Raw genomic sequence first — 56104 nt, 5'->3', positions numbered from 1 at the left:
CCGCGATCGGTGATCGGCGCGCCCACGCCGCTCGTCCCCTATTTCCTGGCGTTCCACATTTTGACGCTCGCGCTCTGGTGCGCAGGCCTGATCGCCCTGCCGCTGATGTTGTCGCGCCACGACCCGGCCATCAGTCAGACCGACTACACGCGGATCCGGCGCTACACGCATTTCGCCTATACGCTTGGCGTAACGCCGGCCGCCGTTCTGGCGGTGGCTTCGGGAACAGCGCTGGTCTTCCTGCGTGACGCTTTCACGCCCTGGATGTTCCTCAAACTCGCCTTTGTCGGCGTTCTGGTCCTCACACACGGCTGGGTCGGGCACACGGTCACATCGATCGAAGAAACTCAAGGCCTTTACCGACCGCCGCATCCCGCCCTGCAGGCCGCGGCGACGTTCATTCCGATCCTCGCGATCCTGTTTCTGGTGCTCGACAAGCCTGATTTCAGCGAGTTTCGCTTTCCGCAATGGCTCACTCAGCCGCAGGGCGGTCAGCTGCCCTTTTTGGCGCCCAGCCGATAGTCGAAGACGAGCTTGCCGCCATGCCATCCGGTCACCGACGCCATGATCACGCAAAAGATCGACAAAAGCAGTCCGTAGGGCAGCACGACGGCTTGGCAGTCGGGCAGCCGATAACCCCAGTTCACGCCGAGCAGAGCAAGCAGCAGGACGGCAAGGATGAAATGCGACCAGGCCGCGGTCCTGGCGCGTATGCCGGGGACAAGCAACAATTCCGCTGTTCCGGACAGACCCGCCAGAAGGCCGAGCAGAAAGCCTCCGCCCGCCGACCAGACGCCGGCGCGCGCCCAGAACGCGTCGCCCGTCCACCAGTAGAGGAGATCGGCGCCAAGCAGGGTGAATGTCAGCGCGATCGGAAAGGCGACGGACATCGCGTGAATCGGATGGCCAAGCACCGCGACCCGGGATTCGGTTTCTTGAAAATCGGGAAGCTGTTTGATCGGGTCGACAAAGGCGCTTCGCCCGCCATTCCGCTTGTTCGCCACCTTGGCTCCTCCGCGCATCGATTCCTCATGTTAACGCCTCTCGCGCTCTCAGGTTGCGCGGGACGCCTCTCAGCGCTCGATCCCGCGGGTCCCGTCGCCGAACGCATCGCGACGCTGTGGTGGACGATGCTCGCGGGATCCACGGCGATTCTCGCCCTCGTGATGCTCCTGCTGCTGATCGCCTTTCTTCGGTCGCCGAAATCCCGTCAGAGCGAAGCCCGGCAAGAGCGCTTCTGGATTTATGGCCTCGGCCTCGCCTTCCCGCTCGTTAGCCTCGCCGCGCTTCTGATCTACGGCCTGGTCCTCGGCGAGGCGCTTCTCCCCAGACACGACGGCGACGTCGTGACGGTGCGCGCGCAGGCGCGTCAGTGGTCCTGGAGCTTCAGCTACGCCGACGCCGCCGGACTGCGCACGCAGGGCGTTCTGCACATTCCCGCCGGCCGCCCCGTCGACGTCGAGATCACCACGCTCGACGTGATCCACAGTTTCTGGGCGCCTCGACTCGCGGGCAAGCTCGACGCCATCCCCGGACAGGCGAACGTGCTGAGGATCGAAGCGTCCGATCCTGGAGAATATCATGGAGTGAGCGCGGAATTCAGCGGGACCGGATATAGCGGCGACGCTTTCACCGTGATCGCGCATGATCCCACGGGCTGGGACGCCTTTCTCAGGCGTGCGCCGCAATGAACGCGCTCGGGCGCCATCGCGCCCTCAGCCGCATCTGGTCTTCCGAACCCGGCTGGAAGGGCGTCATTTCGACCGTCAATCACAGCGATCTCGGGAAAATGTTCCTTCTCGTCGCGACGGTCTTCTTCAGTATTGGCGGCATCCTCGCGATGTTGATCCGGACGCAGCTCGCCACGCCGCGTTCGGTCTTCCTCGCGCCCGCGATCTACGATCAGATCTTCACGATGCATGGAACAGTCATGATGTTCCTCTTCGCGATTCCGCTGTTCGAGGGCGCGGCCGTCTATCTGCTGCCGAAACTGCTGGGGACGCGCGATCTGGCGTTTCCGCGTCTCACGGCGTACGGCTTCTGGTGCTACGCGTTCGGGGGCGCGATGCTGGTCTTCGCCATGCTCGCCGGCCTTGCGCCGGCGAGCGGCTGGTTCATGTATCCGCCGCTGTCTTCCGCCGCGCATTCGCCGGGGATCAACGCCGACTTCTGGCTCATCGGCGTCACCTTCGTCGAAATTTCAGCGATTGCGGCGGCCGTCGAAATCTGTGTCTCGATCCTGAAGTTTCGCGCGCCCGGCATGTCGCTGGACCTGATGCCGATCTTCGCCTGGTACGCGCTCGTCACCGCGCTGATGATCCTGATGGGCTTTCCACCATTGATCCTCGGCTCGATCCTGCTCGAACTGGAGCGCGCCTTCGGCTTTCCCTTTTTCGAGTCGGCGCTCGGCGGGAGCCCGCTGCTCTGGCAGCACCTGTTCTGGCTCTTCGGCCATCCGGAGGTCTATATCATCTTCCTGCCCGCCGCCGGCGTCGTCTCGACGGTGCTGCCAGTGATGGCGCGCACGACGCTGCTCGGCTATCGCTGGGTGGCGGCGGCGGCCGTCGCGCTGGCATTCCTGAGCTTCGGGCTCTGGGTGCACCACATGTTCGCGACCGGCATACCGCATATGGGGCTGGCGTTTTTCTCGGCGGCCTCCACCCTCGTCGCCGTTCCCACGGGCATTCAAATCTTCGCCTGGCTTGGCACGCTCTGGAAGGGGCGGCCGCGTCTCACGCTGCCCATGCTTTACATCATTGGTTTTTTCTTCACCTTCGTGATCGGCGGATTGACCGGCGTCATGGTGGCGATCGTGCCGTTTGACTGGCAGGCGCATGACACCGCTTTCATCACGGCGCATCTGCACTATGTGCTCGTCGGCGGATTCGTCTTTCCGATGCTGGCCGGACTGTACTATTGGCTCCCCCAGCTCACCGGGCGCAAGCGCTTCTTTCGAATAGGCGAGATGGCCTTCTGGCTGATCTTTCTCGGATTCAACGGCGCCTTTTTCGCGATGCATTGGGTTGGACTGCTCGGCCAGCGGCGTCGGATCGCATGGTATCCAGACGATGCGGGCTGGACCACGATCAATCTGATTTCCTCGATCAGCGCTTTCGTCATGGCGATCGGCGTGGCGATGGTGGTCGTCGACATCGCGCTGCATGCGCTTCTCGCGATCCGAGGGTCGCGCAACCCCTGGGAAGCCGGGACGCTGGAATGGGCCATGCCGACGCCCCCCGCCGCGTATAATTTCGCCAGCATACCCATTGTCAGCGATCGCGAGCCTCTGGCGATGGACCCGAAGCTCGCGGAGAAAATTGCGCGCGGCTGTTATTTCCTTGCCGCGCCGCACGGAGACTTGCGCGAGACGTTGACCGTCGACGCGGCGAGCGGACGGCCCGAGGCTCTGGTCATCTTCCCGAGCAATTCGACGCTGCCGATCGCCCTGGCGGCGGCGACCGGAGCGGCTTTTCTCGGCGCGCTGATACGAGTCTACTGGATCGTTCCCGCGGCCTTGCTGGTCGTCGTCGGCCTTTCGCTGCGCTGGGGCTGGTCGCAAAGACAGGCGCCGCATCCCGGTCTTCAAAATGTCGGACGAACGACGCTTCTGCCCCAAGCCATCGAGACAGATCGGTCTCCCGGCTGGTGGGGGTCGGCATTTCTGCTTGTCGCGGATACGATTCTGTTTGGCTCGCTTGTCTTCGGATACGCTTTTCTTTGGACGATCGGGCCGAATTGGCCGCCGCCGCAATGGCTCTCGCCATCCGCTGTTGAACTGACGCTGGGCCTCATCGGCGCCGCCGCCGGCGTGACCGGCATACACGCCGCCGCATGCGGCGCGTCGCCGCGGCTTGGAGTTCTCATCTCGCTCGCCGGCTTGGCGACGACGATCGCGGCGCTTGCGATGACGCTTGCGCGGGCGAGCGCGTTAACCGACTACGCCTATGGGGCGACGATCTTCCTGATGATCGCCTATGCGCTCCTTCATGCCGTGATCGCGGCGATCATGACATGCTCGCTTGCGTATCGCGCCTTGCGCGGCGGACCGTCCGCCCCACGACGCTCTAACGTCAATATTGTTGGCCTTTGGACTGACTATGCGGGCTTCGTCGCTGCGGCCGGCCTCCTCGGCGCGCAATTCTCGAGCTATCTCGAATGAGAGACATCCTTCGAATCGTCATCGCCATGCTCCTATGGCTCGCCCTGTTCAGCGCCCTTTACGGTTTGGAAGGCGTCGGCTGCGCGTCCGGTTGGCCTGAAATCCGCGTCAATGGCGGGTCCTTGTTCCATGTCGCCATGACGATGGCGTTTTTCGTCGCGCTTCTGACGCTCGCCGTCCTTCACGTCGCGCTGCATTCGCGGCTCTTTCGCTCCGCATCGCCTTTTGTCGCGCAGATCAGCCGAATTCTCGGAATCGCGGCCCTCGTCGCGGGCGCATGGACTCTGTTCCCCGCCGTGGCGGTTTCGAGCTGCCTATGACGTCGGCCGCGCTGGAATTGCGCGTCAAGCGACCCATTTCCAAATACGGGACGACGCGAGACGCCTCAGTTCGGGTGGTTCCCGATCTCGATTGCACATTCCAGCGGCAGGCTGTGTCTAAGCAGAATTTAGCGATGTCCGTCCTTGCAATCGCTTGTAAAGCTTTTAGCATAAATGCGCGCGTTGATGCGGTCGATCGAAAGCGCGTTCCATCCCGCACCCATGCGCGCGAAGCGTCGTCGCGACAAATATTTCAGCAACATGCAGAAACAATCGCCTCACAAACGGGACACCGCCATACTGAGGTAATGTCGTATGCCGGACCCCATGGATCCCCAATGCCAAACCCCATGGATCCTGAGTCGATGTGGAATCCGATTCGGCGCGCCAACGGTTTCCATCACGAAAAGCTCCCCCGAAATACGGGATCGGTCGACGCCTGGATCGGACGCGCGCAATGACGCGCGGTCAGATCGGACTGTCTGGGTGAACACATGAATGCGATTGTCGTTATTGCGCTCAAGAGACCCTACACATTCGTCGTTTTCTCCATCTGCATATTGATCTTCGGCGTCATGGCGGTCCTCAAATCGCCGACAGACGTGTTTCCCAACATCAAAATACCTGTCGTCGCCGTCGTGTGGTCCTACGCCGGCCTGCTTCCGAACGAAGTTTCCGGCCGCATCACCTATTATTACGAGCGCGCGCTGACCTCCACCGTCGAAGGCATCGAACATATCGAGAGCCACTCCTACTACGGCAGCAGCATCATCAAGATCTATCTTCAGCCTGAGATCGATCTCGCGGCCGCGGAAGCGGATATCGCCTCGATCTCCCAGACGGTCACCAAGGCGCTGCCGCCCGACATTTCGCCGCCCATGGTCATGCGCCTGGAAGCGTCATCGGTTCCCGTCGCGACGCTCCAAGTCACGTCGAAGAACCTGACGCCCGCAGATCTCTACAATATGGCCAAGAACAAGATTCGCCCGCTGCTGGTGACGATCCCCGGCGCGATCCTGCCGCATCCCTATGGCGGGCAGGACAAGCAGCTTCTCGTCTCGCTCGACCAGCAGAAGCTCCTGTCGCGCCATTTGACGGCGACCGACGTGCACAACGCCTTCGGCGACCAGAGCATCGTGCTTCCAGCGGGCGACCAGAAAATCTGGTCCAGGGACTGGCTGGTGCAGACCAACGCCACGCCTCTACAGGTCGAGGATTTCAACAACATTCCGATCAAGCGAGTCGGCAACGCGACCGTCTATATGCGCGACGTCGCGGATGTGCGCCTGGGCGGTCCGCCGCAGACGAATGCGGTGCTGGTCGACGGCAAGCAGGCGGTCATGATCGTCGTCATGAAGAGCGGCGAGGCCTCGACGCTCGACGTCGTCGACGGCATCAAGAAGATGATTCCCCGAATAAAAAAGGTCGTTCCGCCGGGCGTTGACGTCAAAATCATCAACGACTCGTCGATTTTCGTCAAAGACTCGATCTTCGACGTGCTCCACGAAATGGCGCTCGCGTCGGCGCTGACCGGTCTGGTCGTGCTGCTCTTTCTGGGCTCGTGGCGCGCGACGGTCATCATCGCGACGTCGATACCGCTCTCGATCCTCACGGCGATCATTTGCCTCCACATCTCCGGCCAAACGATCAACGTCATGACGCTTGGCGGCCTTGCGCTCGCCGTCGGCATTCTCGTCGACGACGCGACGGTGATGATTGAAAATATCGACACGCATCTGGAGATGGCGAAGCCGTTGGAGACAGCGATCATCGACGCCGCCAATCAGATCGTCGTGCCAACCTTCGTTTCGACGCTCTGCATCATGATCGTCTGGTTTCCGCTGTTCGAACTTACCGGCGTCTCGGGCTGGCTGTTCATGCCGATGGCCGAAGCCGTGATGTTCGCAATGGCGGCGTCATTCATATTGTCGCGCACGCTCGTGCCGACGATGGCCAAATATCTTCTCGTCGACCACAATGCGCCGCACGCTGACGGCGCCGAGGCTGAAGCGCCGCCGACGACGCCGAGCGGCCGCAAATATCCGACGCCAGAGGAAATCTACGCGCTCGCCAACGTGGACTCCGAACAAAGCGCGCTGGGCGGCGAGGGCGGCGTGTCGCACTTCGCTATGCCGGTGGCGGAGCACGGCCACCCGCATAAGACCCCGCGCAACGTCTTTGGCCGCATTCAGCAGCAATTCGAGAACGGATTCAACGCGTTCCGCGAGCGATACAATCTGCTCCTGGCCTCGGCGCTCGCCAATCGCGTGGCCTTCGTGTCGATTTTCCTGGCCTTCGCCGTTTTGTCGTCGACGCTGTTCTTCTTTAACGGGAGCGACTTTTTTCCCGAAATCAAATCCGGAATTCTGCAGATGCACATGAGGGCGCCGCTCGGCACCCGCATCGAAGTGGCCGGACGCATCGCCTCTCTCGTATCGAACGACATTGAAACGCTGTTGCCGGGTCAGGTCGAAGGCGTCGTGAGCAATTGCGGGCTGCCCGTCGGACCGCACAATCTCGCCTTCATACCGACCCCGACGATCGGCGCGCAGGACTGCGATCTGACCATTTCGCTCAAGAATGAAACATCGCCTGTGTGGGATTACCGCCGCATTCTGAGAAAGGGGTTGAGCGAGCGCTATCCGGGAACGGAATTCACATTCCAGCCGGCCGACCTCACGGCAAAAATCCTGAACTTCGGATCGCCGTCGCCGATCGACGTTCAGATCAACGGGATGGACATCGAAGAGAACTATGAGTTTGCCCGAAAGCTCGCGAATGCGCTCAAAAAGGTTCCCGGCGCCACCGACGTCGTGATCCAGCAAACGATGCGCACGCCGACACTGCTCGTCGAAGGCAATCGGAGTCTCGGCTTAGGAATCAAGCTGACCGAAAAGAATATCGCGGACAATCTTCTGCTGACGCTCTCCGGCAGCCAGCAGGTCGACCAACAGTTCTGGCTCGATCAAAAGACCGGCATGTCCTATCAGATCAACGTCTATACGCCGCAGCCGCAAATGACGCGCATTCAGGACTTGCTGACGATCCCTGTCGACAAGGGAGACCTCGATCCTTCCGGCAAGGAATTGCAGCTCCTCGGCAATGTGGCGACGGTCTCTGCGGTCGGAACGCCCGGCGTCGTGACGCATCAAAACATCATTCCGCTTTTCGACATCTATGTCTCCGCGGAAGGACGCGATCTTGGCGGCGTGCTTGCCGACGTCGAAAAGGTCGCCAAGAGCATGGAGCACGAACTTCCCGCCACCGCGAGCCTGGAAGTGCATGGGCAAGCCGAGACGATGCATAGCGCCTATGTCGAACTCATCGCTGGACTGATTGCCGCGATCGTGCTGATTTATCTTCTGATGGTCGTGAACTTTCAGTCCTGGCTCGACCCCTTCATCATCATTACGGCGTTGCCGGGCGCGATCGCCGGCATCGCCTGGGCGCTGTTCGTGACCCATACGAACCTGTCGGTGCCCGCTTTGACGGGCGCGATCATGTGCATGGGCACGGCGACGGCAAACTCGATCCTTGTCGTTTCCTATGCGCGCGAGCGATATGAATATCACCGCGACGCCGTGCGCGCGGCGCTGGAATCAGGATATGCGCGCATCCGTCCAGTGATCATGACGGCGGCGGCCATGATGATCGGCATGCTGCCAATGTCGATGAGCAATTCTCAAAACGCGCCGCTTGGACGCGCAGTCATCGGGGGACTGGCCGTGGCGACCTTCGCGACGCTGCTCTTCGTGCCGTGCGTTTATGCGATCGTCTACAAACGCAACCCGCGTAAAGCGAAAGGGGCGGGTGATGAATAAAGTCGCCGTGCAGAAGGTTGAGTTTAGTCAACGTCGTCGCCTGTTCGCGGCGATCGCCGCCGCCATCCTGCTTTACGTTGGCTATCAGCTCTATGAGCGAAAGCGCGCCGCGGACACGCTTGCCGAGGAAACGCTCGAAAACGCGGTGCCGAACGTGGCGGTCGTCCATCCGACACAGGGAGCGCCGACCGAGACGATTACGCTCCCGGGCAATGTCGACGCATGGTTTCAGGCGCCGATATACGCGCAGGTCTCCGGCTATGTGAAAATGTGGTACAAGGACTATGGCGCGCATGTGAAGAAGGGCGACATTCTCGCCGAAATCAATACGCCGACTCTCGACGCCCAATATTCGCAGGCCGCAGCCGCGGTCGAAGCGCAGCGCGCCAAATACAATCTCGCGGCGGTCACCGCCGACCGTTACCTGGCGTTGAGAAAATCGCACGCGGTTTCGGAACAGTCCATTTCAGTTGAAGTCGCCAATCAAAAGTCGGAGGCGGCGCAACTCGAAGCGGCCGAGCACAATCTCAATAATTTCGCGGCGCAGCTGAAATTCAAGACGATTGTGGCCCCTTACGACGGCGTCGTGACGTCGCGCAACATCAACGTGGGCGACTACATCAATAAGGAAGGCAATATCAGCGACCGCAGCGCGGTGACGAATCTCTTCTCGGTCGCCGATATTCACAAACTTCGCCTCTTTATCTCCGTCCCGGAATCATTCGCCAGCATTCTCAAACCAGGGCTAAAGGCGGAAGTGCGCGTCCTGCAATTTCCCAATCGCGTCTTCACCGCCGATTTCCTCACGGTCGCGGGGGGATTCGATCCCAACACCCGGACGGCGGTGACCGAATTCACGATTGAAAACCAGGACAAGGCGCTCTGGCCCGGTTCTTACGCTACGGTCAAGTTGACGGTCCCCATCGATTCGTCGAAGCTTGTCGTTCCATCGAGCGCGCTCGTCTTTCAGGAGCAAGGGGCGAGCGTCGCGACTTTGACCGCGGATGATCACGTGAAATTGCAACCGATTGACATCAGCCGCATTCTGGACGGAACGATCGAAGTCAAACGCGGCCTTACGCCGGAGGATCGTATCATCGACAATCCCAGCGCCGCGCTTCTTGACGGAGAAAAAGTACGGGTGGTGACGCCTGCGACGGGTTATACGATGCCGCCGCCGGGTTATGCGTCGGACGAGCCGGAACCGGCCAAGAGCCGCGACTGATCGAACTTCATGACATCCGGCCGTACGCGAGAACGACAATCGATGTGGTGGGCAATTCCCAAGGCGCGCAAAAAGACAGCGCTCGTGCTCCAGACGGTCGCGCTGGCTGGCTGCAACGCGCTTCCGACCGTCGACCTGGCGCCGACCTACGCGCCCCCGGCATATGTCGTTCCCGCCTCTTGGCGTGGATCGAGTCCGTTCGTCGTCGCTAATCCATGTGACGCCGAAATCCGCTCCGACTGGTGGAAGCTGTTTCGAGATCCTGTTCTCGACAGGCTTGAAGAACAGGCGATGGCGGCGAACCCTGACCTGCAGGCGGCCGCCGAGCGCTTCCTTCAGGCGCGCGACGTCGTGATCAAAACGCAGTCGCGCCTTATCCCGCATCTCGGGATGGAGTTCGGCGCATCGGACAATAAAGAATCCGACAATGCGCTGTTCCGGAGCCCGTTCAATCCGATCTACGACAAAAGCTTCTCCCCCGGCGGCATCGCGTCGTGGGAGCCGGATTTCTGGTCGGCGATTCGCAACGCCACGCGTTCGCGCATCTATCGCGCCGAGCAGGTCGCCGCCGATTATGCGCTCGCAAAGCTCAGTCTTCAGGCCGAACTCGCGAGCGATTACTACATTCTGCGGGGATACGACGCGCAAAGCGCAATCTACAAGCAATCAATCGCCTATTACAAGCAGTCACTCGACATCGTCAACGACCGCTTCAAAGGCAAGCTCGCCTCCGAGCTCGACGTCGCCCGCGCCCAATCGCTGCTTTACGGCACGCAGGCGAAGGCGCTCGAAATTGAAGGCGAGCGCGAAGTCATTGAACACGCAATCGCAATCTTGACGAACACTGCGCCGGCGAGCTTCAGGATCGCGCCGGTCAACACGTTCAGACTCGCGTCGCTAAAGGTGCCGAACACATTTCCGGCAGCGCTGCTGGAACGCCGTCCGGACATCGCCAGCATGGAGCGGGAAATGGCGCAAGCGAATCGAGAAATCGGCATCGCGCGCGCAGCCTTTTTTCCAAACGTGACCTTCAAAGTCACCGGCGGTTTCGAAAATCACAATCTCGACCTCTTGAAGCTGGCGCATAGTTTCTGGTCCTATGGGTCGTCGATCTCCTTGCCGATTTTCGAGGGCGGCCTGCGCAGAGCGCAGTTGCAACAGTCCTGGTCCGCATATCGAGAAACTGAGGACAAATATCGCTCGACCGTTCTCAACGCATTCCGCGAAGTGGAGAATGGTTTGAGCCTCACCAACAGGCTGAATCGCGCCGCCAAGCGGCAGGACGCCGCGGTCGAGGCGGCGACAAAAACGCAAAATCTTACGATGGAGCTCTACAAGGGCGGCCTCAATTCGAGCCTTGAGCTCATCTATGCGCAGGTTGCGACTCTGACGGCGCGCATCGACGCCGTGCTGGTTCGCACGCGCCTCGCCAGAGCGTCAGTGCAGCTGATACGCGCGCTCGGCGGCGGCTGGGATCGAGGCAAGCTGCCGACCGACGATCAAATTCCGCCAATGTCCATGTTCCAATACGACTTGACGCCGCCGCCGCCGGTCGGCGGCGTGCCCAATGCTTCGCCGGGCAACAGCGCAGATAACGATCTGACCCAGGCGTCGCAGACGTTCCCCTGGCCGTTCTTTCGCGCCGACGCGCGATAGACCGATATGAGCCGCGCGTCGTTTCAAGCGTCGATGACGGCGGCGGCGAGGACATCGTTGAATGGAGCGCGTTAGCGCGGCGCGCCGCTCAGGGAAAGCGCTCCAGCGGCTGGCTGGCGCGCACATAGAGCGGATGGCGCGGCGCGCCCTCTTTCGTTCGGCCGAGGCAGGCGAGGCGCGCGCCCGACGACTGAAACATCCGCAGCGCCCTGTCGGTTTGATCTTGCCGCGCCTGTGCGCCCCAGGCGCAGATGATCGGCGCCGACTGTTCGATCGCCTGCGCGGCGAGGCCGACAAGCGTTCGCCAATTCTTCGGACCGATGGGATCGCGGACCGCCCAGAGCGCCTGCGGCGAGGGCGAGCGCAGGGCGTAAAGATTGGCGACGAGGATTCCGCCCGCGCCTTCGCGCCGCGCCAGGCCGATGCAGCGGCGAATCGTCGGATCGTCCTCTACAGCGTCGGCCGTTGACGGATTCAACATGACGAAAGGCAGTAGCGGCGCGTCGCTCCATCGGCGCATGAGGCTATAGCGATAGGCGCGGCACCTGGAGATCGCCGCCGTTCGTTCGATCTCTCGCACAACGGTTGGCGGTTCAGGCATTCGCCCGCCCGTCGATGACATCGCGTCGCCTGATCCAAATCGCCGCCGCATTATTCGTCTCGACCACTCGAATTCAGCGAAAAAACGATCTTCGCGCATGTTCCGCGCGTTCTGGCGTCGTAGGTCAGCGCGCCACTGACTTTCTGGGCCATGGCTTCCAGCAGAGTCTGACCTAATCGCGTCGATCGCGCCGTCGTCTTTGCATGTATGCCGACGCCGTCATCCTCTACGGAGAGAACGGCGGAGTTTGCATCCTTGCGGGAGATCTCGATCCGTATCTGTCCGTCGCCGCCGGAATAGGCGTGCTTATGCGCATTGATGACCAACTCGGTGACGATCATGCCGACCGCAACCGCATGATCGGGGGGCGTCAACAGCGGTTCGGCCGAGAGGCGCAGATCCGAGCTGGAAGCTTTCGATCTCAGCGACGCTTGGAGGTCGGCAACGAGATCGTTCAGATAATCCCGCAGATTGATCGACTTCACGCTGTCGGATGCGTAGAGGCGTCGGTGGACGTCGGCGACGGCCATGACGCGGGTCTCGGCGGTCGCCAGCGCCGCCTTGATTTCATCGCTGGACGAGACTTGCGCCTGCATGCGCAATAGCGCCGCAATGAGCTGAAGGCTGTTGCCAACGCGATGATTGACCTCGCGCAACAGCATGCCGCGCTCGTCCGCGAGCGCTTCGAAGCGGTCTCTCGTCGCTCTGATTTCCGCTTCTGCGCGTTCCTTGGCCTGGCGCACCTGTTCCGCCGCGATCGCGGCGTCGATCGCGACCATGAGGAAGGACAGAAATTCCCCCCTGACATCCTTGATCACATAGTCGACGGCGCCGGCTTTGAGCGCGGCGATCGCGATGCGGCTTTCCTCCGCGGCGGTGACATAGATGACGGGCGGCGCCGAGCCCAGTTCTCTCAACGCCATCAATATTTCCAAGCCGTCGCTGCCGGGCATGTGATGATCGAGCGCCACCACGTCGAATTCCCCAGCCAGGACCCGCTCGACCGCGAACCGGCCGTGTAGAACGAAATCCACGTCGTAACCGTGGCGGCTCAATTGCTTTTGAACAAGCCTGCAGAGGGCTTCATCGTCATCGACGTACAGGAGCCGGATCGTCTCTCGCGACACGTCAGAGGATCTCAGGAATCTGAACGACGGAAAGAAACAGTCCAAGTTGCAGAATCGCCCGCGCGAAATTCTCGTAACTGACAGGCTTTGTAATGTAGATATTGCATCCCAACTCGTAGCAACGTTGAATTTCAACCTTGTCGTCTGTCGTCGTCAAAACGACGACAGGCGCTTTCTTGAGGTCGTCGTCCTCTTTGATCCTTTTCAGGATCTCGACGCCGCTCATATCCGGCAAATTCAAATCGAGAAGGATCAAATAGCCCTGGCGCTCTTTGGATCGCGCGCGCGCTTCGTCAAACAGAAATTCCAGAGCGCTGGAGCCGTTGGCGAAAGCGACGATCGGGTTTTGAACGCCGGCCCGCCGGACGTTTTTCTCGATCAGCCGCGCATGGCCTTCATCATCTTCAATCATCACGATATGAACCGGAATTGGCTGATACATGGCGCGCTACTCGCTGTGAGGCCAAAATTTGGGAAGCGCGACGCTGAACTCGCTGCCCATTCCTGGCGTCGATTGTATCGAAATCGACCCGCCGAGACGGCGCGCCAACGCCCGCGTATGCGCCAGCCCGATACCTTCGCCAGGCGTCTCCTGGTTTCCGGCGCGCCGGAAGAGATCAAAAATTCGTTCCTTATCCTTCTCGTCGACGCCTTGCCCGTTATCCTTCACCTTGTAGACGATGATCGTCGGCGTTTCCGTCGCGGAAAGCGCAATCTCCCCCTGGACCGACGGCCGAAGATATTTCAGGGCGTTGTCCACAAGATTGAGAAAAATCTGCTCCAGCGACAGGCGATCGCTCGTCACGTCTGGGACAGGCGCGATCGTGATCGTTGCGCCGGCCTCTCGCGCCTGATGCGCGACCGCCTCGGTGATTGTTCGAAAGAGTTCGTTCATATCAATCCGCTCGGGACGGAGCATGCGCTGCCCTTCGCGCGACAGCTGTAAAATGGCGTTGATCAACCGATCCATCTTGGAGGTCGATAGTTTAATGAACCGCAACGCCTCGTCGAAGTCGCGCGCGCGTTCGTCGGCGTCTGCCGAATTCTGCTCGCGAGAAAGCCCTTCATGCGTCGCCTCGAACAGAGACGGTCGAAGCGATTCAAGCTCGCTGGTGAATCCCATAATATTCACGAGAGGCGCGCGCAAATCATGGCTGACGATATAAGCGAAGCGCTGGATCTCCTCGTTGACCTCTCGAACATGCCCTGTGCGCTGTTCGACCAGCGATTCCAGATTGGCGTTGGTCGCTTCAAGCTGGCGCTGGAGCCGCTGCAGTTCCATTTCCCTTTGATGCATGAGCAGCAAGGCGGCTCCGGCGACGCCGATGATCAGCGCCGAACCCGCGACAGACGTCACCAGCAAATCGCGTTGGAACTCTATCGAGGCCGCGGTTCGTCTTTCGACCAGGGCCTGACTTTGTTGCTCGAGCGTATCGAAGATCGGTCTGACGCTTTCCGTAAGAGTCGCCTGCTCCTTGACGATCAGATCGGTCGGCGCGCGCTTCTCACGCGCATTGTAGGCGGCGTAAATGTCCTCCCACTGTCCGTCGAGCTTGGCGATCGCCTCTTGCAAAGGTCGCGCGGCGGTCTGTCCTATCTCATCGTCCAGTTCGCTCGCGCTCAGGAGTTCTTTAAGCGCGGCCGTCAGAGAGCGTTTGTCGCTCAAATGAGCGTTCAGCGTCGGCTGCTGGCCTGTCAGAAGAAAACCGCGAAGCGCGCCGTCCGATCGGTGGAGAAGATGGCGCACTTTGAACAGCTGGTTCTGAAGTTCGAGCGCGTTCGCCTCGAGCCTTGCCGCGGCTTGGCTGCGCTGCACGAGAAACACGATGGCGACGCTCATCGCCGCGAGCGTCACGAACTCGGCGACAAGCACCGCAATGCGGGAGGTCTTCGTCGTCGTTCGCATCCGTAGCGGCGCGCCTTGCGTTCTCCCCTTGAGCGTTGCCGGCGCGTCTGGGTCGGCACTCTGATATCTCAAAAGCCACGCCCTGTCTGTTCACTTGTGAACAGTTGCGATAGAAACAAACGCTGAATGCGCGCCTCTCTTATTGGGGCGCCGATGAAGCGCGATTCAATGTCTTGGCTGATGGAGATCCGCCGGTGCACTTTCGTCCTCGCGTGATGAAATCGAGGAGTCAGGGGCTCGGAAGCAATCTGCTCAGGGCGTTGCGTCCAGCAGATCTGGCGCTCTTGTCGCCAAGCCTCGAGAGCGTGCAACTCGCGTCACGCCAGATTCTGTATCAGCCCGGCGATGACGTCAACCACGTCTATTTCCCCTGTGACGCGACCTTGCTGTCTTTCGTCGTCCCTCTGGAAAGCGGCAAGGATGTGGAGGCGGCGTTGATCGGCCGCGAAGGCGCCGTCGGAGGCATCGTCAGCCACGGACGTCTGCCGGCCTATGCGAGAGCGATCGTTCAATGCGAGGGGCCGGCGCTTCGAATGAAATGCGTCGAGCTGGAGCAGGCGAAAGCGCAATCATTGACGCTGCGGCAGTTGTTCGCCCGCTATGCTGACTGCCTCATGGCGCAGATGTTTCAAAGCGTCGCCTGCAATGCGGCGCATTCCATCGAACAACGTACGGCGAAATGGCTTCTGGCGACGATGGATCGCACCGATGATTCGGCGATTGCGCTGACGCAGGAGCAATTGTCCGGCCTGCTGGGCGTGGGCCGCAGTTACGTCGGGAGAGTGATGCGGTCGCTGAAGGAGCGCCGAATCGTCGAATTCGGATATCGGCGACTGATCATTTTGGATGAACAGGCGCTGCGGGATACAGCATGTGATTGCAATGGGCTGGTCAGCCGTCATTTCCACGAAGTTCTCAGAGGCGTTTATCCGTCCGCGCAGGATGAACGAAACGCCGAAGATCCCGTTCTGGATATCTGAGTCTTCGCGCGCGGACGAACGCGCGCGACTCCTCAGACCCTCGTCAAAGCACGCGCGTGCATGTTCCGCCCTCCTTCGTGCCGGACCAGTGCTCTCCGGCCCCGACGCAGGCGGCGGCGTAACTGGCGCAGTCGAAGGATGGACCTCCCTCGCCCTGCTTGCACTCCTTTTGCATACACTGGCCGTCGATTTCCTTCGTACATGTCAGGACTCGTCCCGAGAACCCGACGCCGTCCTGGCGGTCGGAAAAAACGCCGATATTCGGATCGAACGTCACGCTCTTCACGTTCCGGTCTCCGCTGCAGCCTGCGAGCGTCATCAGCGCAGCGAACGCGACCGCATATGCGGGAATCGTCGAAGCGACCATTTTTCTCTCCTGCAATCGATCCAATATTGACGTCGCGCGCATGACGGACGGCGTCCTCCAACGCTGTGACGTCCGCCAACGACATGCAGCGCCTCAAAGGAGGCAAACGAAATTCATTCTGAAAAGTTCCGGCGAGGCGCGGCGCAGGTCAGCCGACGATCGAAAGCGTCGTTCCGGAAGAAACCGACGCGGCTTGGAGCGGCGGGAGGCGGCGGTCTTTGACGTGATCCTTCGGCAATCACCTGCCGACGTCGACGCCAATTCGCGTGACCCAAATTGACGCTTCGATCACGACATTCGCAATCGTTCCCGCCGCGCCGAAAGGCGGCGGAGACGGCGGACCGGCGGCTTATGCGCTTTGGCGCCCTTTTGTGGAGTCTCGTAAAGGCTAAGGCTGCGGCGAACGCTCTCTCTAAGCCTTTGTTTTTAATGGTGGGCGGCACAGGGATTGAACCTGTGACCCCTCCCGTGTGAAGGGAGTGCTCTCCCGCTGAGCTAGCCGCCCGTCGCCATTGGCGATCGATCCTCCTCGTGTAGGAGAGCCCGGCGCCCCCCGTCAAGATCGGAAATCGCCCCGCGTCGCGCGCCTTCCCTCTGCCGCGCGGCGCTCACGCCTGCGCCCCGCGTCGATGGCGCCCCGCACTGCTCACGGCGGGGTCCATTCCTTCGACAGAACGCGGCGCGCCATCGGCTCGAAGGTCGCAAGCGGTTCGTTCTTGTAGTCGGGATCGAAGGAGACTTCGTCATATCTGGCGCAGAACTCGACCGTCCGCTCATAGGCCGGATCCGTCTTGAACCGGTCGCGGGCGTTGGGATCGAGACCGAGATGGGCGGCGTAGAAATAGGTCTGGAACAGGCCGTGCTGCGCCAGCATCCAGTAATTGTCGCGGCTGATGAAGGGCTTGAGGATCCCGGCGATCACCTCGCCATGGTTGAAGGGGCCGAGCGTCTCGCAGGCGTCATGCAGCAGCGCGACGACGACATATTCCTCGTCCTTGCCGTCGCGCAGCGCGCGGGTCGCCGATTGCAGGCAGTGGTCGTAGCGCGTGATGTTATAGGCGGTGTCCTTGCGCAGATCGCGCAGCAGTCCAAAGAGCCGGTCCGGCAGTTCCTGGAGCGTGTGCTCGTGAACCCGTTTGAGGATCTGGAAGTCTTCGTCGGTGCCCTGGTCCATCCGCGTGAAGCGCATTTTTTCCATGTCGCGAACCATTCCCCGGATTTTGCGCGGCACCGGCCGCGGCGGCAAAGCGGCTCAAAAGATCATGACGCCTGAGGCGCCCGCTGGAGCTTCGCCGCATTCAACGAGGCCACCGCGTCCCACAGCTCGTCGAAATGCGAAATGACGCGATCGGGCGAAAACGCCGCGACCGGCGTGTCGGTGTAGCCGAAATCCACCGCGACCGACGGCGCTCCGGCGGCGCGGGCGGTGTCGATGTCGGTCTTCGAGTCGCCAATCATCACCGCGCGCCTCGGATCGCCGTCGGCCGCCTCGATCGTCAGCCACAGCGCGCGCGGGTCGGGCTTGAACACGGGGAAGCTGCCGCGGCCGCAAATCGCCGCGAAGCGGTCCGCCGCGGAAAGTTTTTCCAGCAGCAGCCGCGCCAGCCCTTCAGGCTTGTTGGTGCAGACGGCGAGACGAAAGCCCGCCGCCCTGAACCGGTCGAGCGCCGCCAGCGCGCCGGGGAACAGTCTGCTCTCATCGGCGATATGCGCCTCGTAATAGGCGAGGAAATCGCGCATCAGCGCTTCGGCGCGCTTGGGGCCGAGCGGTGCGCCCCGACAGGCGAAGCCGCGCTCGATCAGCGCGCGGGCGCCGGCGCCGACGAGCGCGCGCGCGTCGGCCACCGCAAGCGGCTCCAAACCCTCGCGGGCCATCAGCAGATTGAGCGCGCCGATGAGATCATGCGCCGTGTCGGCCAATGTGCCGTCGAGATCGAAAACGAGCGTGGGGGAACGGGCCATCATAGCGTTAGGGCTAGCCGCATGGCCGCCCCGGATCAACCCGTCCCGTGGAATGGGCGAAATTTACCGGCTCTGCGCGCGCGGGCTCAGCGTGTAAACTGCCCCGACCGATTCGCGACAGGGAGCGCAACATGCGTGGAACGCGCAATTTCCTCATGCGGCGACGTGCAACGCTCACGGCCGGCGCGCTCGTCTTCGCCGCGCTTGGAGCCTCGGCGGCGACCGCCGGCAATTACGAGTTTCTTGCGGCGCCGCAGACCGACCTCAATCGCGTGTTTCGCCTGGACCGCTCCAACGGCGAGGTCGGCGCCTGCCAGTATGGCTTGAAGGAAGGCGCCGCGGTCGGCGTGACGTTGTGCTATCCGCCGGGGGACGGCGCGCGCGCCGGCGCCTTCAGCGAATATGCGCTGATCGCGTCGCGCCATACGGGCGAAGGCGGCGTGTTCCGGGTCGATTTGCGCTCGGGCATGATGTCGATCTGCTTCGTCCTGAACGAAACCGCGGTCGTCTGCACGCCGCCGGCCAAATAGACGAGCGACGGCGCAGAACGAATGTCCGCATGAGCGCATTTTCCGCCGAGGCAATGAAGCGCGCCGCAGCGCAGGCGGCGCTCGAGTCGGTGACGCATGGCATGCGGCTGGGGCTCGGCACCGGATCGACGGCGGCGCATTTCGTCGATCTTCTCGGCGCGCGCGTCAAGGACGGCCTGGAGGTCGTCTGCGTGCCGACCTCCGAGCGCACGCGGGCCCAGGCCGAAGGCCTCGGCATCACGCTCTCCACCCTGGATGAAACGCCGGAACTCGATCTCACCGTCGACGGCGCCGACGAATTCGACGCCGCGCTGCGTCTGATCAAGGGCGGCGGCGGCGCGCTGCTGCGGGAAAAGATCGTCGCCGCCGCATCGATGCGCATGTTCGTCATCGCCGACGCGACGAAGGAGGTGCGGACGCTCGGCGCCTTCCCCCTGCCCGTCGAGATCGATCGGTTCGGCGCGCGCTCGACGATCCTACAGATCGAACGGGTCGCGCGCGGGCTTGGATTGATCGGACCGCTGATGTTGCGCGAGACGGCGCCCGGCGAGCGCTTCATCACCGACGGCGGCCATTACATCGTCGATTGCGCGTTTGGCGCGATCCACGATCCCGACGCTCTCGCGACGCGGCTTTCGGCGATTCCCGGAGTCGTCGATCACGGATTGTTCATCGGCCTCGCGACCGCCATCTTCATCGCCGGCGGCGCGGGCGTGCGGATCCTGGGCAACATATCGGGCGACCCCTTATGAGTTTCGATTACGACCTGATCGTCGTCGGCGCGGGCTCCGGCGGCGTTCGCGCCGCCCGCGTCGCCGCCAGCCATGGCGCGAAAGTCGCGATCGCCGAGGAGTTTCGCGTCGGCGGCACATGCGTCATTCGCGGCTGCGTTCCCAAAAAGCTTTACGTGCTCGCGAGCCGCTTCCGCGATGAATTCCACGACGCCGCCGGCTTCGGCTGGCGGGTCGGCGACGTTTCTTTCGACTGGCCGACGCTCGTCGCCGCCAAGGAAAAGGAAATCACGCGGCTTTCAAACCTCTATGCTGAAACGCTGGCGAGTTCGGGCGTCGAGCTGATCCGGGCGCGCGCAACGCTCGCCGACCCTCATGGCGTGCGTTTCGATAATGCGCGCACCGCCCGCGCCCGCTACATTCTGCTCGCGACCGGCGGCGCGCCGATGCTCGCGCCGCATATTCCCGGCATAGAATTCGGCGTCTCCTCGAACGAGATTTTCGATCTGCCGCAATTTCCGCAACGGCTGCTGATCGTCGGCGCCGGCTATATCGCCGTCGAATTCGCGAGCGTCTTCGCGCGGCTCGGCGCGAATGTGCATCTCGCCTATCGCGCGGATCTGCCGCTGCGCGGCTTCGACGACGATCTGCGCTCGCGCCTCTGCGAAGCGCTCAGGACGGCCGGCGTCCAGCATCGCGCCGGCGTTCTGCCGACGCGGGTTGCAAAATGCGCCGGCGGTTTTGAAGTGGAGATGAGCGACGGCGCGCCGCTTGAAGTGGACTGCCTGCTTGTGGCGACCGGGCGCAGGCCGATGACGCAGAACCTCGGACTGGAGGCGGCGGGCGTGAAACTGCGCGAGAACGGCGCCGTCGCCGTCGACGAATATTCGCGCACCAATGTCGACTCCATCTACGCGGTCGGCGACGTCACCGATCGCATCAATCTGACGCCGGTCGCCATCCGCGAAGGCCAGTCGTTCGCCGACAGCGTTTTCGGCGCGACGCCGACGACGGTCGATTACGCATGCACGCCGAGCGCCGTCTTCACGACGCCGGAAATCGGCACGGTCGGACTGACCGAATGCGAAGCGCTCGCCCAGCATGGCGCGATCGACATCTATGAAACGCAGTTCCGCCCCATGCGGGCGACGCTCTCCGGACGCTCCGAGCGCGTCTACATGAAGCTGATCGTCGCCAATTCGAATGGACGCGTGCTGGGCGCGCATATTTTCGGCCCAGAGGCGGGCGAGATGGCGCAGCTCATCGCGATCGCGCTGCGCATGGGCGCGACGAAGAGCGATTTCGACGCGACCATGGCCGTGCATCCGACGATGGCGGAAGAGCTGGTGACGATGCGCGCGCCGGCGCGGCGGCTCCGACCGCAGACCTAGACTTCGATCCGCTGGCGCGGCGGCTGCGCCGGAACCGCCTGCTGCGCCGGAACAGGCTGCTGCGACGGCGCCGCGCGCACGGGGGCCCATTTGTCGAGCAGCGCGCGCAGTCTGCGCCGCGCGGCGCCCGTCTTCGCCTCGGTGACGCGGGAGAAGAAATAGCTGGAGACGATGGCGATCCCCATGACCGAGAAGGCGACCGCGAAATTCTGCGGCGTGGCGAGCTGAGTCGCCCAGTCGTTCCCCAATGTGCCGCCCACCGCCGCGCGCGCGAAGATCAGGATCGGCATGTGGATGCTGTAGAGCGAGAAGGAAAAATCGGCGAGCGTCTTGTGGAATTTGGGGCGGAGCAGCGCAAAGCCTTCGGACGGCCCATAGCGGAAGGCGATCAGGACGATGATGAATAAGCCCGACGCGAGAAGGTCGGCGACGTCGCCCAGCCAGGGATGCGCCTCCAGGAGATGGCCGCGCACCACCAGCCGGATGATCGCGACGACGACGGCGTAAAGGAGAAGCGCCAGCCAGCGCGACCGGATGATCGGCCGTGTAATCAGCGTGGCGAAGGCGCCGCCCGCCCAGAGAATATAGCCGAATTTGAACCAGCTCGGCGGCGTGGAAAGCGCCAGAAGCAGCGCCGCGCCGAGCGCGAAGCCGAAGAACCGCAGCGCCAGCGGATAATTCCGCGCGAACGGCAGTAGCAGAAGGGGGAAAGTGACGTAATACCAGAACTCGCAGGCGAGCGACCACAAGGGGCCATTGGTGCCGAAATAGTCGAACGCGATGCCCTGCAGATTGATAAAGCTCGCAAAAAACAACAGCGGAGAAAAATGACCCTTGAACAGCGGCCATTGGTACACGCCGCTGCTCGCGAAGAGCCACCCGCCGAGCGAATCGAGGACAAGCGTGAGCGCGACCGCAGGCCCGACCACCAGATAGATCCGCGAAACGCGATGAATGAAATATTCGCGCAGGAAGTTCTGGTTCTTGCGCATCTGCGCCAGCACGGCGCCGCCGACGAGATAGCCGGACATCACGAAGAAGGCGAGCACTGCCTGATGCCCGAGCTCGAAGGCCGAGTAGAACCACCACGCATAAACGAGCGGCGCGTGCGGCGCGTTCATGATGTCGGACAGGTTGACAAACAGGTTGTTGGTATGGACCGCCAGAACGACCAGCGCGCCGAGCCAGCGGCACGCCTCGATGAATTGCGATAGAATGAACGGCATCGCCCCGGTTCGTCCTCGCTCGCGCCCCGCCAGCGTTATAGCGGGTCGCCCGGCGCTTCGCCAAATCGCGCCGGCGCGCCGGAGGGTCGCATTGGCCGCGGTAATCCTCTATAAGCGCCGCTGGCGTCGCTGCGAGAACGACCCCTGCGCCCATCGGGCCTGATTTTGCGGAGTTTTACGAAGTGGAACGTTGGTCGCCGGGCAGTTGGAGGAATTTGCCGATCGAGCAGACGCCAGTCTATCAGGACCAGGCGGCGCTCGCCAAGGTCGAGGAACAGCTCGCTGGCTTCCCGCCGCTCGTTTTCGCCGGAGAAGCGCGCAATCTGAAGCGCCACCTGGCGGAGGTCTCCGCCGGCAAGGCTTTCCTGCTCCAGGGCGGGGATTGCGCGGAGAGCTTCTCGGAACATTCGGCCGACAATATCCGCGACTTCTTCCGGGTTTTCCTGCAGATGGCGGTCGTGCTGACCTACGCCGCCGCATCGCCGGTGGTGAAGGTCGGGCGCATCGCCGGCCAATTCGCCAAGCCGCGCTCTTCGCCGGTCGAAAAACAGGGCGACGCGGAGCTGCCGAGCTATCGCGGCGACATCATCAACGATCTCGCCTTCACGCCCAAGGGGCGGGAGCCGGACCCGCAACGTCAGCTGCTCGCCTATCGCCAATCGGCGGCGACACTGAACCTCATCCGCGCCTTCGCGGCGGGCGGCTTCGCCAATCTCGAGAACGTCCATCGCTGGATGCTGGGCTTCGTCAAGAGCAGCCCGCAGTCCGAGCGCTACCAGAAGCTCGCCGACCAGATCACCGAGACCTTGAGCTTCATGCGCGCGATCGGTCTCGATCCGGAGCATCATCCGGAGCTGCGCGGCACCGACTTCTACACGTCGCATGAGGCGCTGCTGCTCTGCTACGAACAGGCGCTGACCCGCATCGATTCCACGACGGGCGACTATTACGCGACCTCGGGCCATATGCTGTGGGTCGGCGACCGCACCCGCCAGGAGGACGGCGCCCATATCGAATTCGTGCGCGGCGTCAAAAATCCGCTTGGGCTGAAATGCGGTCCGAGCCTGAAGCCCGACGCGCTTCTGCGCCTCATCGACGCGCTCGATCCCGAGAACGAGCCGGGCCGGCTTACGCTGATCTGCCGTTTCGGCGCGGACAAGATCGAGGATTCGCTGCCGGCGTTGGTGCGGGCGGTGACGCGGGAAGGACGCAACGTCGTCTGGTCCTGCGATCCGATGCACGGCAACACGGTGAGCGCCGGCGGCTACAAGACGCGGCCGTTCGACCGAATCATGTCGGAGATCCGCAGCTTCTTCGCCGCGCATCAGGCGGAAGGCTCCTACGCCGGCGGCATCCATCTCGAAATGACCGGCAAGGACGTCACCGAATGCATGGGCGGCGCGCGCGCCATTTCGGAGAGCGATCTGCGCGACCGCTATCACACCTATTGCGATCCGCGGCTCAACGCCGAGCAGGCGATCGAAGTGGCGTTCCTCGTGGCCGAACTCCTGAAGGCGGAACGCGTCGCCCGCGGCCTGCCGGAGCAGCACGCGGCGGAGTGAACGCGTGAGACGACGGCTAGCCCGTCGTCTCTTCCGCCTCGCGAACGGTCATCGCGGCGCCGTGCCAGACGAAGTCGTCGTAGATCAGCGCGTCGATGAACATCACCGGCAGCATCAGGTCGCGCACGATGAGCGCGAACGGCGTTCGCCAGTCGAGCGGGAAGCCGCAGACGCGCGCCAGCCAGATCTCGCCGCCGTGCAAGGTGAAGACGATGAGCGTCGTCACCAGCGCCACGGTCGAAATCGCGCCGTCGAGCTGAACCGCCGCGTAGGCCCCAAGCACGATCGCCGCGAAACTGCCGTTCATGAATTCCGGGATGTAATGCGCCGGAAAGGTCGCGCGCCGCAGCCGCGCCCAGCGCACATGCCGCGAATAGACTTCGCGGGCGGTGCGCTTTCCGAGCGGCTGCTCGAAGGGCATGTCGACGAGGCGCACGTCCATGCCTTGCGCGCGAACGACCTTGGTCGAGGCGGCGTCCTCGGCGATCTCGCTCGCGAGCGCGCGAATGCCGCCGGCCCTGTCGAGCACGTCGCGCCGCCACATCATGTTCTTGCCCTGCGCGAAGCCGGCCCCGATCGCCTCGGCGCCATATTGCCAGCGCGCCTGGAAAGTATTCAGAATCGCGCATTCGACCGCCGCCCAGAAGCCTTTCGGACGCGAACCGATCGGCATCGACACGCTCATCGCCGTATTGTCGCGGAACGCGGCGAGCATCGTCTGGATGTAATCGCGCGGCGGCAGCGCATTGGAGTCGGCGAGAATCACGTAGGGATGACGCGCAGCGTCCCATCCCTTGACGCAATTATTGAGCTTCGGATTGGCGCTGACGTAATCGTCGCCGACGAGCACGCGCGCTTCGCGTTCGGGATGCGCCGCGATCAACCGCTCGACCAAAGGGATGATGGGATCGTTCGGCGACTGAACGCAGAACACGATCTCATAGTCGGGATAGTCGAGATCGAAGGTGGCGCCGAGCGTCTCCTCGCTGAAAGGCTCCAGCCCGCGCACCGGCCGCACGATGCTCACCGGCGGCGCATCGTCGGGAGGCGGCAGATTGCGCGCCCGCGCCCGACATTTTCGGGACATCAACCCCATGCTTGTGAAATTCAGGACGAGAATGACGGCGCACCAGCCGGCGCAGATATAAGCCAGGATCATGAACGGCGCTTTTTCTTAAGAGTCGTAACGCAGAGAATCGCGACGCCGAACGACAGCGGAGTCCGACGCTTTCCGCCGCGCAACGCCGGGACGCGGCCACTTCGATATTCCGCCTGACAAAGAGGCCGCCTCTTGGCAAAAGGAGGGTGGCGCGAGAATCTTCTCCCGACGCGCGGCAGCTAATGATTGTTGCTGTTGCAAACCCTGCTGCCGAACCCCTTCCCGAAACTCCTGCCGAAGCTTCCTCATGACCTCTCCGATCGTTCGTTTCGCGCCCTCGCCGACCGGCCGCATACACATCGGCAACGCGCGCGTCGCGCTGTTCAATTTCCTGTTCGCCGTCGCCCAACATGGACGATTCGCGCTACGGTTCGATGACACTGATTTTGCTAGGTCCAGCGAGGAATTCGCGCGCGGAATCGAAATCGATCTCGCCTGGCTCGGCATCGTTCCCTACGCGACGTTCCGGCAGTCGGAGCGCGTGGCGCTTTATGAGGACGCCGCCGATCGCCTGCGGCGATCCGGCCGCCTCTACCCTTGCTATGAAACCCCGGACGAGCTGGAGAAGCGCCGCAAGATGCAGCAGGCGCGCGGTCTGCCGCCGGTCTATGATCGCGCCGCGCTGCGCCTCGGCGCGCCCGATCGCGCCGCCCTCGAAGCTGAAGGCCGGCGGCCGCATTGGCGCTTCATGCTCGAACCGGGCGTTGTGGAATGGAGCGATCTCATCCGCGGTCCGGCGCATATCGACTGCGCCGCGCTCTCAGACCCGGTGCTGATCCGAGAAGACGGCAGTTTTCTCTACACGTTGCCGTCGGTCGTCGACGACATCGATATGGGGATCACCCATATCATCCGCGGCGAAGACCATGTCACCAATACGGCCGTGCAGCTGCAGCTCATCAAAGCACTCGCGCCGCACGCGCCGACGCCGATCTTCGCGCATCACAATCTTCTGATCGGCGCCGGCGGCGAAGCCCTGTCGAAACGGACTGGTTCGCTCTCGATCGCCTCGCTGCGCGAAGAAGGCTACGAGCCTCTCGCCGTCGCCGCGCTCGCGACGCTGACGGGATCCTCCGACAATATCCACGCCGTGCGCTCGCTCGAAGAGCTCGCGAAGCGCTTCACCCTCTCGCATGTCTCGCGCAATCCGGCGCGGTTCGACCCCGCCGACCTCGAAACGTTGACGCATCGGACTCTCGCGCTCTACGAATTCGAGGACGTGCGCGAACGCCTCGAAGCTTTGACGATCGTCGGCCATAAGGCGGAGCCATTGTGGCGCGCGGCGCGCGGCAATCTTGCGCGCTTCGATGATATTCTGACATGGTGGCGCGTCGTCGACGGCGAGATCGAATCGATCCGCGAAGACCCGTCATTCTTGAAAGACGCGGCGCAGCTTTTGCCGTCGGAGCCTTGGGACGAGACCACATGGGCGGCCTGGACGAGCGACATCAAGGCGGCGACGGGCAGGAAGAGCAAGGCGCTGTTCCATCCGCTGCGGCTGGCGCTCACCGGCGCCGAGAGCGGGCCCGAGCTGGCGATGCTGCTGCCGCTCATCGGCCACGCCAAGGCCCTGTCGCGGCTCATCGGCGACAACGACTGAGCGCGACATGCTGACGCCCTATCTCGCGGACATTCACCAGATCATCAATTTCGCGGGCCTCGCCCTCGACGTCACGGGCGTGCTGATCATCGTCACTGGCGCGACGTTCTCAACTCTGGCGTATCTCGCGCGGTGGAGAAGAGACGCGCTGACCTACCGAGGCTACCGGAGAGACGTCGGCCGATCGATTTTGCTCGGATTGGAGTTTCTCGTCGGCGGCGACATCATCCGAACCGTGTCGGTCGAACATCCAAGCCTCGAAAACGTCTTCGTGCTCGGCCTGATCGTGATGATCCGGACGGCGATGAGCTTCACCATGGAGGTGGAGCTCGAAGGCCGCTGGCCCTGGCAGGGCCGCAGCCTGGAGACGCCTGCGGCCGGCGAGGACGAATCGGCGCAGTCATAGGGAGGAGCGGTTGAGCTCCATCCCCGGTCTCAATCGCGCGCAACGAGAGCGATGCGCTCACGCCGGCATGGCCGGCACGCCGAACAGCCACGGGTGCAGATAGAGCACGAGCGCGAAGAGCGCCGTTCCGACCCCGACCGCGATCGCGTCGCCGCGGGTAAATTCAGAGATCCGCGGCGCGCCGCCGTCGCCGCGCTTCTTCACGGCGATGCGGTCGAAGACCGCCCAGGCGAGAAAAGAGCCGAACAGGATCATGCCGCCGAGATCGCCATTGACGAGAAAATGGGCGAGCGCCCAGCTCTTGATCGCGACGAGCATCGGGTGGCGCAGCCAGCCGCGAATGCGGCCCGGCGGGGCGCGGCGGGCCGCGAACGCGACAAAGGCGAACCAGACGAGTGGCGGCGCGAGATAATGCATCCACAGGGGCGGGGTCCAGATCTGGATCATGCCCTCCGCGCGGTAGCGCATGAAGCCATAGACGATCAGCGCCAACCCGATGGCGGCGACGACCCCATAGACGCCCTTGTAGACCTGAAGGCCGTAGCGCTCGATCAGCCGCGCGCGGGTTTCACGAAACGCCGTGAGCGTGTGGATCCCAAGAAAAATGACGATTCCGAGAATGAGAATAAGCATTGCCGCTCCAGCTCTTGCATCGTTCGATTCTAGAAACACCGCACCTGCGCCTCGGCCTGCGCGCGCCTTAGCTCCTGGAGCGCGTCGCGCGCCGCATCCGTATTGCGCATCAGCGCGCCGACCTGCCCCGCCTGTTGATTGACGCTCGCCACGGTCTCGGCGGTGACGTAGCGCTCATATGGCAGAATGGTTGCGATGACGTCTATGGAGCAGGCGCACCGCTCCAGCGAGAGACGCGTGTCGCCATTGGCTTTCATGCACCCGAAGACGTAATCGGCGCGCGCGGAGGTCGGATAATCGTTGAGATCCGTCGCCCTGGCCGACGCGGTCGAAAGCGCAAGCAGCCAGAGGATGAGGAATTTCGCCATGGGGCGCATCTTTTTCTGTCCTGACGCGTTCTTACCCAGCGCAACCTAGCGCACGCGCCTGCGCGACGCCACGAACGTCTTGATTGCGAAAGGGAAGACGCGCAAGCTTAGTATGAGATCGGCGCTGCGCCGAAAGCTCTGTTGCGCAGCGCCCGAGGATGCGGCTGGATGTTGCGGAGGACCGTGGTTCGCCCCGCCGGGCTTGCGCCTGCGGGCGCGCTTATGCTCCGCGCAGCAGCGCCCGTCTGGTCGCGTCGCTCCAGCCGCTCAAAGGAGGACCGCATGTCGAAACCTCTTACGGCGCTTCATACGCTGGCGCTCGCGCTGCTGGTCGGCGCCTTTTCGTCGAGCGCTCTCGCCCATGGCGCCATGCAACGCCAGCCAAGCGCCTGTCTCCTGAAAATCGGACCGGATTTCATGTATCTCTCCGGCTATCAGCCCGCGGCGTCGCATAACAGATTCTGCGAAGACGTCCCCGCGACCGGAGACACGATTTTCGTTCTCGACTACGCGCAGGACGAGATGCGCGGAATGTCGACGGATTTCCGGATCGTCCGCGACGTCGGCGAGAACGAAGAACGGCAGCGGCTCGACGCCATTACGGTCGCCTATCTGCCGCCGAAGGTCTATCCGGCGGGGACTCTCAGCTTCGAACATGTCTTCAACGAGACGGGCCAGTTCGTCGGGATCGTCACCGCCGACGGGCCCAACGGAGAGCATTGGGTGTCGCGGTTCCCCTTCAGCGTCGGCGGCCGGCCGCTGTCCGCCCGGATGCCTTATTTTCTCCTGTCCGCGGCGAGCGTGCTCGCCCTGACGCTTTTCGTCTGGGGCAAGGAGGAGCAGAAGGCGCGCCGCGCCTGACAGCGCCGCCTCTGTCACGCGACCGTCAATTTCGTCGCGCATAGACTGCGCGAGCCTTCCGACGTTCTGCGTATCCGGAAAGCTCAAACGCCGGGCCGGAGGTACGTCCGGCGTTTTTTATTTTCCGGCCGTGTTCATTTTCCTCCCCGAAGCGCCGCGCAACGCGGCTGATTTCAAAAAACAATGCAATTTTGAAGACTTAACCCTGTATCGCCTCTTGCCCAACCCGCGCCGTCTTGCCATCATGGCCGCCGGCCGAGGGGGCTGCCATGGGCGCATTAATAAAGCGATTTTCAGGTTTTACTTATAGCGAGCAGGGAGGGTTGCAGCGCGACGGCAAGCGCGTCCACCTTGGTCCGCAGGCGCGCCAACTCCTTGAGTTGCTGCTCGAGTCTCCCGGAGTCCTGGTGACGAAGCACGAGGTCGCGGCGCGCCTCTGGCCCGATCGCGCCGCATCCGACGATTCCATCGACCGCTGCGCCTATCTTTTGCGCAAGCCGCTGCGCGACGCCGGCGGCCTCGATGTGATCGCTACCGCCTACGGCCGCGGTCTGACGCTCCGCGCGACCGTTGAAACCGTCGACGAGGACTCGACCGAACCGGGGCGGCTCCCTCCGTCGACCGAACCGCATATCTTCGATCTCTGGCAGACCGCCTATGAGCTGGCCGGCGACCGGACCCTGGACGGCTTCGCCCGCGCGCAGGAAGCGATCGCTTCGGCCGCTGAGCTGGACCCCGGCAACCCGGCTGTATGGTCGCTCGCCGCCGATATCGCCGCTGGCCGCGTGGTGCGCGGATTTCTGCATCCCGCCGAAGCCGCGACGATGATCGAGGACTTCGCCGGCCGGGCGCTCGATCTCGCGTCCGGCTATACGCCGGCGCAGGCCGTCCTCGGCTGGGCGCGCGGCGCAATGAGGGGAAGGATTTCCGAAGGGCTTGCGCTTCTCGATCGGTCCGTCGCCGATGATCCGCTCTACGGCAAGGCGCGCGTCTATCGCAGCTGGCTGCTCGCCGCCGAGGATCGTCTCGACGACGCCCTCGCCGACTGCGAAGAGGGCCTGGTCAACTCGCCGCATGATCAGGCGTTGCTCTCCCTGCGCGGCTGGCTCATCCTCTGCGCCGGCGATCTCGAACGCGCGCGACGCTACGCCCGCGACGGACTCGATTTGAGGCCTGACGCCGCAACCCTGCGTCTCGTCATGTCCATCGCCTATAGCCTGCAGGGCCTTCATGAGCAGGCGATGAGCGCGACGCGGCGCGCCGTCGCCTCGAGCCCCGACGATCCCTTTCAATTGACCGTGCTCGCCTATGCGCTCGCGCGCGGCGATCGGGTCGCGGAAGCCGAAGCGCTGATCCGAAAGCTCCTTGACGACGTCGAACTCTATGCGTCGCCTTGCTTCCTGGCGGCGGCGCATTTCGCGCTCGGCAAGCGCGCGGAGGCGCTCGAAGCCATACGCCGCGGCATTGCCGAAGGCTGCCCCTGGAGCGCCTTCTCCCGCGTCGATCCGCGCTTCGTCGCTTTGCGCGGCGCGATCGGGGGATTTGGCCGCTCGCAAAAGGCTGAAGCGCGGCCGGCCGGTTGAAATTGCGCGTCTCAGTGCTTATTGGCGCTGGACAGCATTCTTCCGGAAGGTGAACATGATCGGCCGTTTGAACCATGTCGCTATCGCGGTCGATAGCGTCGAAAAGGCTTCCGCCATCTATCGCGACGCTCTCGGGGCGAAGGTTTCGGCGCCGGAACGCGTGGCGGAGCACGGGGTTACGGTCGTTTTCGTCGAATTGCCGAACACCAAGATCGAACTTCTCGAGCCATACGGGGACAATTCGCCGATCGCAGGCTTCGTCGCGAAAAATCCGGCCGGCGGCATTCACCACATCTGTTACGAGGTCGAAGACATTCTCGAGGCGCGCGAACAGCTCAAGGCCTCTGGCGCGCGCGTGCTGGGCGACGGCGAGCCGCGAATCGGCGCGCATGGCAAGCCGGTGCTGTTCCTGCACCCGAAGGACTTCTGCGGCGCCCTGATCGAGCTCGAGCAGGCCTGATGCCCTTTTCCCTGCCGCTGGCGGCGGCGATCTACTTGACGATCTGGTGGATTGTGCTGTTCGCCGTGCTGCCGCTCGGCGTCCGTTCCGCCGAAGAGGCCGAAGAAGACCTTCCCGAGGGCGCCGACCCGGGCGCCCCCGCCTCGCCCGATCTCCTGAAAAAGGCGGGCATCACGACGGTGGTCTCCGCCGTCGTTTTCGGCCTCGTGGTTCTTTTCGCCAAAGTGACGGGGTGAGGTCGGCGCGGCCGCGCCGCCCGGGGGTTGACCGGCCCGCCGCCCGCCGGTAGTTGATCGCAAAACGCGGGACAAACGACCCGCGCGGCCGAACGGACCGACCCGCTCAGTCGACTTCGGCGGCGCCGCCGCCGTCCCTGGAGCGAGCGCGTAGCTCAGTCGGTAGAGCACCTGACTTTTAATCAGGGGGTCCTGGGTTCGAGCCCCAGCGCGCTCACCAAGGGAATCAGATAGTTAGGAACAAATTCGCCGCCGAGCGCGCAAGCGCGCTTTTAAGAAGGTGGGCGTTGAGGTGGGCGGGCGCACGTTATTTTTCCGAAAACGGATTGATACGTCCTTAATTCGAAGTTGAACTTCTGAGCGACGGCGAAGATGACCAAATTCAGACGCGCGCACGGACGTGAGCGGACAGACTTAGAGCGGCTCTCGTGGGCGGAAAAAAAGCTGATTGCTTGCGCCGCGCGTGGTCGGGAATGCGTGCTCGGCACAACCCCTCCCGCGAGGCCAACACGGCGAAATACGATTCGTCCAGCCCTAATTCGTTTCCTAGCACTTGGTGGTGATAGCGGCACACCAGTGCATGAAAAGGGCATTCATCTTAAGGGTGCTTTTGTAGGAGCTATACACGACGAAGGGACTTCTCCGACGCTCGATTTCCAAGCGTGTAGCCTGCCAAGCTGTCTCTGGTTGACGAATTGCCGATTTGATGCAGCGATAAATTTGGTCGACACAAGAGGTCCGTCCATAGGCTTCAATGGCTCTGCTATTTCACGCATCGTTGGCGATAGACTTACGCTCGAAGGAAATCTGCATCTGCGCCAAGTGCATGTTACTGGGGAGGCTCGCTTTCTAGGCGCAAAAATCAATGGTGATCTCGACTGCGACGGAGGCCAGTTCGAGAATCCTCTTGAAACGGCTCTTAACTGCGACGCGGCGGATATCGGCGGATATGTTCTGCTTCGACGCGCAATCGTGATTGATTCAGCGCATGGGCTTATTCGCTCGACCTCATATTGCCCGTGGTACATATCGGACAAGCAACGAACTGGACACCAATCACGGCTGGCGATTTCTTCTCATTTAGCCACTGGGTTCGACGAGCTGTATGGTTTGAAGAAATCTTCGGCTGGGTTGCGGCACTCACGCTTGGCGCAATTGCGTCGGGTCTTGTAAAACGTAGAGACGCTTAAATTAGATTGGCTCATCGCGCTCGTCGCTCCCACTAGATTATTAGCTCATGTGCGGACGCTTCACGCAGCATCTGTCCTGGGAAGAGCTCCAGCGCCTCGCCGATCTGATCGGCCAGCCGCGCAACCTGGCGCCTCGCTACAAAACATCGCGCCGACGACCAGGATAGAGGTCAGTTAACCTATGGCGCGCAGCACTCACGGCAACAGCGGCTTCTGTTCTGATTGACGGATCGTCGGGCCGACGCAAACCTCCACCGACATCCCCTCGAAGGCGTCGCTCATCCCAACGAAACTCCCCGCTATGGGCATAACCTGCCGGATGTCCCTTCCGACCGCGACAGGGATCAGATTGGCGCCACCCATGCTACGGTTCGTTGGATCAAAGGTTATCCAGCCCGCGCCCGAAACATAGACTTCCGCCCAGGCATGGGTTGTTCCTGCGCCCTCAGACCCCGCTATGTCTCCGGCTGGATTGTGAAGATAGCCCGACACAATCCTCGCCCCGAATCCAAGGGTCCGGACCGCTTCGACGAATAGGACTGCCATGTCGCGGCAGGAACCCCATCCGCGTTCCAATGTGTGTGCGGGCGATTGCGTTCCCTCCTCATCGCGACCTTGATAGGAGACCCATGCTAGGACTCCGGCATTGACGTCCTTCAGAAGCGAAAGTGTGTCGGTCGGCTCGCTGCGGACGAAGGCTTGGGCCCATTCCCGCAATCGTCCCGTCGGATCGGGATGTTGCGGAGCGGTCAGAGCTCCGAGGTCTGTCCCCTCATCCTCGCTGTATCGAAAGGGATAGAAGATCGCAGACGCGGCGATATCGAAGACTGGCCATTCGACGGCATCTAGCTCGAGTTCGGCGACGCTATAGATGATTAGGCTGTTGGCCATTGTCTGGAAAGTGGCGGTCGCCACCATGTTGCCTGCAACATCCTGCGCCCAGGTCACGACCGCACGCGGCTCGATGGTCAGCTCCATTGACAGCAGACGGAGTTCATGGCTCTCCCGCGGCCGAAGCATAAGGCGATGCGGACGCGGCGCGACGGATTTGCCGTAGCGATAAGTCGTCCTGTGGCGGATTCTTAACGTCACCATGGCTCTCTCCGGTGCGGCACAGCGATCGTGCTGATGTGCCTCAGTTTAAATCTTTTTGAAATTTGTTCCGCCTCCATCTGCACGACGGCGATGGAGATTGATCCAGCGCCGACCCCAAGACGGTCGGCTCCCGGCCCCCGATCTAATACGGTCGCGGTGAAGCGGAGCTGATCTTAGGCAGGTCTATTTTTTCGGTTTTGGCCGCAAGCTTATGTTTGATAGCTTTTGGAGGTCTTTTGCCGTCAACCTCCAATTTTCTGTTTGGTCTGTGAGTTCGGCGAATATGCTGTGCAGTGCATCCCGTGCGGCTTCAACCATCTCGGTGTCGTCGAAGTCCCTCATGTATAGTAGGACCGGGACTCGAAAACTTAGCGGCGATCGATCGATCTGAAAGGTTAATCGAACTTCGCCGTCCGCTGAATTTGGATCGGCTGTCTCGATGCGCGCCAACGTGATATTGTATTTTCTCATGAGTCATTTCTGCCGATTTCAATGCCGCGAAGGGTTGCCAACAAAGAAGACCTCTCGGGCGTTCACAATTAGGGCGCGCCGCCCGACGTGAGCAAAGACAGGATCGATTTCGAAGTCTTCGGCGACACAGTGCTCAGGCATGCCCCGAAATATGGCCTTGTTGACTGGCTGTTGCCATGACCAAGCGCAAAAAAATACGCCCCGACCGTGGAAGCAATGGCGGGGCGCTTTTGTAAGTCGGGCGGCTGTTTGACGGCGCGGGGCGTAGCTGCGCATTTCGCGGTTCTTAGACGCTGTCAGCGAAGCACTTGATCGTCAGGGCGTGGAGCTTCGGAATTGCGCAAAACAGGAATTCGCCCCCGAATTATTGCGCATGGCCGCCTGCCGGCGCTCCGCCAGGGCGAGCGCCTTCCTCGCCGCCTGCTCCTCGCGGGGGCGCTTCGCCATCCTGGCAGCTATGGCGAAGGCTCAGGAGCCGTTCCGTGATTGCCTCAAGCTGTTCTGACGTCGCCGCAGCGATAACGCGCTCAGTGGTCGCCTGAGCGGCAGAACGGCGGCCTTCCCTCGCCGATATGGCCGATGGCTGTGCTTTGGCCGTGATCACTTCGGCGCGCCGCTCCTTTGGGTTGCTTGGACTCGATCGCCTTGACGCCGAACCTTACGGAACCGGCATGGTGAAGCGCAATCTTGTCATGCGCGCTTTGCAGCGGCTCGCTTCTGGCGCGCACGTCGTTTGGTTGGATCAAGTCCTCCCGATGTACAGAAAGGACTCTTTCGCACTTGAAGCCTGCATCGGCATGCAAAAGTCGACAAACCACCGCTTTCGGATGGTCAATGTCTGGCGCCGGCGCTAGAGTCGCGCAGTTCGGGCATGGCGTCCACTTCGACATGATATGTTCCGAACTCCGTTACGCGCTCAATAAAGCGCCCAGATGTCGGATGCCGTGCCGCCGAGCCTCACGCCGCGCGTGACGAGTTGCACAACGCCTGCGGGCAACGGCACGTTCTCTCGCAGCGTTCCGTCCGTCTGAACTAGATTCGCCGTTCCGGCTTGGCCGACAAGCAGCGACTTGCACGGTCCGTCTGGCAGGCCTGCGACGTCGCTCTTCGTGACAGGAACATATCGCTGCGCCGGCGCAATCAGGCGAAAGTCGTCGGGCAACATCAGACCAGCGCCTCGCATCTGCCGCGCACGCTTTCGATAATGTCCCGACAGATTCTGGCGCTGAACAGTTCGGCGCTTTCTAGCGGTTCTCTGTGCCATACGCGCGCCTGACCAGATGGCAGCACGCAGAGCGCATAGATCAGTTCCGCGCCATTGAAGCGGCCCCACGTCGGCAAGTGCAGCCCTTCGTCGACAAGCTCGCGAATGCGAATCGGCGCTTCATACGATGCGCTCATTCCATGTTTCCTCATTGGTCGGGGCCGGCGCGCGAGTGGACAAAAGGACGAAAGCACACTCCGCAACCGGTCCCGACCTATTGCTCGAAACGCCAACCAAAAACGTTTCGCGCGTTGTGTCCGACCTTCCTCCCAAGACCCAAAAGGACGGTCGGACGATTCGCGCGGTCGGATGGAGAAGCCACAACCACGCGAAGCTCATCAAATCTGTCGCCCGCCCCGAGTTGTGCCTAGCGTTCACAACCCGGAGCGGGCTTCGTGGGCGTCGCCGCCGACAGTCCTCAAGCGACGACGCGTCTCTCGGCCATGCGCCTGTTCCCGAGAGAAGCCTTTCAAATCTTCAACGACGCATCGGCGTCGCTCTTGAGCCGAGTGAATGCGTCTCGGATCGGCTGACCCGCTGGACGATCGCGCCATGGACTGTCGCGCAGCCATGAATCGACCAAATAGTTGTCGATCGTCCGACGCTTCTCGGCTGAGTGATCCATTGAACTGGCGAGCGCCGCCAATTTCGCCTGAACGTCGAGGATGTTCGCGCGCGCCGCTTCCGCCTCTCGCATCAGCCCGTCGATATCGGCTTCAACGGCGACGACGCCACGCGCCGCGCCGTCGACATAGTGACCGGCAAGTTCGACCGCCTGTCTGCGATCGGCGATTGTCGTCTCGGCGAGCTTGATGGTCTGACGCCAACGTGCGCTTTGTTCCTCGGCTTCGTTGAGCTGTGCGCGCAGTTCGTCAATACGGGCCTTCGGCCTGTCGAGCGTGGCGAGATCAGCGCCATTCGCCAGCCCGGCGATTAACGCGTCTGCCGCAGTGTCCGGTTCGGCTTCAATCTCCTCGATTTCGCGTATGATCAATCCGGCGCGCTGATTTGAGGCCTGCCATTTGCTTTGCGCATTGGCGAGAGCGCGTGTCGCTTCGTCGAGAGACTGTCGCGCGTTTGCCTGCGCGGCGATGGCGTCACGCAGACGTTGGCGTTCGTTTGATGTAGTAGTCATTTGGGCGCTAGTCATTTTCTCGATCTTACGCCTGACCGATGCGCATCGCGTTCGGCCAACGCTTGGCGTAATCGCTTGGCGAGGATTGCGTTTCGCGCTGCGGCTCGGGCCGACATGTCGGCTCGATCTTGATACGTGCGGCAGATGGGAATCTCGCATCGTATGCGACTTGCGCTGCGTCTTCGCTCAATTGGTTTCCCGGATCGTAACTTTGACGCTTAGGTGGGCTCATCAAGATTCTCTTCACGGCAAGCAGCTCCTGCATCGTCAATCGCGCTTCAAGCAGTTTCAAAACGTGGGCGACGATGTTCTCGTCGACTTGCGGCTCTTCGCTCTTTGCTGTCCCGTCAGGTTCGTCGACGACTTTCTTCAACTTGTCGCGCAGTTCCGTCGGGGACGCATCGTAAGCAAGATTGCCGGCAGTTGTTCGAATGACGCCGCCAATGAGCTGTTCAATGTGATCGCCGATGTTTGTGTCATCGAGACCATGAAATAGCTTCGTAAAGTCGGCGCGTGCGTTGTCGATGAGTCGAGGGCGGATGTATTGAGACAACGCGCGATGAGCGTTTATGGTTTTTCGGTTTTGGACTTGCATGATCTTGTTCCCTTCTTTTTGATTTTAAACGACCGGGATGCCGAAGCGCCTCGGCCGATCGTCGACTGGATCGCCGAGACGTCGACGCCGATACGGCGCGGGCGCAGAGGCCATTTCGATCATCCTCTGCGTTGGATGGAATCCGGCTCGCTTCTTCGCAGCGAGAACAAGCGCTCCTGCGGCGGCGTTGATGACGTCGTCATGCTGATCTCGCGGATGATCGATGACGTCCTTGCCTGTGCCACGGCCTGTTCGACGTTCGAGATTGCAGAGCTGCGCAATCATGCGCGCGTTGTCGAGCAGGTCGATCGTGCCGGTGTTTATGCGCGGTAGGAGTTCGACGTAGATTTCCGATTTGTTGCGCTCGGAGACGTCATAGCGAATGCCGCGCAGTTTGAATTGTTCGCGCGCGAACTCGCCGGCAAACCGATCGCCAGTGACTGCTTTGATCTTGTAGGCGGCGAGCGTTTCGACGAACTGTCCGACGACGGCTGTAGGGCTGAAGGGCGGCCTCACTTCTCTGAGGAGATCAAGGACGGCAGTCTCGCGCTCCATATGCGCAACCGCCATCGTCATGGCGTCCTGCCCGGAGCCGCCAGCGGCGTCGACGAAGGCGACGTAACGCGCATTGCCGATGTAAGGTCGCTCGAAGCAATCCGGCGATACGCACGCCATGACCGCTTCCTGCGAGACATAGCTTTCCAGATCGGATCTAAACTGCGCGTCATATTCGGCAGCCGCGCGGAAGGGGTCTTGATCGAACTGTCGCTTAATCCATGAATCCTTAAGCGTCGAATTCATACGCTTTGACGGCGCCTGCGCGACAATGATTTTCGAATCGCCGTCAGGACCGTGGTGCTTCTTATACGCCTCCCACAGCACGCCTTTCCGGGCGTACGGACTGGAAATGCAGATCAGCGGACCGCCGGTCGTCGCTAAGGATGGTCGTGCGGCGGCGAGGACTTCGACGTCCGGATTCGCGAGACTTTCGGAACGCCACGTCGCGACCTCGTCAGCGATGATCGCAATCGCGGTGCCGCCGCGAATCGAACGGAAATTTGCGGGGGTCACGCTGATAGTGACACGCCTGGACAGCGTGATCGAGTCGGCCGTCTGATTCACGACCAGGCGTTTAAACGCCGAGACGGTTGTGAAGATTCCGCGAAGATATTGGAGACACTTCTGCGCCTGGTCCATCGTGTTGCTCAGGATCGGCAGGCTTGCGACTTCGCCTGGCGCGAGAATGTCGCTAAAATCGGTAAGCGCTGCGAGATAGGCGGCGAGCACGGCGACCGCGCGAGTCTTTCCGCCTCGTCGACCTATGACGCACCATAGCTCGTCGACGCGTTCGTGGGGTTCGCGATTACGTCCGGTCAATTCCTGGAAGATCGCGCGCTCTGCGCCGGTCAGCCGCTCGCCTTGGCTTGCGATGAGCAGGACGCGCCAGGGCGCCCATGACTCGCCGGGCAGGATGTTGCCAAACAGGTTCGGATCGGCAAGCGCACGGCGCATGGGCACGATCGGACGCATCAGTGGCCTCCCCCGGTCGGGCGCCAATCACGAAGCGCCTGCGTCAGATGCTGGAAACACACGCGAGTGCGATATCGCCAGACTCGACGCTGACGCAGTTTCTCACGGTCGAGCGGATGCCCTTCGCGCCAGATCCGTGGACCGAGGATCTTCGTTGTGTTGACGCAGCGGGCATGCGCCTGGTCCGCCTCATGACGCGCGTGTGCGTACACAGCGACTGCGCGCGCTATGTCGTCGTCGGCGCTCCAATGCGCGATCGTGGCGTCCTGGCCGGCAATGGCGAGATCCTGATCGCTCATTCCGATGGCTCCTCGGCGATGGCGCCATCATCGGGCAGAAACGCGGGAGCAGGTTCGAGCGGTTTCTGCGCCTCTGCGGCTCTTTCCGCCTCTTCTCGCCGGTAGCGCTCAGCGATTTCCTCAATTGTCTCGCTTACGTCTCTGGCGACGCGGCGAAGCCCAAGCGTTTCGACAATGCGGCGGAGGTGTGAGGCGCAGCGTGCGTAAACGTCGAGATCGATAGCCCCGCCTTCCGCGAGTTCGGACTCCATACGCTCAAGCTCGACTTCGAGCGTTGCGACACGACGGACAAGGCTGAGCTGGAATTCTGAAAGCGTGTCGACGCCGCCTAAGTCTTCGCAATGCAGAAAGACAAGGTCCTTAAATCGTCGCCCGAAAGCGCCGCGAGCGTCGCCCACGACGAACAGAGATCGCCCGGTCGTCACGCGCGACCGATTATTGATCGGTCGTTTTGCAATCGCCTTGCGTTTCTTGTGCGGACCTTCGGCGGTTTGAAGCATGATCCCCGGCGTCTCCAGGCGGCTATTTGCGGTTAAGTTTACGGCAAACGGACACCTTCCCCGCCCACTTCTGAACGTGGCGCTGATTGGTGGATACGTCAAGTCCTTGATGATTATCGGGCTTTCAAAGCGAGAGCTGCCGATAAGCTATCGGGCGCTCGGCTGATTTGGGCGTGTCAGGGCCTGTGAAGGTCGGGGCTTTTGAGAGCGGTCGGCGCTGGATGATGAAGGGCGTGAAGAAAAAGTCGGGAAAGCTTGTCTATTCGCGCTCATTGATCGTCGACGTGACGTGCGCTTCGGACGTGACGCGCGGTGTGTGGACGTGAAAGCGGATGCGATGCGGACGTGAAAGGGTGTAGCGATTTGTTGGGTCGATCGGCTTCACACTCTTAAGTTCTCGCTCTGGTGGACCGGTGGGGCTGGTGGGGCTTGTTTCAGCGCTCGCTTCCTAGAACCTTTATTTAAACGGGCTGTCGGCGTTTAAGTATCTGCTCCCGGAAGCGAGCGCTGAAACAGGGTCCACCAGCCCCACCGGTCCACCAGAGCCGCTAGCTCGGCTATAATCAAATTCCATCATCCAAGATTCGACGTTCAACGGAATATCGCTGAACGCCGAGTATCAAACGACGATGCAATATCAGCACTTCCCCGCATTCCAGCGACAGTGGTCGATCCCGCAAACCACTAAGAACTTCGCCGACGCGTTGAGCGGTGATTTCGCCACGCGCATTTTGCAACCGCTCTTTGAAGTCCGTCGCTTCACGATTCTCCAGCGGCAATCCCTTCGCCCAAAACACGACGTCGCTGGCGGTGAACTCTTCCCCATCGCCCCACTGCGTTCGCAACAGGCGAATGTCTCGAAGCGCGTCGATACGCTCGGCGTTTTCTTCATCCGCCTTGTCGAACAGCACAGCGAACGACAACGGCGTCTCGCCGGCAGGAAGGCCAACGCGGTCGGCGTATATGCGCGAACCGTGCTCAAGAGCAGCGCCGACCATGCGATGCCACATTTTGAAGCGCCCGTCCGATACCTGCTCCGTCGACTTCCCTGATTCAATCGTCCATGGAATATCGAGCAGCGGATTGCCGAGCACTACCGTGTAGAGCGCCGCGAGAATGTTGGAGCGATGCCGGCGCGTCCATTCGACCGGGTCTTTGCGCCGGACCTTACGGTTGCACGGATCGGAGCGCGGCACAAGCAATCGCACTTCCAGCGTGCGACTCGCTGTGTCGCCCACCGCTTCGATATTGTTGCCCGTAAAGCACATGATCGTGTGCGCTGGCGCGACCGGCGAAGAGCTGGCTCCGAGCATTCGGTCCGTATATTCCGCTGTCGTCGCGGCGCGGTCGAGCGAAGCGCTCTGCACTTTGCCGCTGTTCGGGATGTTATCCCAAACGAGCGTGGGAAGTCCTTGCAGCAGATATGAGAAAAGCGCCTTGCGCCGCTCCTCCTCGCTCATCGCCCACGCGGCGGCGGGCGGCTTTATTCCCAATACCGCAAGCACCAACATGTAGAGCAACGTCGTCTTGCCGCTCGACGCTTGCGACGACGTCACCATGAACATGGGGCGCTCGCCAAATATCATCCGTTCGATAACGCTGAGCGCATAAGCGAGCGCCACGCACTTCGCCGCGTGATCGCCCGCCACGTCGCAAAGCCAATCATCAAGCAGGAATCGCATCGCCGCAGCGACTGCGTCTTCATCGCACGCCGCGCGTTCCGGCAGCATGTCGAGAAGCTTCGGATCGCAACGCATGATCAGCCCGTAATCGCGATGCAACCCATTGCGCGAAATCGCTACGCCGTTCGGCAAAACCAGCGGCAACGTTTGCACGCCCTTGACGCGCGGCATTTTCGAGTCGCGATATTTCAGATGATGCCGCACAACATGCTCTTGCGGCTTCGCCTCATACAACACCTTGCCTTCTTCATCGGTTTTCAGGAAGGCAATGTAGCGCTGGAGCGCCAGCTCGCCGCTATAGAAATCCTGTCTCACAAGCGTTACTTGCGGCGGCGGCTCCATACGTGACGCTTCATCCTCCTCGGCGTTCGCTCCGGCGCTGGTCAACACATGCAAGTCGCCAAAGGGCGCACGCTCCTCGACGTCGACCGGGACGCCGGCAACGTCGCGCATTGGCGGTTCGGGCGAGTCGATGGCGCATAGCACGTCGTCGATCTCCGCCAAGATCGGCGCTGTCGCGGCGTCGTCAGGGAGCAGCGTGAACATCGCTCGTTTGATGGTCGCGGTAAACGCCTGACTCTTCGCTTCACGTTGAGCCTTATTCCGACTTTCGCGCTCGGTCTTCAGGTCGGCGACAAGCGCTCGCTTTTTGCCGCCGCCGAGCATCTTGTCCGCTTCCGCGATAAGATCGCTTTCCTCGACGCTCGACATTTCCGCGTCAGCGGCGACTTCGACGAACCATTTCGCCAACCGCTCTTTTTCAATCGTCGCCATCGACTCGGCGATGAAGCCGCTGTCGGCGACGATGCGATAATCTGTCCGCCCATGCGCGAAGCTGAAAATCCACAATTCGCCGCTGTCCTTGCGGAACAACATCGCCGTCGTGTCGCCGTAGTCCGGTCCTTCAAGCGGGTCCGCCATCGGCTGTTCGATATATCGGTCGGGATCGCGCAGCACGTCGGCGACCGTCGCTTCGCCCAACTCCGGGTCGGCGAAGTGCAGCATGGCGCTTGGGAGCAGCACGCCCTCACATTGCCTCTCAGCGGCGCGGCGAGCCCGTTCCGGCGCGATCTTTGGGTCACGCGCGACGATCGCCGCCACGCGCTTTGTGACCGCCTTCTCTCGCGCTTCCTTGAGCGGCTTGCCGAGCGCCGCCCGCGCCTCGCGCTTGCGACGGTCGATCTCGGCTTTCTCGGCTGCGGTCAGGTCCGGCAACAGTTTGGCGTCGATCATCCCGCCGGGGCGCACTGTCATTTCGCGCTTGAACTGTTTCAGCGGCGGGGCCAATTCTGGCGGCGCTTCGAAAATGATCCGCTCCGCCGAGCTGACAGAAACATCGATAATCGACCGCTCCAGCACTTGCCCGGCGTTGCCGATCGTGAAGTAGCTCAATCCGTGGAGCCAACCGCGCTCCACGAGCGCTTTGAGATAGGTCTTGAGATCGGCGGCATTCGTGATGGTCGAGTAGACATGAAGACCGCCGCTGCCGGGAAATTCCTCGCCTGTCTCGCTATTAAAGAGTCCTGACGAGGTCGATTGGCGCGTCGCGAATCCGACGTGCGCGAGTTGCGGGTCGAGCTTCGCCAGCGCCGCTTCGAATCCGCCAAGCTCCTCCATGCGGGCGATGACGGCAGGGTCGGCGCCCTTGCGGTCGTGATCGAAATACATGAGTCCGGGCTCGCCGTCCGCGTGTTTGAGATTCGCTTTCGTGCGCGTCACGCAACCAGGCACTGACTCTAGGAAGGAAGCCAACCAGTCCTTTTTGACGAACGGCGCCTTCGCGCCAAGCGACGCGTCCATCTTGCCAAGGATGAGCGCCTCATTTGACTTGAGCTTGTTAAGTCCGGTGCGCAGGTCGTCAAGGCTGCGAATATGAACGCGGCGCATACGTCCCGCCGCAATGCTGCATGCTGAAGCGTCGGCGACAGGCTTGCCGTCAGGACCAAGCGTGTAAGATTTCGAAACACGACCGCCCGCTTTTGCGACGACTGTGAATTCGATCGCCGGGATCGACGGTCGCGTCGCGCCGTTTGCGTGCACTACGTTTGATTCGCCGCCGTTTATATCGTATGTATTGGGTGTGGTTTGTGGTGATATCTGGCGGCGCGTCTGACCGGGCGCGCCGTTTTTCTTTTGCGAATGTGCCATCTGGCGAATGTCCCAACGTGGCGGGCGTTATCCACGCGCCGCCGGTGGTTGCGTTGAGCAATCCGGGACCATCCGAGCATTCCAGGAACATCAGAGAAATCAAGAGCAATCAGGGGAACTTCGGGGCAGAGCGTTCAGGGCTTTTCCCTCACGCCGCGCGTTTTTGGTTCGGCGCCTTTCGATTCCGCCACGTTGTGATCGCCTCATCAAAGCCGCCGCCGATAGTCGCCGTTGGGCGCCAACTCGTCATAAACCGATCAAGCATGCAGAAGAGCCTACGATCGCTTACTTTCAGATTGTGCTCGCACGCAAAAACAGGAATGCCGAGTTCACCCGCACGCATGATCTCGCTCGCGACGCGCTGCGCATCGCCGTCAAGATCGCGGAAATCGCAAAGCTGATCGAAGCCGCCGAGACGCGCGAAGACGAAGTCGGCGCCTTCGATCCGGTCGAGATTCGCTCGCCGCCATTTCTCACGCTCAGCGTCGCTTAATCCGAAGGGCGGCGCAAAAGGTCCGACCAGAATGAAGCGGCTGAACTCGACGCCCTCGAAGCTCGGATCCAGGCAAGCGAAGAACTGATCATTCGCATCGCCATCGAACAGCAGCTTGTTGCCCGGACCCCACAGGAGCTTGAGCAAATCGCGAATCTCGTCGCTTGGACGCCCGACGTCCGCTTGCAGCCAATGCTCGAACTTGCGGATCGCGGTCCGAAGCGCGTCGACGCCGTGGGGGTAATCATCCCGCTTTTCTGTAGCGTCGGCGAAGTCGTCCAGCATGGCGACGAAAGGAAGAAGCTCACGCCGATATCCAAACTCGCCGAGAGTTGCGAGCGCGACCGGCAGAAACCCTTCGTCGTCTTCAGGCAGCACGTCCGGGTTTTCCTGCCGCCACTGCTTCATCGCCGGGTCGTCGTTGTCGTTGCGGATGTAGGCGCGCATGATTTGCCGAAGCAGGTCTGGCGCATATGACGTCATTTCATTTCCTTTCACGTTGAAGCGTCGCATACCGATCGCTCCGCCGAACACGCGCGCAGTTGCGCGCGCTCGCCGCAACGATCGTCTCAGCCCCGGCGCTTCACCTGTCGCCGCGTTCGCGCCGGCGGCGTCGGGTCCGCAGGTTTTGCTTTTGTGAGTTCCTGGCGCTCAGCGGCGCGCGCAGCGGCGCCACGCAGAGCGAAGCCGTCCTGGCCGGGCAGCGTCCCCTTCCGGATCACGGCGCGCACGAACGCGTCTGCTTCGCTTTCACTGACAAATTTGTGGGCGCCAACTCGGATGAGCTTTGGGAGTCCAGCCGCGCCGGCTTCATACCAGCGCTCCAAGGTGCGCGGCGCGCGTCCGAGCCGTTCCCGCGCGAATGTGCGGAACGGCAACAGTTTCTCGACCACTTATTTTTTTCCGATTCGATGCCGCGCAAAGGCGGCGGGTGGCGCTCCACTACCGCCACAGATAGTCGTCGCGACATCGATGTCAAGATTAGTTTTAAGTATAGGTCAGGCTTAGAAGCAATTATACGATTTATTTATTCTCTTTTTTGTCAACTGTGGTTGCGTTTTGTTTGATTAGTTGTGCATCGAATGATCATTATTCTTGAATTTTTTCGTTACAAAATCTATCGAGATTTTTGTTTGAAAGTTTTGGATCAGCGCTTGTGAAGCGCGACGACTTTGTCTTCGTTTGCGCCGCTAATGATTCTTTCAACGTGCGCGTTCCATCGATTGAGCGCTTCGCGCTTTTCCTCGGCGAACGAATGTTTTTGATAGACGCCGACGATTCCGCCGAAACTGCCTGAGACATGATTCAGAATCTTTTCGATGACCGGCAAATTGACTCCCAGCGACGCCATGCCGGAAGCGACGGACCGGCGAAGATCATGCAGGCGCCACGGCTCCAGCGGCTTGCCGTCATTCAGCGCGGCGAGCGTCTGATCCAGATTGCGTTTGAAGCGGCTGAAGCCCGACGGCGGCGTTGAGCCGGTCGTCGTGAAAACGATGTCATGGTCGGCGACGCGCGGAAGGCTTTCGAGAATCGCCAGCATCTGCGCAGTCAGTGGAACTTCATGCGCGCGGGCGTTCTTGACGCGGTCCGCCGGCAGCCGCCAGACCGCCTTGTCCAGATCGATCTCGGACCATCGCATGCCGGCGACTTCGCCAAGCCGCTGTCCGCTCAAGATCAGCAATTGTGTGATCGGTCCGAACGGAAATCCAAGCCGGTCGGCGGCGCGCCAGACCAGGCGCAGTTCGGAGTCGTCGAGAACACGATCGCGGACGACTTCAACGTTTGGACGGTCGATTTCCTCGACCGGATTGTGCTCGACAAGTCCGCGCGAGCGCGCCCATTTGAACAGCTTTGACAAATAAGCCTTGAGGCGAGCGGCTTGCACGGGCGCTCGGTCGGCGACCGTATCCAGCAGCTCATGAAGATCGGCGCGGGAGACTTCGCCGAGCCGCCGGCCCTTCCATCTGGCGACGACTTCCCGCTCAAGAACGCGCCGCACGTCCTCGCCGGTCCGAAGCCCGGCAAGATGGCGCTTGGCGAACAGCTCGACGACGTGCCCGACTTCATCTTGATGGGCGTGGTTGGCTTCAACCTTCGCCGCCCGCTCGGCCTCTCGCGCCTCTCTGCGGGCCTGCGTTTTGGCGCCGGCAGGATCGATGGCGGATGGGTCGCGGCGCGCCTTGGCGAGGTCGGCAAGCGCCGCATGCGCCTTCGCGCGCACGTCGGCGAGTCCGCTGGCCGGATCGAACCTGCCGACAGTCAGTTTTTTCTTGGAGCCGTTGAAGCGGTAGCGCAGCACATAACTAAGTGAGCCGCTCTGGCTCACGACGATATAGGCGCCGGTCAGCGCCGGGTCTCGGACTTCATACGCGGCGGCGCGTGGTTTCAGCGCCAGGACGGCTTTGACGGAAAGAGGCTTTCCCATAGTCGGCGGCTCCAAAAGGTGGGCGGACAAGGTGGGCGTTTGCGGCTGTCTGCCGCTGTCGCGCCCTGTCCTCCAATGTCGTCACATTTTGGAGAAACGCAAGGGTTTTGCGGGTGTTATTGACGATCGGCTGTCGGGCGCTGTCGCGCCATCTCGGGGCTTGCTGACCGACTTTTAATCAGGGGGTCCTGGGTTCGAGCCCCAGCGCGCTCACCAAGGAAAACAATGGTCTATGAGCTGCACCGAGCATGTGGCGCTCGGTAGAGCTATTGGCTGGCAATCGCTTTGTAAGCAGAATTGCCGATTTGGCTCAGTCAGCGGACAAATTTGTCGGACCTGGCGATTCCGTTCAAGACGCTACATGCTCCCTCTACGCCGACCGAGCCATCTTTCTGCCCGCGCGATGCGGCGCTCCAAGGCATGTTCGAGCGCCACGTGAAACGGCAGCGGCGGCTCCTTCCCGCGTGAGAACGCCAACAGCGCCCGGGCCGATTTGGCCGCCTTGCCGTGGCCGCCATGTTGTTCGAGGCCGCGCCGCGTTCGAGGATCGCTCACCGGAGCGCCGGTCCTGGCGCAGAGCTCCCGCAGCAGGTCGATCCAGGAGAAGATCTCCCGGACCGGCGGCTCCGGCGCAGGCGCAGCGAGCGCGCGCTCCAAGGCGCGACGAACGACGAACGCGGCGACCGGCGACGAGTCGGCGACGTCGCGCAGATGCGGCGCCCAGCGCTTCGCGACCACGTAACTCAGCCCCAAGAAGTGATGCATGACCGCGCCGAGCGACTCGCCGTCGAGCCGCCCATCTTCGATCATCACGATGAGCGCATCGACGCCGGCGCGTGCGGTCGGCTTATGCGCCCCGTCAAGCGCAAGAGCGAGAAGCCGCAGGGCGTCGGGACTGGAGGGAACGTCGGAATCGAGAAGAAGCGAGAAGCCCTCCGGGATCGCGCATACGCCAGGTTCGCTGTCGAAGCACTTCCCGCGGGTCCCGGCGACAAACACGAGGTCCGGATGTTGCGGCCACAGCGCCCGCACCCAATTGCCGTGAAGAAAAGCGTCGGAGAATTCCTCGAGCGGCCAGACGCGATCAGGTTGCACCAGATCGCGCGATGTGAGGGATTGCCCTTCGCGCCGAAGTTCATGTCCGGCCCAAGGGCTAACGGCCTCGGTTGCCACGACATCCGCAAATTGTCCCGCTCCAGAAACTCCCGACAGAGATGCGCAAGAGCCGCGCGCGCCGTCGGTCAATTTCACCCGCGCGCCGCGCGCCGCGCTCGCAAGCGCCTCGTCGATCCTCACGCCCTCCTCTGCGCCACCGAGCGCGTGGCGCAACGCGACGCCCCATTCATCCCTAATCTCGCCGGCGGCGCGCCGAGCCTCCTCGAGGCGGTCCGGCGCAAGGCGCAGCAGCGTGAGGATCTTGTCCGCAACCCCGAGCGCGCGCGGCGCTCAAGGCGCCTGAGCGGCTAGGCTGCGCTCGACCGCGACGACGGGGTCGATCCAGAAGCCGCGATGCGTCGGTTCGGACAATTGCGTCGCGCTCTCCCCCTTCCGAATGAATTCCGCCGCCGCGTGGGCGCGCAGCCACATGGCCCGCGAAGGATCCTGCGTGTGGACGAAGCCGTGCGTCTCCTCGCCCAGACAAGCGGTGAGGACGATCCGAAGGGCTCCCAGCGGCGTCCCCCATTCGGGCCGGTTGGAAAGACTCGATCTCCGTCGCGCCAGCGCCTTCCCCAGCGGTGACAGAAGCCGTTCGGCATTGGCCGGACGATTTGCTGAGAACCGCAAGGCAGCGGCAAGAACCCGTTCGACCCGCTCGATATCGTCGGGATGCTCGATGGCGACGAGCGCTTCATCGATGAAGGCCTCGAAGCAATTGATCGGAACATGTCGGGCGGACGGGTCGAGCCGTGGGATGTCCATGCCGTTGAACGGCGCCGCCGCGATGTCAAACGCGTGAGACTCCATCTCGGCGATCGCTGCGTCGACGCCGGCAAGCCGGCGCAGGTCGGGCGGGAGCGCTTCGGCGCGGGCGCGCAACTGCGCCAAATCGTCTCCGGAATCGCGAGGAGCCGCCGTCCTCACGGGCGCATGGCCCCGGTAAAGAAGCGCGTCCGCGCGAGACTTCAACGCCGGCAACACGACGTGGAGGCGCTCCTCGATCGCCGCTCTGCCCTCGTCATCGATAGCGTCCGCAAGCTTTTCGATATGGTTGAAAGCGGTCTCCTGGAGTTCGGTCGACTTGTGCTCGAGAACCACGGCAAAAAGCCGGAGAGCGCGCGAGGCCATATCGGGGCGCATGTCGACGGCGTTGGCGAGCAGACGCATCCCGCTCTTGACGGTCGCGCCGGTCGACGAAAACAGCGCCGGCTCGACACGATCGACGACCCTTTCGGGCTCGAGCAGCCTCCTCTTTCCGACAATCGTCAGCGCCGCAATCGCGAAACTGGCGATCGGCCCCACGGGGCTGGCGAGCAGATCGAAATAAAGACCGGCGCGCGCCACGCGTTCAAGCCGCGTCGGCTCCATCAGTTCATGGAACCGATAGTGCCAGCGGGCGCGGTGCGGCGCGAAGCCGCGCGCTAACGCTTCGAGGCTCGCATCGAGCAGGCGCTGACGATCGAGCAGCCCTTCGTTCGCGGCGGCTTTGAGCGCGCCGGCCCAGCCCCCATGTTCATGTTCAGTCAGCGTCTGACAAATCGACAGGCTGACGTCGTCGTCGCCTTCAACCTCGAATTGCCGCCAGATGGCGGCCTCGACGCTGTCGATGTTCCTGCGAATTTCCTCGACGATCGGCCAGCTCTTGTCATAGCGGCTTCGCGCATGAACGCCGACGTCGAGATAGTCCTGATATCCACAGCAGACATAGGCGACGCCGATCGTGTACCGCGCGTTTGTCGGCTCGGGAACACGCCCCGATGCGACGAGCTCGCCCATGCAGTAAACGACATCGGCGATGCTCCATTCATGCGCGCGTCGAAGGAACAGGTCAAAAGCCTCCGCCAGCCACGGAGGATTCCGGTGCATCAGCACTCGGCAGGCGTAGTGACACACTATGAGAGAGCGAAGCTTCTCCAACTCGGACAGGGTCGCCGTCGCCACCATGGCAAGCGATGTGTCCCAATCTGAATATTCCCGTTTGCCGCCTTGTCTGTTTCGCCTCGTCGCTTCCCTGTGACAGCGAGCGACAAAGGGTGCGAGCGCGCGCCTCTCAGCTTCGGAACGTCCGCGAAGGAACCGAACGACCTCGTCGGAAACGCCGCCGAGACGCCAGCGCATAACTTGCGCCAGTTCCTTCTCCAGCTCCGCGCTCACGCGACATTCCGCTTCGTCGCCAGAAGCGTCGCTAGCACATGTTTGCAGGGGCCGGACTCGCCGAGAGTGCGGGAGTGCCAGGCGCAGGTGCAGTGGAATTCGGCGCCATCGAGGCGCGTGCGATGTTCCACATCGCCGCCTGTAACACGCGCCGTGACGTTCGTTCCGCTGGAGACGTCAGTCGAGACGGCGCCGACCTCGACCAACTTTCGCGCATCGCGCAGCCGCGGATGCAGCGACTCGATCGAGCTGCGATCAAAGGGCAGCTCGCGGTGAAAGAAACGGCGTTCGCGCGGGTCATACCCGGCGACGCCTTGCGCTGCGAGCAGGGACAAGGTCGTCACGACGTCCGTCGCCGGCAGGCGCGCGTGTTGCGCCAGAGCGTCGAGAGAGACGTCGTCCTCGTCAGAAAGCGCCTTGGCGATCCTGTCCATGGTCGCCTCGCCGCCGCCGCTGGCGAGAGCGGCAAGAAGCTGTCCTTCGCCGGAAAAGCCCCGCGCAGGCGTGGCGCTCAGCACGACCAGGAAACGCGCGACATCGAAATCGAGCTCGAAAGCGCTGGTTCCGAACGCGCCGGCATAGATCCGCAGGCCGCGGGCGAAGCGCGCCAACGGCTTCATCGCCGATAACCGGCCAAGCCCAGCGGAGGCGACCGCCCCGTCGCCGGCGCGCTGGGAAAGACGCGGACCGCCCGGCGCCGGCGACAGCCAGACGTGATCCCTGGCGCCGACCGCATTCGGCAGGGACGACAGAAAGCGACGCGCCTGCGATCCGTCGAGCGTCATCGCCATTTCGAGGCGCGTCGCCAGCGCCTGCACTTCGGCAAAGCCTTTCAGCCATCGCAGCGGCAGCACAACCTTGCGTTCGACCGCGGTTTCGCGGGAGGAAGAAATCTCGACCGCGTCGGGCGAGACCCGCAGGGCCATCGCTTCGCCCGCCCGCATTCCGGCCAGCGCGGCGCGGGTGTCGGGGTTGAAGTCGACATTGGTCACCCCCTTGACGAAGACTTCGGGGGCCAGCATCCCGGGAAGAAAATCGGCGCGCGCATAAACGCCGCAGCATCTCGAAAAGGCCTCGAACCGCAGCCTGCCGCCACCCGCGGAAACGACCGGGTCCGCGCCCCGTAATCTGCGGACGACTTCGCCCTTTGGCGTAAAGTAGCGTTGCAGCGCGACCTCCGAGGTCGCGAGAAGGAGCGCCGCGGCGAGATCGGCCCGGGAGAGCGCGCCCGAGAAAAAAAGCTCTTCCTTTGACGTCCGGTTGGTCGCCGCGAGCGCGAGCGCTGGCGTCGCGCCTTCGACCACATGGGACGCGAAGGCGTAGCGATACTCTTGCTGAAAGCTATTCGCTTCGTGCGGCTGCACTTCTCAAAACCTCGACGTTGAACGCAGGCGAGAAACAATTCGCGCGAGAACGCTATCGCGGAACATTTAGCACCGCAGGCGTCACTTCGGAAACGCCGGAATGCAGAACCCGCGTCGAAGGGAAACCCTCGCGCCGTGGACGCTCTGAAGAAACCCCATAATTTGAAGACGCAGCCGCGAGCCCCGATTCCGCTGCGCATGGGTTTGGCGCGCGAGAAAGCGTCGTGTTTCTGTTTCCGAAATGACGCGGCGACATCCCCAGGCGGGGGAAAGCTTTGATCCCGAGCTTCGTCGTTCGCGACCTCGCGCGAAACGAAGGCCGCGGCGCAGTCGATCGCAAGGCCGCTCATGGCGGAAGCGGAGCCTAGATCGGCCCGCGCTTACTCTGACGGAATGTTCAACTTGCCTGGAAGCTGCGCCCGGACGACATCCAGGATTTGCTCGATCGCGGTCTCAGCGTCGTCTGCGCGCCGTTCCGACGCGGTTAGCTCAGCTGTCTTGGACGCGAGTTGAGATCGCAGCGATTGAAGCTCCTCATGCGCCTGCTCAAGGGTCGCGGACATTTGTTCGGCTTGAGACTCGGCCAGGCGCAGCATTGTCTCTGCGCGCTCGGCCCGCAGCTCAGCGCGACCCAATTCTTCTTTAACCGCGTCGGCGACCTCTTGGGCGCGCATTAGCGCATGGGCCGCCTGCTCCTCGAATGCTTTGATCGCTCCCGCCGTTTCCGACACAAGATCGAGCGCCGCGACGACTCCATCGCTCTCACGGGCAGGCTGATGCGTCGAAGCATCGTTTTCACGGATGGGTTCGTCCGCCGCCTGTTCAAAATCTAGCGCATTCATTGACGCCTCCGATTGTCGCTCGTTTAGACTTGTCGAATATCGTCAGAACAATTGGCCGCGTTATGGCCGCGCGACCCATGAATCGGGCGGTCACGCAAAATGAGTCAAACAGAGCAAACAGAAAGTTGACGCGCCGGCGTCAAAACCAGGCTGAAAAGAAAATCGCTCCGCCGTTGACGCACTCGGACGAGCCCCGCTCGCAGCGATGGCGCGAGGTCGATCGAACAAACTGTGCAAGCTGTCAGATGCCCAGCCTCGTCGCCCGGTCAGCGCTGGCCGTGCTTGTTCGCGCGGAGAGGAGGCGCCCTTACTTGGACGGCCCAACCTTGCCGGAAAGACTAAGATCGCCGGAGGTCCTCTTGAATACATTGGCGACGCAGAGAAGCGGCGCCGCAAGGTTGGCGTTGACCCGCAGCCCCGCCGTCATGCCATCGAATGACGCGGACTTCAGGGCGCCAATCTTCTTGAGCGGAACTCGCACTTTGACCGTGCCGCCGGAGATCGCCGTCAGGTAACTGGGACTGTCGATCAGGATCGCCACGCCGGGCCAGGTCTTGGGCAATTTGGGATGCGCGTCTTTCGGAATGTCGCGCACCTTGAGACCGCCCCCGCAAGATTTGTCTTCGGTCAGCACGACCCAGTGTGGATGCCAACGGTCACGATTCCTGGCGCCTTTGGCCGCGTCGTCGAAATCCGGATGATAGGTGAGGGCAAGCGCGACAATGCCCTGCTTCTTGTCGAAGCCGACATCCGAACTGTCGAGCGACGTCGGCCAGACATAGGCGTAGACGCTTGAGCCCTGGAACTTCCCCGTCGCCTGAGGCCGCGACTTGCCGGCGTCGCCACGCACCTTCATCTCGAAAATGGCGTAGCCGCCTTTCGTCGCCACCTTCGTTTCGACGATGTCGAACGACGCGAGGATCTTGTCATCGCGTTGCGAATTGATCTCATTCGCATGTACGGCGGCGGCGCCAAGGGACAGGGAAAGTGGAGCAAGAAAGCCGAGGCCGACGAGTTTTTTCCTATTCATTGGCTTAAGTTCCTTGCTGCTCATGTCTTTTCCGATTTGAGACCGGATCGGATCCACTTCGAAATCCCAAGTTCCGTCGATTGGCCTCCCTCAAGCGCCGCGCCCGGCGATTCGCGGCGCCGCAACGGCCGCCTAGACTATTCGGCAACCAAGGCGTTTTAGAGCCGATGTCGGTTGGAGTCGCGCATGCCCCCGTGGCCGCAAATGAGATTAGAGCCTGCAAATCTCTTGTTGCGCGTCGACGGCGCGCCATTCAGCCGCCGACGCCGCCGCAACGGCGCCAGCGAATCGCTTCCTTCCTTGCCGCAGGCTTATTCCGTCAAATGGACGACAGCCGCGAGCGCTACGAGCGCCATCCAGAACAGCAAGGGAGCGACCGCAGCGACTTTGATCCTGGTCATAGGTTCGCCCTCCTGAGCCACGCCAGCGTTAGGTTGAGACGAAGCCGGATCGGCGCCGCCGTCCATCAGCAGTTCGGAATGGCGCGGCGGCGAAAAGATAGAGAACGATGCGCACAAGCTTACTTAGGCGCGCGTCGGAACAGGGCAAGCGTCGGCGGCGGCGATCGCCAAGCCTGAATGTGACGATAATCGGGACGGCCAACCGGCCGCCCGCCGCTCCGGCGCGTGAACATTCAAAGCCAGAGAGATCAGTCGACGAATAATCGCGTCACGATGAGCAGGTTCCAGACAACGACCGCGAACATCAAGAGCACGAAGGCGGTTTTCGCAATGGCAAGCGAAAAATTGTACCTTCCTCGCCGCTTGCAGATTTCAATCAGCAGAGTTTTCTCGAGTTCATCTTTGTCTTGCCGATTAATGGTGGGGCTTATCGCGGACAGGCATCGCAGATCGATCCACGCCGCAAGGCCGAAAACGCCGATGAAGACGAATATCGCGGCTTTCACGTAAACGGCATAGGGCGAGGCGCCATCCACGACGCCCAGAGAGAACGTCAGCGCCGCAATCACAATGGAAATGAATTCCAACAGGGTCGCGCTTTTTGCGTCCAACACAGCCATTTCGTGGAAGACGCTGTCGCCAATCGTTTGCAGAGTTCCACATGCAGCAATCCGCGTTTGGTGGAAATTCCGTTCAATTTCGAGCGTATCCGTCAGTGATCGCGAGAAAACCATCATCAACCCATCGTTGGCGCGGAACGACCCTATCGGGAGCGTATTCCCTCATGCCGGAACACGCTCATGGATTGGAGCATGGCCGCCAAGCAGGTCAACCCGCCGCCGCCGCCATCGCACAAGCGAACCGCTCAATCCTTTGCTAACGCTTTATATTTACGCCAATTTCTGGAACAAATCCGCTCCCGGGCGCGTTACACTCCCGTTAGGAAAGGATGCGTCATGCCAAACAAGGCGTGGCGAAAAGCGATCGCGCGTGAGGCCGATCGGCAATTCGCCGCCGCATTGACGAGGATTGGCGAGCGGCTGCGATTGAAGCAGGACAGCATCGTCAAAGCGCCATTGCCCGCCCGGATGCAGGCTTTGCTGGACGAACTGCGATCGAGACGCAGCGCCAGGAGCCGCGATCGCGGTTGAGCGCGCGCCCGGTCCTGCGCGTCTCGCGCGCGCGGCGTGCATAGATGGCGCGCACTGCGCTGATTATTAACCAATCTGCGCGATCTTGATTCGAATTTGGTTGCGGAGGGCTTCTCAAATGCTCAGCCGTCGTGCGTTCGGCGCTGGTGGCGTCAGCGCGATCGCGTCTCTCCTGTCGGCATGTTCGGGACCGGGGTCCTTTGGCGATATGGAAAGCAAACCCGCTGCGCCGCAGCGGGCGTTGTCGCGCACGTTGGAGCGCCCGAATTTTCAGGCGGTTTATGGGGAATATGCGGGCGAGCCGTTCAGAATCGCCCCGTTCGACTATCGGCAGGTCGATCCACAATTCCTGCGCCAGACCGTCGAATATCATGGGCCCGAGCGCGTCGGCACGATCATCGTCGATCCACAGTTGAAAGTTCTTCATTTCGTGGAAGCGACTGGCCGCGCCACGAGATATGGCGTGGGCGTCGGTCGCGAAGGCTTTCTGTGGTCCGGCGAGGCGCAAATCAATATGAAGCGGCACTGGCCCGATTGGATTCCGCCACGCGAAATGGTCGAGCGGACTCCGGAAATCGTCGCCCAGTTAGAGCGCACGCCGCGCGGGATGGGAGTTCCCGGCGGTCCGCGCAGCCCGCTCGGCGCTCGCTCGATGTATCTCTTCGGAGAAGGTCGCGATCTCGGCTACCGCATTCACGGCACGACCGAGCCCGAAACGATCGGCACCAATGTTTCGTCCGGATGCGTCCGCATGATCAATCAGGACATCGCGCATCTGTATACGCGCGCGGCGATCGGGACGCGCGTCATTGTCCTCGCGTGATCGATCATTGAGACGGCAGGCCACGCGCGAATGACCCATCACAGTCGACGCAACCGCCTTGATCGACATCATCTCCGCGCGGATACGGAATCCGCGCGTTCTCGATGAAAATCGTGAACGCGCCGCCAAAGCCAACGTTCGACGGCGCCTTCCGCAAGATCCCCATCAGCTTGGATCCTGATCATTTTGGCGGAATTCCAGGAACGCCAAAGTCTTGCTTGCTGTGGTCCATGCTGTTGCGCTCGGCCTGGTAGCGATCGATCGGCGCCTCGCTTTTCGAATGCGCGTCCGCCATCTCGGCGCGCGGGACGCCTGGCACTCCAAAGTCCTGCTTGCTGTGATCCATGCTGTTGCGCTCGGCCTGATACCGATCCGACGCTGACTCCGTCGACTTGTCCCCCTTGGCCGCCTTGTCCGCGCCATCATGATGGTCGGGCATGTGATGATGGGCTTCGTCCTCATGCATGTGAGGATGCGTTTCCGCGCTGCTTGACGCGCCGCCGCCCTCGCCCGGATGCGTTTTTGCCCAACGCTCCGCCGCCTCGGCGTCGTGCGCATGCGTTGCGTCCGGCGCTTCGACCGCCGCCTCGATGGCGAGGTCGCCGGCCTTTTCGAAGGTCAGTTGCAGTTCAAATCCCCAGCCGACGGGGTTCATGTTCTTGACGTCGCGCAGTCCGACATAGGGGCCGCCCGGCTCTAGTTTGACCTCGCTATGCGGCGGGATAACGACGCCGTGAGGCACGACAATATGCTCAGGCGCAGTATGGACGATCGCCTGCCCCGTCTTCGCGCTTGCCGCGCCCGTAAGCTTGTCGGGCGTGTCGCCGTCGTTGTGAATGACCAGGAAGAGACTCGCGGTCGTTTCTCCGGGACTCGGCGTGCGAACCCAGGGATGCTCGACTTTCAGATGTCCTATTTCATATTCATGCGCAGTCACAGGCGCCGCAATCATCAAGGCCAGCACGGCGCCGCACGACAAATAACCGCGTCCTTTAATCCTCATCTTATCTTCTCCGCGCATCTACGGCGCCGCCGACACAGCGGCGCGGTCGCAACTTCGTGTCATGTTAGTGCATCACAGCTGCAGCGGCCAGCAAAGCATTGCAGGCCTGTCAGGCTTGTGGCGTCCTGCCGAGCGTTTAGCGCTTGCTCGTTCCTGCCGTATGACAAACTCTCAGCCGAAGCTGTGGCGACTTTGTTCGAAAGGCGCCATTGATCAGCTCCGAAGACAATGTCTGCCGCAGTCGCGCACAAACAATTGGCGAGGCGGATACGGAAGACAATGAGCGTCGCCATCTCAGCCATGCCCTCTTGGCGCCGCGACCCGCTCATGCGCGGAGCCGGCCGGTTTTTCGCGCCGAAGCTTGCTCATCAGCAGATAGATCACCGGCGTCGTGTAGAGCGTCAGCGCCTGGCTGAGCAGCAGGCCGCCGATGATGGTGATGCCGAGCGGTCGGCGCAGTTCGGCGCCGATCCCGGTC

General features: G+C 62.1%; 54 protein-coding genes and 2 tRNA genes. 23 read left to right on the top strand and 33 right to left on the bottom strand.

Features of this window, described 5'->3' with window-relative positions; all coding sequences use genetic code 11:
* The first annotated feature begins 9 nt into the window (after positions 1 to 9).
* Positions 10 to 522, top strand: coding sequence for a CopD family protein (locus tag AB7F41_RS05080; protein WP_428383266.1), 513 nt, complete (start codon positions 10 to 12; stop codon positions 520 to 522).
* Here AB7F41_RS05080 and AB7F41_RS05075 read toward each other — a convergent pair.
* On the bottom strand, positions 492 to 1004 hold the full coding sequence (locus tag AB7F41_RS05075) for a DUF2231 domain-containing protein (protein ID WP_428383265.1): 513 nt from the start codon (positions 1002 to 1004) through the stop codon (positions 492 to 494). The two genes, AB7F41_RS05080 and AB7F41_RS05075, sit on opposite strands and share 31 nt — an antisense overlap.
* A gap of 27 nt (positions 1005 to 1031) precedes the next feature.
* Between AB7F41_RS05075 and AB7F41_RS05070 the strand changes: the two genes are divergently transcribed.
* From AB7F41_RS05070 to AB7F41_RS05045, 6 genes are all read left to right on the top strand, one after another.
* Positions 1032 to 1691, top strand: coding sequence for a cytochrome c oxidase subunit II (locus AB7F41_RS05070; RefSeq protein ID WP_428383263.1), 660 nt, complete (start codon positions 1032 to 1034; stop codon positions 1689 to 1691).
* Positions 1688 to 4159 (top strand): cytochrome c oxidase subunit I, encoded by a 2472-nt coding sequence (ctaD, locus tag AB7F41_RS05065; protein WP_428383261.1) that lies wholly within the window; start codon positions 1688 to 1690, stop codon positions 4157 to 4159. Before AB7F41_RS05070 ends, ctaD begins: the two co-directional genes overlap by 4 nt.
* Positions 4156 to 4479 (top strand): hypothetical protein, encoded by a 324-nt coding sequence (locus AB7F41_RS05060; protein WP_428383259.1) that lies wholly within the window; start codon positions 4156 to 4158, stop codon positions 4477 to 4479. The genes ctaD and AB7F41_RS05060 overlap by 4 nt, the downstream gene beginning before the upstream one ends.
* A 494-nt stretch (positions 4480 to 4973) precedes the next feature.
* Positions 4974 to 8300 carry an efflux RND transporter permease subunit gene (locus AB7F41_RS05055; protein ID WP_428383257.1) on the top strand — a complete coding sequence of 1109 codons (3327 nt, stop codon included), beginning with the start codon at positions 4974 to 4976 and terminating at the stop codon, positions 8298 to 8300.
* Entirely contained in the window at positions 8293 to 9525 is a 1233-nt protein-coding gene (locus AB7F41_RS05050; RefSeq protein WP_428383255.1) for an efflux RND transporter periplasmic adaptor subunit, read from the top strand. The genes AB7F41_RS05055 and AB7F41_RS05050 overlap by 8 nt, the downstream gene beginning before the upstream one ends.
* A 42-nt stretch (positions 9526 to 9567) precedes the next feature.
* On the top strand, positions 9568 to 11181 hold the full coding sequence (locus AB7F41_RS05045) for an efflux transporter outer membrane subunit (protein ID WP_428383253.1): 1614 nt from the start codon (positions 9568 to 9570) through the stop codon (positions 11179 to 11181).
* Between the two features lie 88 nt (positions 11182 to 11269).
* Here AB7F41_RS05045 and AB7F41_RS05040 read toward each other — a convergent pair whose 3' ends face one another.
* Genes AB7F41_RS05040 through AB7F41_RS05025 form a run of 4 tightly spaced genes read right to left on the bottom strand, consistent with a single transcriptional unit; the run spans position 11270 to position 14815 of the window.
* The gene (locus AB7F41_RS05040) at positions 11270 to 11782 is read right to left on the bottom strand and encodes a DUF1643 domain-containing protein (RefSeq protein WP_428383251.1); all 513 of its coding nucleotides are present in this window, start codon (positions 11780 to 11782) and stop codon (positions 11270 to 11272) included.
* 50 nt (positions 11783 to 11832) lie between these two features.
* Positions 11833 to 12909 (bottom strand): sensor histidine kinase, encoded by a 1077-nt coding sequence (locus AB7F41_RS05035; protein WP_428383249.1) that lies wholly within the window; start codon positions 12907 to 12909, stop codon positions 11833 to 11835.
* Position 12910: 1 nt separating this feature from the next.
* Entirely contained in the window at positions 12911 to 13351 is a 441-nt protein-coding gene (locus AB7F41_RS05030; RefSeq protein ID WP_428383247.1) for a response regulator, read from the bottom strand.
* A 6-nt stretch (positions 13352 to 13357) separates the two neighbouring features.
* Positions 13358 to 14815 carry a sensor histidine kinase gene (locus tag AB7F41_RS05025; RefSeq protein ID WP_428383245.1) on the bottom strand — a complete coding sequence of 486 codons (1458 nt, stop codon included), beginning with the start codon at positions 14813 to 14815 and terminating at the stop codon, positions 13358 to 13360.
* Positions 14816 to 15030: 215 nt separating this feature from the next.
* Between AB7F41_RS05025 and AB7F41_RS05020 the strand changes: the two genes are divergently transcribed.
* Positions 15031 to 15795, top strand: a complete 765-nt coding sequence (locus AB7F41_RS05020) for a Crp/Fnr family transcriptional regulator (RefSeq protein WP_428383279.1) — start codon at positions 15031 to 15033, stop codon at positions 15793 to 15795.
* Between the two features lie 43 nt (positions 15796 to 15838).
* Here the strand turns inward: AB7F41_RS05020 and AB7F41_RS05015 are convergent, their stop codons facing one another.
* From AB7F41_RS05015 to AB7F41_RS05000, 4 genes are all read right to left on the bottom strand, one after another.
* Positions 15839 to 16162, bottom strand: coding sequence for a hypothetical protein (locus tag AB7F41_RS05015; protein ID WP_428383243.1), 324 nt, complete (start codon positions 16160 to 16162; stop codon positions 15839 to 15841).
* 430 nt (positions 16163 to 16592) lie between these two features.
* Positions 16593 to 16667 (bottom strand) — tRNA-Val (locus AB7F41_RS05010).
* Between the two features lie 141 nt (positions 16668 to 16808).
* Positions 16809 to 17372 (bottom strand): HD domain-containing protein, encoded by a 564-nt coding sequence (locus AB7F41_RS05005; RefSeq protein WP_428406452.1) that lies wholly within the window; start codon positions 17370 to 17372, stop codon positions 16809 to 16811.
* Between the two features lie 50 nt (positions 17373 to 17422).
* A complete protein-coding gene (locus AB7F41_RS05000) occupies positions 17423 to 18127 on the bottom strand; it encodes an HAD family hydrolase (RefSeq protein WP_428383240.1) in 705 nt (234 codons plus the stop codon).
* Positions 18128 to 18279: 152 nt separating this feature from the next.
* Here AB7F41_RS05000 and AB7F41_RS04995 point away from each other — a divergent pair, with 152 nt between their 5' ends.
* The 3 genes from AB7F41_RS04995 to gor are packed head-to-tail and all read left to right on the top strand — an operon-like array spanning position 18280 to position 20776.
* A complete protein-coding gene (locus tag AB7F41_RS04995) occupies positions 18280 to 18654 on the top strand; it encodes a hypothetical protein (RefSeq protein ID WP_428383278.1) in 375 nt (124 codons plus the stop codon).
* A 29-nt stretch (positions 18655 to 18683) separates the two neighbouring features.
* A complete protein-coding gene (gene rpiA, locus AB7F41_RS04990) occupies positions 18684 to 19406 on the top strand; it encodes a ribose-5-phosphate isomerase RpiA (RefSeq protein ID WP_428383239.1) in 723 nt (240 codons plus the stop codon).
* A complete protein-coding gene (gene gor / locus AB7F41_RS04985) occupies positions 19403 to 20776 on the top strand; it encodes a glutathione-disulfide reductase (RefSeq protein ID WP_428383238.1) in 1374 nt (457 codons plus the stop codon). Before rpiA ends, gor begins: the two co-directional genes overlap by 4 nt.
* Here gor and AB7F41_RS04980 read toward each other — a convergent pair.
* A complete protein-coding gene (locus tag AB7F41_RS04980; RefSeq protein ID WP_428383237.1) occupies positions 20773 to 22002 on the bottom strand; it encodes an acyltransferase family protein in 1230 nt (409 codons plus the stop codon). The two genes, gor and AB7F41_RS04980, sit on opposite strands and share 4 nt — an antisense overlap.
* A 182-nt stretch (positions 22003 to 22184) precedes the next feature.
* On the opposite strand from AB7F41_RS04980, the gene AB7F41_RS04975 reads away from it, so the two are divergent.
* The gene (locus tag AB7F41_RS04975) at positions 22185 to 23564 is read left to right on the top strand and encodes a class II 3-deoxy-7-phosphoheptulonate synthase (RefSeq protein ID WP_428383235.1); all 1380 of its coding nucleotides are present in this window, start codon (positions 22185 to 22187) and stop codon (positions 23562 to 23564) included.
* Between the two features lie 16 nt (positions 23565 to 23580).
* Here the strand turns inward: AB7F41_RS04975 and AB7F41_RS04970 are convergent, their stop codons facing one another.
* Positions 23581 to 24723 carry a ceramide glucosyltransferase gene (locus AB7F41_RS04970; protein ID WP_428383233.1) on the bottom strand — a complete coding sequence of 381 codons (1143 nt, stop codon included), beginning with the start codon at positions 24721 to 24723 and terminating at the stop codon, positions 23581 to 23583.
* A gap of 247 nt (positions 24724 to 24970) precedes the next feature.
* Here AB7F41_RS04970 and gltX point away from each other — a divergent pair, with 247 nt between their 5' ends.
* Both gltX and AB7F41_RS04960 read left to right on the top strand, forming a co-directional pair.
* On the top strand, positions 24971 to 26323 hold the full coding sequence (gene gltX, locus AB7F41_RS04965; RefSeq protein WP_428383231.1) for a glutamate--tRNA ligase: 1353 nt from the start codon (positions 24971 to 24973) through the stop codon (positions 26321 to 26323).
* Positions 26324 to 26330: 7 nt separating this feature from the next.
* The gene (locus AB7F41_RS04960; protein ID WP_428383229.1) at positions 26331 to 26729 is read left to right on the top strand and encodes a DUF1622 domain-containing protein; all 399 of its coding nucleotides are present in this window, start codon (positions 26331 to 26333) and stop codon (positions 26727 to 26729) included.
* A gap of 57 nt (positions 26730 to 26786) precedes the next feature.
* Here the strand turns inward: AB7F41_RS04960 and AB7F41_RS04955 are convergent, their stop codons facing one another.
* Positions 26787 to 27362, bottom strand: coding sequence for an NnrU family protein (locus AB7F41_RS04955; protein WP_428383227.1), 576 nt, complete (start codon positions 27360 to 27362; stop codon positions 26787 to 26789).
* A 29-nt stretch (positions 27363 to 27391) separates the two neighbouring features.
* Entirely contained in the window at positions 27392 to 27739 is a 348-nt protein-coding gene (locus AB7F41_RS04950; protein ID WP_428383225.1) for a hypothetical protein, read from the bottom strand.
* A 273-nt stretch (positions 27740 to 28012) separates the two neighbouring features.
* On the opposite strand from AB7F41_RS04950, the gene AB7F41_RS04945 reads away from it, so the two are divergent.
* From AB7F41_RS04945 to AB7F41_RS04920, 6 genes are all read left to right on the top strand, one after another.
* On the top strand, positions 28013 to 28591 hold the full coding sequence (locus tag AB7F41_RS04945) for a hypothetical protein (RefSeq protein ID WP_428383224.1): 579 nt from the start codon (positions 28013 to 28015) through the stop codon (positions 28589 to 28591).
* A gap of 269 nt (positions 28592 to 28860) precedes the next feature.
* A complete protein-coding gene (locus AB7F41_RS04940; RefSeq protein WP_428383222.1) occupies positions 28861 to 30174 on the top strand; it encodes a tetratricopeptide repeat protein in 1314 nt (437 codons plus the stop codon).
* A gap of 55 nt (positions 30175 to 30229) precedes the next feature.
* On the top strand, positions 30230 to 30634 hold the full coding sequence (gene mce / locus AB7F41_RS04935; protein WP_428383221.1) for a methylmalonyl-CoA epimerase: 405 nt from the start codon (positions 30230 to 30232) through the stop codon (positions 30632 to 30634).
* Entirely contained in the window at positions 30634 to 30870 is a 237-nt protein-coding gene (locus AB7F41_RS04930; protein ID WP_428383219.1) for a DUF1467 family protein, read from the top strand. Before mce ends, AB7F41_RS04930 begins: the two co-directional genes overlap by 1 nt.
* Before the next feature lie 144 nt (positions 30871 to 31014).
* Positions 31015 to 31090, top strand: a tRNA-Lys gene (locus AB7F41_RS04925).
* Between the two features lie 152 nt (positions 31091 to 31242).
* Positions 31243 to 32043: a hypothetical protein gene (locus AB7F41_RS04920; RefSeq protein WP_428383217.1), complete on the top strand. Its 801-nt coding sequence runs from the start codon at positions 31243 to 31245 to the stop codon at positions 32041 to 32043.
* A gap of 212 nt (positions 32044 to 32255) precedes the next feature.
* Here the strand turns inward: AB7F41_RS04920 and AB7F41_RS04915 are convergent, their stop codons facing one another.
* The 11 genes from AB7F41_RS04915 to AB7F41_RS04865 form a co-directional block, all read right to left on the bottom strand.
* The gene (locus tag AB7F41_RS04915; RefSeq protein WP_428383216.1) at positions 32256 to 33155 is read right to left on the bottom strand and encodes a transglutaminase family protein; all 900 of its coding nucleotides are present in this window, start codon (positions 33153 to 33155) and stop codon (positions 32256 to 32258) included.
* Between the two features lie 998 nt (positions 33156 to 34153).
* Positions 34154 to 34516, bottom strand: coding sequence for a hypothetical protein (locus AB7F41_RS04910; protein ID WP_428383215.1), 363 nt, complete (start codon positions 34514 to 34516; stop codon positions 34154 to 34156).
* A 26-nt stretch (positions 34517 to 34542) separates the two neighbouring features.
* Positions 34543 to 34791 (bottom strand): spike base protein, RCAP_Rcc01079 family, encoded by a 249-nt coding sequence (locus AB7F41_RS04905; RefSeq protein WP_428383214.1) that lies wholly within the window; start codon positions 34789 to 34791, stop codon positions 34543 to 34545.
* The gene (locus tag AB7F41_RS04900; protein WP_428383213.1) at positions 34791 to 35027 is read right to left on the bottom strand and encodes a hypothetical protein; all 237 of its coding nucleotides are present in this window, start codon (positions 35025 to 35027) and stop codon (positions 34791 to 34793) included. Before AB7F41_RS04900 ends, AB7F41_RS04905 begins: the two co-directional genes overlap by 1 nt.
* 332 nt (positions 35028 to 35359) lie before the next feature.
* Positions 35360 to 36025: a hypothetical protein gene (locus AB7F41_RS04895; protein WP_428383212.1), complete on the bottom strand. Its 666-nt coding sequence runs from the start codon at positions 36023 to 36025 to the stop codon at positions 35360 to 35362.
* A gap of 25 nt (positions 36026 to 36050) precedes the next feature.
* Positions 36051 to 36620, bottom strand: a complete 570-nt coding sequence (locus AB7F41_RS04890; protein WP_428383211.1) for a hypothetical protein — start codon at positions 36618 to 36620, stop codon at positions 36051 to 36053.
* A gap of 24 nt (positions 36621 to 36644) precedes the next feature.
* Positions 36645 to 38150, bottom strand: a complete 1506-nt coding sequence (locus AB7F41_RS04885) for a hypothetical protein (RefSeq protein WP_428383209.1) — start codon at positions 38148 to 38150, stop codon at positions 36645 to 36647.
* Positions 38150 to 38449 (bottom strand): hypothetical protein, encoded by a 300-nt coding sequence (locus AB7F41_RS04880; protein WP_428383207.1) that lies wholly within the window; start codon positions 38447 to 38449, stop codon positions 38150 to 38152. Before AB7F41_RS04880 ends, AB7F41_RS04885 begins: the two co-directional genes overlap by 1 nt.
* Complete coding sequence (locus AB7F41_RS04875) at positions 38446 to 38949, bottom strand: hypothetical protein (RefSeq protein ID WP_428383205.1); 504 nt, start codon at positions 38947 to 38949, stop codon at positions 38446 to 38448. The genes AB7F41_RS04880 and AB7F41_RS04875 overlap by 4 nt, the downstream gene beginning before the upstream one ends.
* Before the next feature lie 563 nt (positions 38950 to 39512).
* Positions 39513 to 42518: a hypothetical protein gene (locus AB7F41_RS04870; protein WP_428406451.1), complete on the bottom strand. Its 3006-nt coding sequence runs from the start codon at positions 42516 to 42518 to the stop codon at positions 39513 to 39515.
* Positions 42519 to 42927: 409 nt separating this feature from the next.
* Positions 42928 to 43755, bottom strand: a complete 828-nt coding sequence (locus AB7F41_RS04865; RefSeq protein WP_428383198.1) for a hypothetical protein — start codon at positions 43753 to 43755, stop codon at positions 42928 to 42930.
* Between the two features lie 59 nt (positions 43756 to 43814).
* Between AB7F41_RS04865 and AB7F41_RS04860 the strand changes: the two genes are divergently transcribed.
* Positions 43815 to 44339: a hypothetical protein gene (locus AB7F41_RS04860; protein ID WP_428383197.1), complete on the top strand. Its 525-nt coding sequence runs from the start codon at positions 43815 to 43817 to the stop codon at positions 44337 to 44339.
* Positions 44340 to 44419: 80 nt separating this feature from the next.
* Here AB7F41_RS04860 and AB7F41_RS04855 read toward each other — a convergent pair whose 3' ends face one another.
* The 7 genes from AB7F41_RS04855 to AB7F41_RS04825 all read right to left on the bottom strand — a co-directional run bounded on the left by AB7F41_RS04855 (position 44420) and on the right by AB7F41_RS04825 (position 53386).
* On the bottom strand, positions 44420 to 45700 hold the full coding sequence (locus tag AB7F41_RS04855; RefSeq protein ID WP_428383195.1) for a tyrosine-type recombinase/integrase: 1281 nt from the start codon (positions 45698 to 45700) through the stop codon (positions 44420 to 44422).
* A 357-nt stretch (positions 45701 to 46057) separates the two neighbouring features.
* A complete protein-coding gene (locus AB7F41_RS04850) occupies positions 46058 to 46795 on the bottom strand; it encodes a hypothetical protein (protein ID WP_428383194.1) in 738 nt (245 codons plus the stop codon).
* 351 nt (positions 46796 to 47146) lie between these two features.
* Positions 47147 to 48976, bottom strand: coding sequence for a DUF6493 family protein (locus AB7F41_RS04845; protein ID WP_428383276.1), 1830 nt, complete (start codon positions 48974 to 48976; stop codon positions 47147 to 47149).
* A gap of 32 nt (positions 48977 to 49008) precedes the next feature.
* Positions 49009 to 50376, bottom strand: a complete 1368-nt coding sequence (locus tag AB7F41_RS04840) for a hypothetical protein (protein WP_428383192.1) — start codon at positions 50374 to 50376, stop codon at positions 49009 to 49011.
* 380 nt (positions 50377 to 50756) lie between these two features.
* Positions 50757 to 51107 (bottom strand): hypothetical protein, encoded by a 351-nt coding sequence (locus tag AB7F41_RS04835; protein WP_428383191.1) that lies wholly within the window; start codon positions 51105 to 51107, stop codon positions 50757 to 50759.
* A gap of 418 nt (positions 51108 to 51525) precedes the next feature.
* A complete protein-coding gene (locus AB7F41_RS04830) occupies positions 51526 to 52248 on the bottom strand; it encodes a hypothetical protein (RefSeq protein ID WP_428383190.1) in 723 nt (240 codons plus the stop codon).
* A 649-nt stretch (positions 52249 to 52897) separates the two neighbouring features.
* The gene (locus AB7F41_RS04825) at positions 52898 to 53386 is read right to left on the bottom strand and encodes a hypothetical protein (protein WP_428383188.1); all 489 of its coding nucleotides are present in this window, start codon (positions 53384 to 53386) and stop codon (positions 52898 to 52900) included.
* A 75-nt stretch (positions 53387 to 53461) separates the two neighbouring features.
* Here AB7F41_RS04825 and AB7F41_RS04820 point away from each other — a divergent pair, with 75 nt between their 5' ends.
* Positions 53462 to 53800, top strand: coding sequence for a hypothetical protein (locus AB7F41_RS04820; protein WP_428383186.1), 339 nt, complete (start codon positions 53462 to 53464; stop codon positions 53798 to 53800).
* A 208-nt stretch (positions 53801 to 54008) separates the two neighbouring features.
* Positions 54009 to 54623, top strand: a complete 615-nt coding sequence (locus tag AB7F41_RS04815) for a L,D-transpeptidase (protein ID WP_428383184.1) — start codon at positions 54009 to 54011, stop codon at positions 54621 to 54623.
* Positions 54624 to 54804: 181 nt separating this feature from the next.
* Here AB7F41_RS04815 and AB7F41_RS04810 read toward each other — a convergent pair whose 3' ends face one another.
* Positions 54805 to 55626, bottom strand: a complete 822-nt coding sequence (locus tag AB7F41_RS04810; RefSeq protein WP_428383182.1) for a copper chaperone PCu(A)C — start codon at positions 55624 to 55626, stop codon at positions 54805 to 54807.
* A 294-nt stretch (positions 55627 to 55920) separates the two neighbouring features.
* The coding region (locus AB7F41_RS04805) for an efflux RND transporter permease subunit (RefSeq protein ID WP_428383180.1) at positions 55921 to 56104 on the bottom strand (184 nt) is incomplete at its 5' end.

Origin of the sequence: Methylocystis sp., from assembly GCF_050251305.1 — a bacterium.
GTDB lineage: Bacteria > Pseudomonadota > Alphaproteobacteria > Rhizobiales > Beijerinckiaceae > Methylocystis.
Note: the sequence above shows the minus strand (reverse complement) of the source record. Positions and strands in the feature narration are given on the sequence as shown.

What these genes read in the sequence shown, in the direction of transcription:
- AB7F41_RS05060 (WP_428383259.1), top strand. Translation starts at nt 4,156, where the DNA reads ATGAGAGACATCCTTCGAATCGTCATCGCCATGCTCCTATGGCTCGCC.
- AB7F41_RS04880 (WP_428383207.1), bottom strand. Translation starts at nt 38,449, where the DNA reads ATGAGCGATCAGGATCTCGCCATTGCCGGCCAGGACGCCACGATCGCG.
- AB7F41_RS05015 (WP_428383243.1), bottom strand. Translation starts at nt 16,162, where the DNA reads ATGGTCGCTTCGACGATTCCCGCATATGCGGTCGCGTTCGCTGCGCTG.
- gor (WP_428383238.1), top strand. Translation starts at nt 19,403, where the DNA reads ATGAGTTTCGATTACGACCTGATCGTCGTCGGCGCGGGCTCCGGCGGC.
- gltX (WP_428383231.1), top strand. Translation starts at nt 24,971, where the DNA reads ATGACCTCTCCGATCGTTCGTTTCGCGCCCTCGCCGACCGGCCGCATA.
- AB7F41_RS04865 (WP_428383198.1), bottom strand. Translation starts at nt 43,755, where the DNA reads ATGACGTCATATGCGCCAGACCTGCTTCGGCAAATCATGCGCGCCTAC.
- AB7F41_RS04875 (WP_428383205.1), bottom strand. Translation starts at nt 38,949, where the DNA reads ATGCTTCAAACCGCCGAAGGTCCGCACAAGAAACGCAAGGCGATTGCA.
- AB7F41_RS04820 (WP_428383186.1), top strand. Translation starts at nt 53,462, where the DNA reads ATGGCCGCCAAGCAGGTCAACCCGCCGCCGCCGCCATCGCACAAGCGA.
- AB7F41_RS05040 (WP_428383251.1), bottom strand. Translation starts at nt 11,782, where the DNA reads ATGCCTGAACCGCCAACCGTTGTGCGAGAGATCGAACGAACGGCGGCG.
- AB7F41_RS04950 (WP_428383225.1), bottom strand. Translation starts at nt 27,739, where the DNA reads ATGCGCCCCATGGCGAAATTCCTCATCCTCTGGCTGCTTGCGCTTTCG.
- AB7F41_RS04910 (WP_428383215.1), bottom strand. Translation starts at nt 34,516, where the DNA reads ATGTCGAAGTGGACGCCATGCCCGAACTGCGCGACTCTAGCGCCGGCG.
- AB7F41_RS05030 (WP_428383247.1), bottom strand. Translation starts at nt 13,351, where the DNA reads ATGTATCAGCCAATTCCGGTTCATATCGTGATGATTGAAGATGATGAA.
- AB7F41_RS04830 (WP_428383190.1), bottom strand. Translation starts at nt 52,248, where the DNA reads ATGAATAGGAAAAAACTCGTCGGCCTCGGCTTTCTTGCTCCACTTTCC.
- AB7F41_RS04970 (WP_428383233.1), bottom strand. Translation starts at nt 24,723, where the DNA reads ATGATCCTGGCTTATATCTGCGCCGGCTGGTGCGCCGTCATTCTCGTC.
- AB7F41_RS04915 (WP_428383216.1), bottom strand. Translation starts at nt 33,155, where the DNA reads ATGGTGACGTTAAGAATCCGCCACAGGACGACTTATCGCTACGGCAAA.
- AB7F41_RS04825 (WP_428383188.1), bottom strand. Translation starts at nt 53,386, where the DNA reads ATGATGGTTTTCTCGCGATCACTGACGGATACGCTCGAAATTGAACGG.
- AB7F41_RS05005 (WP_428406452.1), bottom strand. Translation starts at nt 17,372, where the DNA reads ATGGTTCGCGACATGGAAAAAATGCGCTTCACGCGGATGGACCAGGGC.
- AB7F41_RS04995 (WP_428383278.1), top strand. Translation starts at nt 18,280, where the DNA reads ATGCGGCGACGTGCAACGCTCACGGCCGGCGCGCTCGTCTTCGCCGCG.
- AB7F41_RS04945 (WP_428383224.1), top strand. Translation starts at nt 28,013, where the DNA reads ATGTCGAAACCTCTTACGGCGCTTCATACGCTGGCGCTCGCGCTGCTG.
- AB7F41_RS04930 (WP_428383219.1), top strand. Translation starts at nt 30,634, where the DNA reads ATGCCCTTTTCCCTGCCGCTGGCGGCGGCGATCTACTTGACGATCTGG.
- AB7F41_RS04890 (WP_428383211.1), bottom strand. Translation starts at nt 36,620, where the DNA reads ATGCAAGTCCAAAACCGAAAAACCATAAACGCTCATCGCGCGTTGTCT.
- AB7F41_RS04870 (WP_428406451.1), bottom strand. Translation starts at nt 42,518, where the DNA reads ATGCGCCGCGTTCATATTCGCAGCCTTGACGACCTGCGCACCGGACTT.
- AB7F41_RS05055 (WP_428383257.1), top strand. Translation starts at nt 4,974, where the DNA reads ATGAATGCGATTGTCGTTATTGCGCTCAAGAGACCCTACACATTCGTC.
- AB7F41_RS04940 (WP_428383222.1), top strand. Translation starts at nt 28,861, where the DNA reads ATGGGCGCATTAATAAAGCGATTTTCAGGTTTTACTTATAGCGAGCAG.
- AB7F41_RS04895 (WP_428383212.1), bottom strand. Translation starts at nt 36,025, where the DNA reads ATGACTACTACATCAAACGAACGCCAACGTCTGCGTGACGCCATCGCC.
- AB7F41_RS05025 (WP_428383245.1), bottom strand. Translation starts at nt 14,815, where the DNA reads ATGCGAACGACGACGAAGACCTCCCGCATTGCGGTGCTTGTCGCCGAG.
- AB7F41_RS05045 (WP_428383253.1), top strand. Translation starts at nt 9,568, where the DNA reads ATGTGGTGGGCAATTCCCAAGGCGCGCAAAAAGACAGCGCTCGTGCTC.
- ctaD (WP_428383261.1), top strand. Translation starts at nt 1,688, where the DNA reads ATGAACGCGCTCGGGCGCCATCGCGCCCTCAGCCGCATCTGGTCTTCC.
- rpiA (WP_428383239.1), top strand. Translation starts at nt 18,684, where the DNA reads ATGAGCGCATTTTCCGCCGAGGCAATGAAGCGCGCCGCAGCGCAGGCG.
- AB7F41_RS05020 (WP_428383279.1), top strand. Translation starts at nt 15,031, where the DNA reads ATGAAATCGAGGAGTCAGGGGCTCGGAAGCAATCTGCTCAGGGCGTTG.
- AB7F41_RS05070 (WP_428383263.1), top strand. Translation starts at nt 1,032, where the DNA reads ATGTTAACGCCTCTCGCGCTCTCAGGTTGCGCGGGACGCCTCTCAGCG.
- AB7F41_RS04955 (WP_428383227.1), bottom strand. Translation starts at nt 27,362, where the DNA reads ATGCTTATTCTCATTCTCGGAATCGTCATTTTTCTTGGGATCCACACG.
- AB7F41_RS04920 (WP_428383217.1), top strand. Translation starts at nt 31,243, where the DNA reads ATGACCAAATTCAGACGCGCGCACGGACGTGAGCGGACAGACTTAGAG.
- AB7F41_RS04905 (WP_428383214.1), bottom strand. Translation starts at nt 34,791, where the DNA reads ATGTTGCCCGACGACTTTCGCCTGATTGCGCCGGCGCAGCGATATGTT.
- AB7F41_RS05000 (WP_428383240.1), bottom strand. Translation starts at nt 18,127, where the DNA reads ATGATGGCCCGTTCCCCCACGCTCGTTTTCGATCTCGACGGCACATTG.
- mce (WP_428383221.1), top strand. Translation starts at nt 30,230, where the DNA reads ATGATCGGCCGTTTGAACCATGTCGCTATCGCGGTCGATAGCGTCGAA.
- AB7F41_RS04815 (WP_428383184.1), top strand. Translation starts at nt 54,009, where the DNA reads ATGGAAAGCAAACCCGCTGCGCCGCAGCGGGCGTTGTCGCGCACGTTG.
- AB7F41_RS04900 (WP_428383213.1), bottom strand. Translation starts at nt 35,027, where the DNA reads ATGAGCGCATCGTATGAAGCGCCGATTCGCATTCGCGAGCTTGTCGAC.
- AB7F41_RS04960 (WP_428383229.1), top strand. Translation starts at nt 26,331, where the DNA reads ATGCTGACGCCCTATCTCGCGGACATTCACCAGATCATCAATTTCGCG.
- AB7F41_RS04845 (WP_428383276.1), bottom strand. Translation starts at nt 48,976, where the DNA reads ATGCGCTGGCGTCTCGGCGGCGTTTCCGACGAGGTCGTTCGGTTCCTT.
- AB7F41_RS05050 (WP_428383255.1), top strand. Translation starts at nt 8,293, where the DNA reads ATGAATAAAGTCGCCGTGCAGAAGGTTGAGTTTAGTCAACGTCGTCGC.
- AB7F41_RS04885 (WP_428383209.1), bottom strand. Translation starts at nt 38,150, where the DNA reads ATGCGTCCGATCGTGCCCATGCGCCGTGCGCTTGCCGATCCGAACCTG.
- AB7F41_RS04855 (WP_428383195.1), bottom strand. Translation starts at nt 45,700, where the DNA reads ATGGGAAAGCCTCTTTCCGTCAAAGCCGTCCTGGCGCTGAAACCACGC.
- AB7F41_RS04980 (WP_428383237.1), bottom strand. Translation starts at nt 22,002, where the DNA reads ATGCCGTTCATTCTATCGCAATTCATCGAGGCGTGCCGCTGGCTCGGC.
- AB7F41_RS04810 (WP_428383182.1), bottom strand. Translation starts at nt 55,626, where the DNA reads ATGAGGATTAAAGGACGCGGTTATTTGTCGTGCGGCGCCGTGCTGGCC.